Raw genomic sequence first — 57671 nt, forward strand, 5'->3', positions numbered from 1 at the left:
GGAGGATGGTTTTAAAGAAGAAATGGGATCTATATTAGAGGAGCTTAAAGAGTGGAAAGATGATATAACTCAGTACTGTGAAGACTTTTTATTTTATAATTGCTTTAAAAAGAGAAGAATAAAGGAATTAATTATTGGCACTGAGGATAGTGTCAGAGGTTTTACATTAGAAAACATTAAGGAATTTTATAATAATTACTATACTCCAGATAATTGTGTTATATCTATTGTTACGTCGCTTGAATATGAGCAGGTTATGACGGAAATTAGCAGATACTTTATGATCTTTTCTGGAGAGAGAAAACATAAGGAAGTTATATATGAAAATCCTATGGAAGGTAATTATATAGACGAAAACTCCTCTATTAATGGATGTAAGCTTCAATATATATTTCCTATTCATGAGTTGAATCATAGAGAAATTACGTTACTTAGATTTTTCAATGAGTATTTTTCTCAAGGTACTAGTTCTATACTTTATGATGAGTTGAGGACCAAGAGAGGCCTTATTTATGATATATTAGGAAATATTAAAAATGAAAGTGGTATAAAGCTCTATAGTTTAACCCTAGGTACTTCAAAGGAAAATTTAAATCATGTTAAAGCAATAATAAATAGCAGTATAGAAAATGTAAAAATGAACCTAGAGACATTCAATGAAGATTTCTATGGAAAGCATATTAAATCTCAAAACCTAAAAAGAATGCTTGAGTTAGAAAAATCCATAGTTTTGTCTATGAGACTTTGTGTATATGAAATTATGTATGGAGATGGAGAGCTACTTTTAAGTGAGTTCTACAGATTTAAAAATGGAAATAGTGAAGAAATGCATAATATGTTGCATAAATTGTTTTCTAAAGGAGCACTAGGGGTTATTACACCAAAAGTAAAGTTATAATATATAGGATAATTAAAACAAGTTAATTGTTTTAATTATCCTTTTTAATTGATATAATGTATTTAGAAAACTGAAAGGACGTGATGTTAATGTTATTATTTAAAGTGGTGAGGGAAGTTTAATTAGGTATTTTTAACTAGATATTATAGTTTAGCTACTTAATAGGAAAATATTCTCTCACATAAAATAATCTTAAATATTGATTTAGGTATTTTAGAAAATATTTATCAATTATTTTTTATGATGTGTTAGTATAAGGAGAGAATAATTTAATGTATAGAATAATAAAAACAAATAAATCATGGATTGAATCAGAGGCAGAGGAACAGATTATAAGATTTTCCAACCTGAAGGGTATGGAGAGAGTTATAGCTTATCCAGATTTACATCCAGGTAAGACACCTGTAGGAGTAGCATATATATCAAAAGGCATAATATATCCTTATTTAGTAGGAAATGATATAGGATGTTCTATAAGTCTTTATGGCACTAGTTGTTCAAAGAAAAAGTTTAGATGTGAAAAAGTCGTTAAAAAGTTAGAGGAATTTATGAAATCTGATGACATAAGTACCGAAGTATTTAATAAAGGTACTATTGGATCGGGTAATCATTTTGGTGAATTTACTTCTATTGCAAGAGTATATTGTGAAGAAATATTGAAGAAGGCAAATATAGATCCGGAGAAAATATATTTATTAGTTCATAGTGGCTCCAGAGGGTTAGGTGAATATGTACTAAGAAAGTATATAGAAGAATATAATTGTCAAAATGGACTTAATGTTGGAAGTGAAGGTTTTATAAAATATATGACGGACTATGAGAAGGCTATTGAATTCAGCAGAGAGAGCAGGAAAATTATAGCAGAAAAATTATGTGATGCTACAAATATTCCTCTTGAGGATATAATTATTGAAGCTATTCATAATGGAATAGAGAAAAGAGATGAGTATTTTATTCATAGAAAGGGTGCAGCACCAGCAAATGTAGAATATTTAATAATCGCTGGGTCTAGGGGTTCCAGTTCATACATTGTAAAACCTATAAAAGACACCTTGGAGTTTGGTTACTCTTTAGCTCATGGTTCAGGCCGTAAATGGGGAAGAGGAAATTGTAAGGAAAAGTTGCAAGGAAAATATCTACGCAAGAATATTAGAAAAGGTAATTTGGGTTATAACCTAGTGTGTAGTGATAAAACATTAATATATGAAGAAGCTCCAGAGGCATATAAAAATATTGAAAGAGTTATTGAAGATTTATTAGAGTTTGAAATGATAGAATTAGTTGCAGAACTTAAACCATTAGTCACATATAAAGCATAATATAAGTCAAACTAACTCTCTCTTAAAATAAAAGAGGGAGTTTTCTATGTTCCTAGAAATTAATGAAGAAACTATGAGGTGAGTACATTGGATTTAAAGATTATAAATAAGAAACATAATGCATTACAATTTCAATTCGTAAATGAAGATGAAATAGAAGAAGCGGTATTAGTATCCATTGAGGGATTGGTTCACTTTGGCTTAGGAAGAAGAGAAAGTGATGATTTAAAAGGTGAAGGCTTTGGTGATAACTGTTTTTTAATAGTTACAAAAACAGAAGGACCATTGAAAGGATATAAGTATGGTATGGTTGCAGGAGTATATCTATACAAGGGTGAAGAAAATAGAAATAAAAATGGAGATTTAATTTATAAAGATATAATTTTTGGAGATATGTTGGATTTTGATGACATAAAAATATACTACACTGTAATAGATAAGGTATTACAGGTAGTAATTTATAAGAATGAAGAGATGATTTATTCTACTATATAAATAAAACTCAGAGAAGCATCTTTTATTTGAAAATATGCCCTTATGCACAGGTGAGTTTGCTAAAGCCAAGAAAAGTTCAGTAAAGCTGAGAAAGGATGCATATTAATTTATAAACAAATTAATATGTAATTTACATCAGTGGTGATAGAAGTCTACAAATAGATTCAAGGAATCTATTTAATAGGCTTCTATTTTTAAATTTTTCTAGATTAACGCTTCTACAATGCTCTAAATCCTTCAAAAATTGATTTTCCATTTCTATACATACCTTTTTATTATATATAAATGCATTGGTTTCGAAATTAAGCTCAAAACTTCTAATGTCAAGATTTGCAGTGCCTACGCTACATATGCATCCATCTGAAACCATGGTTTTACAATGTAAAAAACCTTTATCATAAAGATATACCTTTACTCCACATTCAAGTAATTCTTCTACATAAGAGTTAGCCACCCAAGCCATGAATTTGTGGTCTGGTTTACCGGGTAGCATGAGTTTTACATCTATACCAGATAGGGCAGAAAGCTTTAAGCATTCATAGACACAGTCATCTGGAACAAAATAAGGTGTTTGTATATATAATTTCTCTTTTGAGTTATTTATAATTTTAACATAAGCATTTTTAATTTGAGGATAATCATGATCAGGACCAGAAGAAACTATTTGCATACCAACCGTATAATCACTTTGATTTTTTATAATAGGAGAAAAATATTGGTTATAGTCTTCATTTAGGGGTTCCTCCATGGTATAGCTCCAATCTAGAAGAAATCTTGCTTCTAAATCATTTATAGCTTCACCTTCAATTTTCAAATGAGTGTCTCTCCAGTAACCTATTTTTTTATTTTTATTTAAGTATTCATCACCTACATTGAAACCACCGATAAAAGCTAGCTTACCATCAATAACCAATATTTTTCTATGATTTCTATAATTTATTTTTCTATTCAGATAGGGAATCAGGCTAGGAAAAAATATTGAGTATTTTCCACCTGCTTTTTTAAATTTCCTAACTTGACTCCTTTTAAGTTTATTACCGATAGAGTCCACTAAAAGCTTTACTTCTACTCCTTCAGAAGCTTTTTTAGTCAAGGCCTCCATGACCTTAGTGCCTATACCATCATTTTTGAAAATATAATATTCTATATGAATAAACTTTTTAGCATTATTTATTTCCTCTAAGATATCACGAAAAAGGTTATTACCTTCATAATATAAGGTAGTTTTGTTATATTGAGTATAGGCAGCATGAGCATTATTATAGTTCATTTTTATCAAGTCAGAACTTTCATTAGAATCTGAATTAGGTATATAATTTCCTTTTAGTTTATTTATATAGATTTTTTTTCTTTCATCATCTGCTATTTTTTGATTAAATAGTTTTTCCTTTGTAAGACTTTGACCAAAAAATAGATACATAATAAAGCCCATAAATGGAACAAAGGTTAATACCACTATCCAAGCCCAAGTTACAGAAGGATTTTTCCTCTCAATAAATATAAGACAAATTATAAATATAATATTTATAATAAATATAGTAGTACCAATAGCAAATGGTAGATTCATGTTAACACCTCTCTAACAATGATTAGTAATAAATTATAAATAATCAATTATTGTTAAAATTCCTATAGAATTTCTTTACTTTTAAGTAATATATTTAATTATAAATAAGGATTATAAGATATATTATAGGGATTCATAATATCGTTGTATTAGAAGGGCATCATTTTCTAGAATTGGGCTTTCACAGATAATACATCCTTTTACATTAAAATTTTTAAAAGCTTCCATACAAGCCTTGTAGTTAAAATCGCTTTCCTCAAAAGGTAAATGATTTTTTTCACCTTTTTCACCATAGTTTATTCCAGACATGTGAACATGTAAATCTGATAATGCATGGTCACCCAAGTTATCTCCTACATAAGTAAAAATTTTAGCAAAATCATCGTATTCTTTTAAGGCACCGTTATATCTAGCATGTATATGAGAAAAATCTATACATAATTTACAGGTAGACACTCTACTACATAAGGACACCAGTTCTTCTAAGGAGCCAAATTGAGTTCCCTTACCAGTGGTTTCTAATCTATAATCTACACCTAGGTCAGGTAGTTTTTTAAGATTTTCTTCTATGGTTTCTAGCGTTTCTTCCTTTGAATCCTTTAAATAAAAACCGGGATGAAATATAAGACTTCTTCCGCCTACTTTTAATAGACCTTCAGCACCTTTTATTATTCTTTCTATAGATTGTTGTTGTTTTTCTTCTTCATCAGCATTTAAATTTATATAATAGGAACCATGGGCTGAAAGATAAAAATTATTTTCAATCTTTGCCTTTAAAACCTCATCTTTATTCTTATCAGTAATGTTTACTGAACGAACAAAAGGTAGTTCCATAGCTGAAAGACCTAGAGTTTTTAAGTAAGGTATACCAGTTTTATATGTGAACTTAGTTTTATCATTTCCAAGAGGAAGTCCTGAAATACCAAATAATAGTTTATCCATTTAATCACCTCATTAGTAAAATTTTATGCATGTATAGTTTATGTATACTAGATAGAATAAAGTAGTATATCCATGGATTATGTTTCTAAGATACAATGCAAACATTACATATCCATGATATAATAATGAACAATAGACAATAAAGAATTAAGTGAGATTCAATAAGAATTTCACTCTGAATTGGTCATTATCATTGAAAACTGTATACACTATCAGTATAAGGTATTATGATGACCAGTCAAGGACTAAATTTTAAGCAGTAGGTGATTAAATGAAGAGTATTTGGAAAGAAAGACCTTGTGATATAGATAAAATTAAAAAATTGTATGAAGATACAAGAATAAGTCCAATAACCTTGAGGCTTTTATATAACAGGGGTATAGATACAGTAGAAAAAATAAATAAATTTTTAAATCCATCCTTAGAAAATTTATATAATCCACTTCTAATGAAGGATATGGATAAGGCTATAGATATTACTGTAAATAGTATAAAAAATAATGAGAAGATAATGATTTATGGTGATTATGATGCAGATGGAGTAACTAGTACAGGAGTTTTATATAAGGCGCTTAAAAAATGTGGTGCCCATGTAGATTTCTATATTCCTCATAGGGAGCAAGAAGGCTATGGTATGAGTCTAGAAAGGGTAGAACTTATAGCTAAAGATGGATATAATCTAATTATAACCTGTGATAATGGTATTTCTGCCATGAAGGAAGTTGAGAGGGTTAAAGAATTAGGATTAAAGATAGTTATTACAGATCATCATGAACTTCCTTTTAATGAAATAGATGGAGAGAAAGTATTACTTTTACCGCCCGGAGATGCTATTGTAAATCCGAAGAGAGTGGATTGTGAGTATCCTTTTAAACTTCTTTGCGGGGCTGGTATAGCCTATAAATTTTCAATTGCATTATATGAGGTCTTTAATATAGCTTTTGAAGAATCTATGGAGCTTTTAGAGTTAGCAGCCATAGGTACAATATGTGATGTGGTAGATTTAATAGATGAGAATAGAATAATAGCTAAACAAGGATTAAAGTTATTATCTAATACAAAAAATATAGGTATAATTGCACTTAAAAACGTAATAGGAATTGAGAGAGAAGTCACCTGTTATAATGTAGGATTTAATATAGGACCATGCATAAATGCTACAGGGAGACTTGAAACTGCGAGGCTTTCTCTAGAGTTGTTGTTATGTGAAGATGAGAACCTTGCTAAGGAGCTAGCTCAGAATGTATTTAATTTAAACAAAGAAAGACAAGATTTAACCACTGTTAGTGTAGAACAGGTATGTGAGTTAATAGAAAGCTCTACAATAAATCAGGATAAAATACTTGTAGTATATAAGGAAAATATGCATGAAAGCATAGCAGGTATAGTAGCTGGAAGGATTAAAGAAAAATATGGTAAACCTACCTTTGTTTTAACAAGTGGTAAGGACATGCCTAAGGGATCTGGTAGGTCTATTGAAGAATATAATATGTTTGAAGAAATGCTAAAGTGTAAGGATTTACTTTATAAATTTGGAGGACATCCTATGGCAGCAGGACTTTCTATTTATGAAGAAAATATTGAAAAATTTAGAAGATTATTAAATGAAAATACTATATTGGAGGATATTGATTTATGTTCAAAAATGAATGTTGATTCTCCAATAGGAATTCAATATATTTCAGAAACTGTAGTTCATGAGTTTAAAACTTTGGCTCCCTTCGGCAAGGGGAATCCAGGACCAATACTTAAGGCCACTTCAGTAAAGGTATGGGAAATAAATTTTTTAGGAAAAGAAAATCAGCATGTTAAATTTAAGTTTAATATACCAAAAACGTCAAATTTAATTGAGGGATTGTTTTTTAATAAGGCAGATGAAGTTAGAAATTTATTAGAGGAAATTTATGGAGATGACTATGTAAATCAGCTTCATAAACCATATGACTTATACTTAGATATATTGTTTGAACCTGATATCAATGAATTTAATGGAAGAAGATTATTACAATTAAAACTTAAAGGAATTAAAAATAGTAGAGGGATGTAAAATTACATCCCTCTACCTTTATTTCATTGATAATTTATAATTTGAATTTTCTAATTATAAATTTCTCTCGTAAGCTTCAACCATTTTCTTAACCATTTGTCCGCCTACAGAGCCAGCTTCTCTTGAAGTAAGGTCTCCATTGTAGCCTTCTTTTAAGTTAACTCCAACTTCTTGAGCAGCTTCCATTTTAAATCTGTTTAATCCTTCTTTAGCCTCAGGTACTAATACTCTATTTCTGCTTGCCATAATAAATTCCTCCTCTTATTTTAGAAAATAATAAATCTTAAAAAATCACAAACAAACAATTTTTAAATGTTACTAATAAATTTTTACCATTTGACTAAACTAATATTTAGTTAATTAAAGGTTTTTTTCATAAGCTTCAACCATTTTCTTAACCATTTGTCCGCCTACAGAACCAGCTTCTCTTGAAGTAAGGTCTCCATTATAGCCTTGCTTTAAGTTTACGCCAACTTCTTGAGCAGCTTCCATTTTGAATTTGTTTAGTCCTTCTCTAGCTTGTGGAATTGCAGCCTGATTACTATTATTATTTGCCATTTCGTTTGCACCTCCTTTTGTTTTGATGGTATTATTGTAACCGCATATAAGAATATTATTTTATAAAATCAATGGTTATGTGGGAATAATTAAGGCTTTTTTACTTAAAATTACAGAAAATAAAGAAAATATTAATATGACTTTACTTTATTTCGATGTTGTGGCATAACATAATAAGAGACATAATATATGTAATAAGTTTTAATAATAATTATTTTAGGAGGCTTTTTCAATTGAACAGCAAAAAAATTATAATGACTGGTGGAGGAACAGCAGGACATGTTACTCCTAATATAGCTTTAATGCCAAAATTAAAAGAATTAGGATATGAGATTCAATATATAGGTACAGAAGCAGGAATAGAAAGAAAGCTTATTGAGGATGAGCATATTAAATATCATGTAATATCAAGTGGTAAGCTTAGAAGATATTTTGATATTAAGAATTTTACGGATCCTTTTAAGGTGATAAAGGGTGTTTTTGAGGCAAAGAAAATATTAAAAAAGGAAAGTCCAGACATAGTATTTTCAAAAGGAGGTTTTGTCTCCGTTCCGGTAGTATTAGGAGCATATTTTAATAAAATTCCAGTTATAATTCATGAATCTGATATGACTCCAGGACTTGCAAATAAAATAGCTATGCCTTATGCAACTAAAATCTGCGTGACTTTTAAAGAAGCTTTAAATAGTGTAAATAAAGATAAGGCAGTGCTAGTTGGGTCACCTATAAGAAGTGAACTTTTTAGAGGAAATAAGATAAAAGGTAAGGAAATATGTGGATTTAAAGATGATAAACCTGTTATTCTAGTAACTGGTGGAAGTCAAGGGTCTAGAATTATAAATGATTGTGTAAGAGAATGTTTACCAACTCTTTTAAAGAATTTTAATGTAATTCATCTCTGTGGCGCAAGTAATCTAGACAAAACTTTAGATAAAACTTCTGGATATGTACAGTTTGAATATGCTAAAGATGAATTAGCTCATTTAATGGTTCTTTCTAATATTATTATATCTAGAGCAGGTGCAAATACTATATTTGAGCTGTTAGCCTTAAAAAAACCTAACATATTGATTCCTCTTTCAGCAAAAGCAAGTAGAGGAGATCAAATTCTTAACGCAAATTCCTTTGAAAAAGATGGATACAGTATGGTTCTAGAAGAGGAAAATCTAAATGCACTGAGTCTTATTGATAGAATAGAGACACTTTACAAAGAAAAAGATCAATATATTAGAAATATGAGTAGAAGCGAACAAAGTGATAGTTTAAATAAAATAGTAGGACTTATAGAACAGTATAGGAAAAAATAAAATAATCTTCATTAAAAAAATTGTTAATCATTTTAATTGATTAACAATTTTTGTTTTTATAAATATATTGGCTTTGCTTTAAATGGGGTTATTTATCTTAGAATTATATATTATTACTCACAAACCGTTTCGAAAGCTTGATTTACTAAGGCCCTATGCAAGTAAAAAGCTAAAATACAACAACTCGCTTCTCTCGGACAAGTTGTACTTCTTAACGCTTTTCACTTTCATAGAGCCTAAGTAAATCTAATCTTCCTGCAAATGGTTTGCTTCGCAATAATATATAATTCATTATCAATACTGTATTAAAGCAAAGCCAATATATTAAATAATTAAAACAGAATTTTAAAAATTAATAACCGTTCCGATATAGAATTTATTTAATAATATTATGAACAGTAGATAACAATATAAAGGAGAATATATTTTAAGGAGGAATTTTTATTGAAAATAAAATTTTTAGGAGCAGCTAAATGTGTGACTGGATCCAGCCATTTACTTATGATAGATGATTTAAAAATTCTTTTAGATTGTGGATTATTTCAAGGGAAAGATGAAAAGGAACACAATAATGAAGAGTTTGGATTTAATCCAAAGGAAATAGATTATGTAATATTGTCTCACGCTCATGCAGATCATAGCGGAAGGATTCCTTTATTGTTTAAAAATGGATTTTTGGGAAAGGTAATCTGTACTCATGCTACTAAAGATTTATGTGAATATATCTTGAAAGATTTAGCACATAGTAGCGTAGAGGAAGTATATTTTAAAAATCTTGAAAGAATGAAAAGGGGAGAAGAGCCATTAAATTCAATCTATGAAGAATGTCACGTGGAAAATGCAATTTTAAATTCTGTACCTTGCGATTATAATGAAGAGATAGAATTAACGCACAATGTGAAAGTCATATTAAAAGATGCAGGACACGTTTTAGGTTCTGCCATATGTGAAATTTTAGTCAAAACTTCTGGAGGGAAATGGAGTAATATAGTATATACTGGAGATTTAGGTAATGTAGATAGGTGTATTTTAAAGGATCCAGCTCAAGTTTTAAGAGGAGATTTTGTCATTATGGAATGTACCTATGGAGATAAAATTCACAAAGAAAATGAAAAATCTAAAGAGCTATTAAATATAATTGAAAGTACCATAAAAAAAGGCGGAAACGTAGTAATACCAAGTTTCTCCTTCGGTAGAGTCCAAGAGATTATATATATGCTAAATAGCTTTATAGAAGCAGGAAAACTACAGGGGTGTAAAGTGTATGTAGATAGTCCCTTATCCTCACAACTGACAAAGATCTTTAAGAAATATGAGAATTATTTTGATAATGAAGCTAAGGAATTGATAGAAAAAGGAGACAACCCTCTTGAATTTAAGGGATTAGAGTTTATAAGCACTGCTGAAAAATCTAAAGAATTAACTCAGGTAAAAAGTGGAGCGGTAATTATAGGGTCTAGTGGTATGTGTGAGGGTGGTAGAATAATGTACCATCTTAAAGAGAATTTGAATAGATGTGAAAGTACAGTAGTATTTACATGTCATCAAAATGTAGGAACTTTAGGGAAGGATATATTATGTGGAAGAAAAACTGTAAATATATTAGGTGAAGAAGTTCAGGTTAATTGCAATACCTTCATATTAGAGGGCTTGTCAGGACATGGAGATAAGGTTTTACTAAAAAAATGGCTGAAGGGGTTTAAGATACCACCTAAAGAAGTATTTTTAGTGCATGGTGAAGGCCATGTATTAAAATCTTTCAGTGATGAAATGGCTATATTGGGTTATACAATGAGAGTTCCATCCATAGATGAAGAGTTTAAGTTAGATAATTATTAAAAACTTCACAAAGTATAAGGGGAATTACTACTTGAATTTTAGTCAGATTAGGGTATAATTTAGGTGTGAGATATGTGTTAAACTTTGCCAAAAGTTTGGGATATATGGAAAACATATATTTTCCATATTTGAAAGACAATGTACATATTGACATTGTTTTCACAAAGCACGTAATTTTTCACAAAACACATAATAGGGTTTAAAAAAGGTATTTTTTAAATAATTTATGAAAGAGGGTTGCTTGCAATGAGAAAAATGAAAACTATGGATGGGAATACTGCTGCAGCACACGTGGCTTATGCATTTACAGATGTGGCAGCAATTTATCCGATTACACCATCATCACCAATGGCAGAACATTGTGATGAATGGGCAGCTCAAGGAAGAAAGAACATATTTAATCAAAAAGTAAAATTAATGGAAATGCAATCAGAAGCAGGTGCTGCTGGTGCAGTACATGGTTCGCTTCAAGCAGGTGCATTAACTACTACATTTACTGCATCTCAGGGATTACTATTAATGGTACCTAACATGTATAAAATGGCTGGAGAATTACTTCCAGGAGTACTTCATGTTAGTGCAAGAGCATTAGCGGCTCAAGCATTATCAATATTCGGTGATCACCAAGACGTCATGGCTGCTAGACAAACAGGATTTGCACTACTAGCTACAAATAGTGTTCAAGAAGTTATGGATTTAGCTCCAATAGCACACTTAGCTGCTATTGAAGGAAGAGTTCCATTTCTACATTTCTTTGATGGATTCAGAACATCTCATGAAATCCAAAAAATACAAACCTGGGATTATGACACATTAGCTAAATTTTTAAATAGAGAAGCATTAGAATCATATAGAGGTAATGCATTAAGTCCTGAACATCCGGTAACAAGAGGAACTGCTCAAAATCCAGATGTATACTTCCAAGCAAGAGAAGCTTCCAATCCATTCTACAATGCTATACCAGATGTTGTAGAAAAATACATGGGAATGATAAACAATGAAATCGGTACTGATTATCACCTATTTAACTACTATGGAGCACCAGATGCAGATAGAATTATAGTTGCTATGGGTTCAGTATGTGATGTTATTGAAGAAACTATAGATTATTTAATGTCAAAGGGTGAGAAAATAGGTGTATTAAAAGTTCATTTATTTAGACCATTCTCATTAAAACACTTCTTTGACCAAGTGCCTTCAACAGTTAAGAAAATAGCTGTTTTAGATAGAACAAAAGAACCAGGATCAGCTGGAGAACCATTATATCAAGACGTAAGAAGTGCGTTCTATGACAGAGCTGAAAGACCAATTATCATAGGTGGAAGATATGGATTAGGTTCTAAAGATACTACTCCATCTCAAATAGCAACAGTATTTGATCACTTAAAAGAAGAGAACCTTAAAAATGGATTTACCATTGGAATAGTAGATGATGTTACTAATACATCACTAGATATAACAAGAAAAATATCAACTACACCACAAGGAACTATAGAATGTAAATTCTGGGGATTAGGATCTGATGGTACAGTTGGAGCAAATAAGAGTGCTATAAAAATCATAGGGGACCATACAGATATGTATGCTCAAGCTTACTTTGCATATGACTCTAAAAAGTCTGGTGGAGTAACAATGTCTCACTTAAGATTTGGTAAAAAAGTAATTAAAGCTCCTTATTTAATAAATCAAGCTAATTATATAGGATGTCATAACCAATCTTATGTATATAACTATGATGTATTAGAAGGAATTAAAGATGGTGGTATATTCCTACTTAACTGTATTTGGAATAAAGAAGAGTTAGATGCTCACTTACCAGCAGATATTAAGAGATATATTGTAGAACATGATATTAAGTTCTACACTATCAATGCAGTTAAAATTGCACAAGATATAGGACTTGGCGGAAGAATTAATATGATTTGTCAAGCTGCATTCTTTAAATTAGCAGAGATTATTCCTCTAGAAGATGCAGTAAAATATCTAAAAGATGCAGTTGTAGCTTCTTATGGTAATAAAGGACAAAAAATTGTTGACATGAACAATGCTGCTATAGATGCAGGTATTAATTCATTAGTTAAAATAGAAGTTCCAGAATCTTGGAAAAATGCTGTGGATGACAAGGTTCAAGTAAAAGAGAAACCAGCATTTATAACAGAAATAGTTGAACCAATGAATAGACAAACTGGTGATAGACTTCCAGTAAGTGCTTTTGTTGGAAGAGAAGATGGTACTTTTGAATGTGGAACAGCTGCATATGAAAAGAGAGAGATAGCAGTTAATGTACCTGAATGGCAACCAGAAAACTGTATTCAGTGTAACCAATGTTCATATGTATGTCCACATGCTGTAATTAGACCATTCATAGGAACAGAGGAAGATTTCAAAAATGCTCCAGCTACATTAAAAGCAGTGGATGCTAAGGGTGGAAAAAACTTTGCAGGATTAAAATTCACTATGGGGGTAGCAGTTCAAGACTGTACTGGATGTGGAAACTGTGCACAAGTATGTCCAGCTAAGCAAAAAGCATTAATTATGAAGCCTCTTGATACTCAAAGAGATGAAATAGCTAACTGGGAATTTAATTTAACATTACCTAAGAAAGAAAATCCACTTGGAGTTGCATCTGTTAAAGGTAGTCAATTTGAAACTCCACTTTTAGAGTTCAGTGGTGCTTGCGCAGGGTGTGGAGAAACTCCATATGCTAAACTTATAACTCAACTATTTGGAGATAGAATGATGGTAGCTAATGCTACAGGATGTTCTTCTATTTGGGGAGGAAGTGCTCCTTCAACTCCATACACTAAAAATGAATGTGGAAAAGGACCAGCTTGGGCTAATTCATTATTTGAAGATAATGCTGAGTATGGACTAGGAATGTTCTTAGGAGTAAATCAATTAAGAGATAAATTAGCAGACCTTGTGAATGAGGCACTATCATTAGAGATTAGTGAAGAATTAAAAGCTGCGTTTAACGAATGGTTAGAAAATAAAGAGAGCGGAGATGGATCTAAAGTAGTAACTAAGAAAATACTTCCGCTATTAGAAGAAGTTAAAGATTGTTGTGATACTATGAGAGAAATCTACAAAAATAAAGACTTCTTCATTAAGAGATCTCAATGGATATTTGGTGGAGACGGCTGGGCTTATGATATCGGATACGGTGGACTTGACCACGTTCTAGCAAGTGGAGAAAACGTAAATGTATTGGTAATGGATACAGAAGTTTACTCAAATACTGGTGGACAATCTTCAAAGGCTACTCCAACAGCAGCTATAGCTAAATTCGCAGCATCTGGTAAGAGGATTAAGAAAAAAGATCTTGGTATGATGGCGATGAGCTATGGATATGTTTATGTGGCTCAAATAGCTATGGGAGCTGATCAAAATCAAACTCTTAAAGCTATAAGAGAGGCTGAAAACTATGATGGACCATCATTAATAATTGCATATGCTCCATGTATCAACCATGGAATTAAGAATGGAATGGGAGCTACTCAATTAGAAACTAAGAGAGCTGTTGCATCTGGATACTGGGCAATGTATAGATTTAACCCAGAATTAAAAGAGCAAGGAAAGAACCCATTTACATTAGATTCAAAAGAACCAACTGAATCCTTTAGAGATTACTTACTAGGAGAGGTTAGATATGCTTCCCTTGCTAAGTTATTCCCTGAGTTTGCAGAGCAGTTATTTGAAAAAACAGAAAGAGATGCTATGGAAAGATTAGAGAATTACAAAAAACTTGCAGCACAGTAATAAACTAAATAAAACAAATTAAAAGAGGTGGTTACCACCTCTTTTTTTACAGAGATTGTAACATATATGTATTTAATTACATCTTATATGAAGTATATGGAATAATTCTAAAAAAGTTTTAGAAAAACACTTCTAAAATTTATTAATTAAGGGTAAAATAAATAAATAGAACTAAAGGAGGTTTTACTTTATGGAAGAAAATAAAAAAGGATGTTGCTGCGGAAGCAATGAAGAGAAAGAACAAGGATGTTGTGGTGGACACAATGAACATGAACATGATCATGAAGGTTGTGGTTGTGGCTGCGGAGATCATGAAACTCTAACAGTAGAATTAGAAGATGAAAATGGAAATGTAATTCAATGTGAAATAATTGATGGATTCATGTTTAATGACAATGAATATGCATTAGTACAAAATCCAGATGATGGTTCTATATATTTATTTAAAGTTGTTGGCGATGACGAAGTTGGAGAATTAGTTGTTCCAGATGATGAAGAATATGATGCAGCAAGAGCATATTATGAAGGATTAATAGAAAACGAAGCAGAATAATAATCCTTAAGGAAAAGTCGCTATATAGCGGCTTTTTTACATAATAAAAGAAAGGGTATAAAATAATGGAAAAATTAGGGATATTCGATATAGATTTTACACTAACTAAAAAAGAAACCTCTATAGAGTTATACAAATATATGCTTGAAAAAGATAGAAGGTTAATAAAACATTTACCGAAGCATTTATTAACAGCACTTTGTTATGGTATTAAGGTTTATGACGCACAAAAAACTAAAGAATGTTTTTTAAAGTTTTTAGATGGAGTAGAGGAAAAAAAACTTCAGGAGCTTGTAAAGAACTTTTATAAAGATAGACTAAGTTCTATATTATACGAAGATGGAATAAAGATGATGAGAAAACTAAAAAATGAGGGGTATAAAATATACTTAATTTCTGCATCTCCAGAGTTCTATATAAACGAATTATACAATATACCAGAAGTTGATAAAATTATTGGAACAAAATTTAAAGTAGAAAATGGAATTTTTATGCCTAAAGTAGAAGGATTAAACTGTAAGGGTGAAGAAAAAGTAAAGAGGCTCATGGAGGAGTTAGAAAAGGATAATATCCAAGTGGATTTTAAAAATTCTTATATGTTTTCTGACTCTCTTTCAGACTTGCCACTATTAGAGCTTGTAGGGAAGGGGTATTTAATAAATTACAAGAAGAAACATGAGCTAGAGATATTGAAATGGAGGTAGAATATGGATCACTGTATAAATAAGTTTTTTTTATTCAATGATGAAGTGGAATATGCCGAAAATTTTGAGAAACTTTATCCAATTGGTGAGAAAATAGTATATGAGGTTATAAGGATTATAGAAGGGAAGCCACTATTTTTAAAAGAACATGTATTTAGACTTCATAACTCTTTAAAATTAATAAATAGTGAAGATGCATATACTTATGAATATATTAAATTTTTACTTGATAAGTTAATTAAGGTTAATGAGGTTGACAATGGAAATATAAAATTCATAATAAGTGGTAAGGAAATATTAGTTTACTCTATACCGCATTTCTATCCTGGGGAAGATATGTATAGAGAGGGAGTAAAAACAATTTTATACTTTGGAGAGAGAACTAATCCTAATGCAAAGGTTATTGATAACGAATTCAGACATAAGGTAAACGAAGAAATAAAAAAAGCAGATGCCTATGAGGGGATTTTAATAAATAGCAGGGGGTTTGTTACTGAAGGAAGTAAATCAAATATATTTATGGTTAAGGGGGATTTAGTGTATACAGCACCAGTAAAAGGTGTATTACCAGGAATAACTAGAGAAAAAATTATAGATTGCTGTAAATCAATAGGATTAATAGTAGAAGAGAAAGATGTACATTATAGTGAAATAGCTTCATTAGACGGCATGTTTATTTCTGGAACATCTCCTAAGGTGTTGCCCATAAAGGAAGTCCAAAGTGAAGTTCAGTTTGAAAAAATATATTTTTCTATATTAAATATAAAAGAAGCCTTTGAGAAAAATATAAATGAAGATTTAAATGGCTACGATATAAATATGTATTAAAGTATATGTAGAATTATACGATAAATAAGTAAAAGTTGTTTTTTTATGTTGTAGCACTATAAGTTATTTAGGGGGGTTATAATGTGGAAAAAAGATTATACAATGGTAAAAGTGTAGAGGAATGTTTGAAGCAAGCTAGTGAAGAATTAGGATTACCTGTAAAGGACATAAAGTATCATGTCGAATATGAGAAGAGTAAGGGATTTTTTAAAAAAGCAGAAATAACCGTGTTTTTACCAGAAGTAGAAGAGGAGCCTCATAAATCTATGGCTACAGGTAAAGCTAGGGTTGAAGATGGAAAGCTTATTATTATTGATGGAGAAGAAGAATATTCAGTAACCATAATAAAAGGTGAAAATATTAGAATTACAGTTGATGGTGAAGAGGTTATTAGTAAAACAAGTGTTAATTCTAATAGTAAAATAGATATAGAGTTTAACGAAACCATAGCAAGTAGAAGTATAGATTTAAATATATCTGAGAATAGAATGGAAGTATATCTATCTATTGAATATAAACCAGAAATAATATATGGACTTAAAGATGTACAAGAGGCAAATACTATAACCTTAGAGGGAATTGTAAAAGGAGAGAAATATCCACCTAAATATACAAAAGCTGAAATAATAGAATTACTTTATAGCAAGGGAGTAGCTTATGGTATTAATGAAGAGGTAATAGATAGTTTATGTAACAAAAAATCTATAATCGATGTATTAGTAGCTTCAGGAGATTCACCAATTCATCCAGAAGATGATAAAATTGAAATATATTTTTTAAGAGATGGAATTAAAGAGTATAAAGTAGATACTAATGGAAATATGGATTTTAAATCTATAGGACATGTTTCAAGTGTTAAAAAGGGAGATGTGTTAGCAAAAAGAATTCTTGGAAAAGAAGGTATTGAAGGTAAGAATGTATTAGGACAGGCAGTTAAAGTTAAGAGAAAAAAATATAAGGAAATAATTGCAAAAGAGGGATGTACTTTTACAGACAGCAATACTGTAGTTGCAACAATAGATGGAAGACCTGAAATGAAGGGTGCAATACTATCTATAAACACTTGCTTTGAGTTGAATGGGGACGTGGATATAAAGTCTGGTAATATAGATTTTATAGGAGATGTAATTATATATGGTGATATAAAAGATGGTATGGAAGTTAAGACTGGTAACAATCTAATAGTTAAAGGAAGCACAAGTAGATGTAAGATTGAATGTGGTGGAGATGTGGACATCGATGGGAATATTATATCATCAAGTATAAAATCTCATAATTATTTCTACACCTTATCTAAATATTTAGAAAATTTAAGAATAATTAATGAGGACATATCAAACATATATAATATGTGTAGACAACTAAGAAATAGCAAGACAGTGAAGGTTAATGTATCAGATGGAGATATTGTTAGATTAGTAATTGAAAGTAAATTTAAAGGATTTAGAAAGAACTGTATAGCATTAATAGAATATATGAACAATTTAAATGATGTCCAATGTGAATTGTATACTGTAATAAAATCAAACTTTATACCTAAAAATATGATAAGTATTGGTAATATAGAAGAATTGAAGAATATAAAAGAAATTATAAAAAATAAAATAGATAGTATAACTGAAATAAGCAATATTACAAGTACTATAAATATGAGTTATGTTCAGGATTCTAATGTTGAGTGTTCAGGAACAATAAATATAACTGGTAAAGGAGTATATAAGTCAAATGTATACGCTACAGAGGGAATATATTTCACTTCACCTGGTCATAGCAATGTGAGAGGTGGAAAGATTATAGCGGATAAGGAAATAAAGGCTAAAACTATAGGTGCAAACACAGGGGTAATGACCACAGTAGGTGTTGGTAAGCAGGGTCATATTTATTGTGATGTTGCGTATTTGAATACAAAATTTATAGTAGGTGAAAAGGAACAAATTTTAGACGAATCCTGCAAGAATGTACATGTTTATTTGGACAAAATTGGAGATTTAGTAATAGATAAATTTAAGCTTTAGGGGGGCCTAACTTTGGATGAGGAATTAAAATTATTAATATTTACTTTAGATGATCAACCTTTTGCAGTAGATATTAAAGAGGTGGAGAGAATATTAACTTATGAAACTCCAACCAAACTTCCAGAATCGCCTGAGTTCCTAGAAGGGGTAATTGATTATGGAGAAGGGGTTATACCTGTATTAAGTCTAATGAAAAAATTTAATAAGAATGATGTAGAGGGTAAAAAAGAATCTATCATAGTAACAAAGTATGAAGATAAAGTATTAGGGATTGTAGTTAGTGCCGTAAGTGAAGTGCAATCCATACATGATAATGCCATAGAAAAAACACCAGAAATATCTATATCTGTTTCTAGTAGGTATATAAAAGGACTAATTAAGGATAAAAAAAGAAGTAGAATAATAATTCTTCTTGATTTTAGCAAAATTCTTTCAGAAGAAGAAAAAGAGAAGATTTAGATTGGTGGTATTATGGATTACAAAGAGATAAAAGTAGGTATTGCGGATTTGAACGTGGTAAAGCTTCCAGATAGACTAACAACTATTGGATTAGGTTCATGCGTTGGAATAGCATTAATAGATAAAATCAATGGTGTTGGTGGACTGGCCCATATTATGTTACCAGATAGTACAAAATTTTCAAATGTTACTAACAGTGCAAAATTTGCAGATCTTGCAATACCAATTCTCATTGAAAAAATGAAAAAATGCGGTGCAAAAGAAAGAAATTTAAGAGCAAAGATAGCAGGAGGAGCGTCTATGTTTACATTTGCAGATAGCAAGGTGAATATGGATATAGGAGATAGAAACTCAAAAGCAGTAAAATATGTATTAGATTCTTTGAAAATTCCTATAGATAGTGAGGATATTGGGGGCAACAAGGGTAGAACTATTACCTTTGATACAACAAATGGCATATTGTATATTAAAACAGTGGGTGAAGGAATAAAAACTATATAGACAAGCTTAGTGATTGGAGTGATGTTATGCTTAAAAAAATTACGGTAATGGTAGCAGATGATTCAGCTCTAATGAGAAGAATGATATCAGACATGATTAATATGGAAGAGGATATGGAGGTTATAGATACAGCAAGAAATGGAGAAGAACTTTTAATAAAGCTTAAAGATCATACTCCTGAAGTTATAACCTTAGATGTGGAAATGCCAAAGCTTAATGGTATAGAAACATTAAAAAGAATAGTAGAGGAAAAAATTCCAGTAAAGGTAATTATGTTGAGTAGTTTAACAAAAGATGGAGCAAGAATAACCCTTGAATGTCTAGATAATGGAGCTGTAGATTTTATTTCAAAACCTTCTGGGTCAATTTCACTGAATATTAATGATGTAAAAGAATCCTTGGTATCTAAGATAAGAGGAGTTAGTACAATTAGAACTAAGGAAAAAAGCACTGTGAACATTAACAATAGGTTGAAGGTAACAAGAAGCAGTGCTAAAAAAATATCAAAAGGAAATAATATTGGGGCTGTGGCTATTGGCGCATCAACCGGTGGACCTAAGGCATTATTTAATGTTATAACAAATTTACCGGAAAACTTAGGAGTTCCTGTATTTGTGGTTCAACATATGCCAGTGGGATTTACAAAAGCCTTTGCAGAAAGACTTGATAAATTTAGTAAGCTTAAGGTGGTTGAGGCTGAGGATGGCTGTAAAATAGAAAACAATGTGGTCTATATTGCACCAGGTGGAAAACACATGGAAGTGAATAAAAATAATACTATAAGGTTAACTATGGATCCTATAATTCATGGAGTAAGGCCGGCAGTAGATAAATTGTTCATATCTGCCAGTAGTATATACACAAATATACTTATGGCTATTGTCCTTACAGGTATGGGGAAAGATGGGGCTAAGGGCATAATAGAGGTAAAGAAAAATGGTGGGTATACTATTTCAGAAGATGAATCTACATGTGTAATCTATGGCATGCCGAAAGCAGCATATGAAACTAAGATGGTAGATGAGGTAATTCCACTTCATGGAATTAGTGAAAAAATATCATATATGATTGTAGGAGACGTGAGGGTTTAATGAACTTAAAAGATTTTGAACAGTGGGTATTGAAGGAGTTTGGAATAGATTTATCTGCCTATAAATCTAATCAACTACATCGAAGAATTCTTACTCTTATGTCTAGGGTAGGGGCAAATTCTATTGAAGAATTCATATTCATGTTAAAAAATGATGGGGAGAAAAGGCAGAAATTTCTTGACTACATAACTATTAATGTGACAGAATTTTATAGAAATCCAGAGATTTTTAAAGAACTCAATGAATTAATAAAATCTAACCTAACTTATACAAAGCCCTTAAAAATTTGGAGTGCGGCCTGTTCAATTGGAGCAGAACCCTATTCTGTGGCGATGATGCTTAAGGAGCTTACTCCAAGGGTAAGACATAATATAATAGCTACGGATATTGATAGTACTATTCTAAAAAGGGCTAAAGAGGGGGAGTATATTAAGGCGGACATAAAAAATGTTCCTAAAAATCAATTGGATAAGTACTTTACAGAAAGTGATGGTAAATATTATATTCACAAAGAGATTAAGGATATGGTAACATTTAAAAAACATGACTTAATATTAGATAGGTATGATAGCAATTTTGATATAATAATCTGTAGAAATGTGGTTATCTATTTTAATAATGATGTGAAGGATAATATTTATAAAAAATTTAGTAGCTCTTTAAATTCAGGAGGATTATTATTTATAGGCGCTACTGAAAGTATATATGGATATAAGAATTATGGCTTCGATAAGCTCTCTACATTTATATATAGAAAGATTTAAGGAGGGGAAATATGGATACTTCTCAATATTTATCTATGTTTTTAGAAGAATCAAGTGATAACTTACAAACTTTAAATGAGTGCTTACTTACACTTGAAAATGACCCACAGGATGTGGAGGTTTTAAACCAAATATTTAGAGTAGCACATACTATTAAAGGTATGGCAGCCACTATGGGTTATACTAAAATGGCTGAACTTACTCATAAAATGGAGGATGTTCTATCAGAATTTAGAGAAGGAAAGTTAAAAGTTACCCATGTGGTGATAACTGTCTTATTTAAATGTCTAGATGTACTAGAAGGAATGGTAGACAACATCAGTGGAGGTAGTGATGACAATATAGCTATTGATGAGATAGTAGTTATGTTAGAAGATATATCAAGAGCTGGTGAAGAAGAAGTGAATCCAGTGGAAGAAAAAACACAGGATGAAATGAGTCCTATGGAATTAAATGAATATGACTTAGATATAATTAAGCAGGCAAGTAAGGAAAATGTAAACTCTTATCATATTCATATAAAATTAGATGAAGGAACTATATTAAAGTCTGCTAGAGCATTTATAATATTCCAAGTTCTAGAAGAGTGTGGAGAAATTATTAAATCTGAACCTAAATTAGAAGACTTAGAAGCAGAAAATTTTGATTTTGAAATAGATTTAATTTATTTAACTAATAAATCTAAAGAAGATGTTGCTCAAAGCGTTGTAAATATTTCTGAGATTAGAGAAGTTAGTATAAAAGAAGTAAAATCTAAGTCTAAATCAGATAAGTCCTTAAAAAATGAGGATAACCATTCAAATAAATCTCACAAAGAAAAGGCAACAGAAGTATTAAATGAGGTAACAGCCTTTAAAGAAATATCAAATGATGAAGGCAGTGAAAAGGTAAAGTCTAATATAGCGCCAAAAGCTATTGATGATAAAGAAGAAAGTGTTGTAAAGGTTCATCAAAAACCAAAAGGAAAAGGAATAGGACAATCTGTAAGGGTAGATTTAGAAAGATTAGATAAATTTATGAATATGGTGTCTGAGCTAGTAATTCATAGAACAAGATTAGAGCAGATTAGTGCAAACCATAAAATTATAGAGCTCAATGAGACACTAGAACAGGTTGGAAGAACTACTACAGATTTACAAGATTTAGTAATGAAGATAAGAATGCTTCCATTGGATGTGGTTTTCAATAGATTTCCAAGGATGATAAGGGATTTATCCATGGAGCTTCAAAAGGAAATAGATTTCGAAATTTATGGACAAGATACAGAGTTGGACAGAACTGTAATAGAAGAGATAGGAGAGCCGCTAATTCATCTTTTAAGAAATGCAGCGGACCATGGTATAGAATCTGCTGAAGAAAGAATAGCAGCAGGAAAAAGTCCAATAGGGAAGATTAAGCTTACTGCCTATTCAGAGGGTACAAAAGCTGTAATAAAAGTTGAGGATGATGGAAAAGGCCTTGACATTAACAAAATCAAAGCTAAAGCAGAAAAAGTTGGAATTAACACTGATGGAATGAGTGAGATAGATGTAAAAAATCTTATTTTTGCTCAAGGGTTTAGTACTAATGAGGTAGTTACGGATGTGTCAGGTAGAGGAGTTGGAATGGATGTAGTAAAAACAAAAATTTCATCTCTTGGTGGAACCGTAGATGCCATAAGCGAAGTAGGTAAAGGGACAACCTTTATAATAAAACTTCCTCTAACTCTTCAAATTATACAGGCACTATTAGTAAAAGTTGGAGGAGAGACTATGGCTATATCTCTTGGATTTATAGATAGAGTTATAGAATATAAGGAAAGCATTATTAAGAAAACTAATAATAAAGAAGTTGTTATGTACAATGGCAATGTATTTAGTTTAGTAAGAATAAGTAAGAAGCTAAATCTTGAAAATGTGAACTATGGTAAAAAATATATAATCCTTGTAAAAGTAGGGGAAAGAGAAGTAGGATTAGTAGTAGATTCTCTATTAGGACAAAAAGAAATAGTTATAAAACCATTTGGAAATACTTTAAAATCAGTTAAGGAGTATATTGGTGCTACTATCTTAGGTGATGGACTAGTTACATTGATTCTTGATGTAGCCACACTAATTTAGGGGGTATTATATTGAGCATTGAATTTAACGATATTCAGATAGATGCACTAAGAGAAGTTGGCAATATAGGTATAGGTAATGCAGCTACAGCGATGTCAAAAATTTTAGGACGAAAAATTCAAATAACTGTGCCAAGAGTCAATGTAATTCAGGTAGAAGAGATCTTCTCTAAACTTGATGAAGATGAAATAGTATATGCAGTAATTGCAAGAGTACTTGGGGATGCCCCTGGAAATCTACTTTTTGTTTTTGATAAAGACACCATTATAAAAATTGTAGAATCCTTAGTAGGTGAACAGGGTGATGAATTAAGTGAAGTTGGATTTTCTGTATTAGCTGAAATAGGTAATATTATATTTGCCACCTATATGAATTCCATAGGACAATTGACCAATTTAAAGCTGTATCCATCTGTGCCAGCGGTTACAAAGGATATGCTTTGTGCTATTTTATCTACTACTTTTATAGAATCAGGACAATATAGTGATGAGGCATTGGATATTGAAACAGATTTTATTCAAGAAAGTGAAGAATTAAAGGGAAATTTTTATTATATACCAATGCCAGGATCATTAGAAAAAATATTAGAATCATTAGGATTAAATTAACGGAGGTTACAAAAATGGCGAGAGTATTAATTGTAGATGATGCAACTTTTATGAGGATGATGATTAAGGACATATTAGAGAAAAATGGATTTGAAGTGGTGGGAGAAGCTAGTAATGGACTTAAAGCGGTAGAAATTTATAAAACTGAAAAACCAGATGTGGTAACCATGGATATTACTATGCCAGAAATGGATGGAATTGAGGCAGTGAAAGCAATAAAAGGCTTTGATCCAGCTGCAAAAATTGTTATGTGTAGTGCTATGGGACAACAAACCATGGTTATGGATGCTATAAGAGCAGGAGCAAAGGACTTTATTGTGAAACCATTTCAGGCAGATAGAGTACTTGAGGCTATAAACAAAGTAATAGGGTAGGGGGAGTTTAAGTGCAAGTTGTTATTTTTACTATAGGAGATGAACAGTTTGCTGTAGAGACATGTAAAGTTCAAGGTATAAATGGACTTATGGAAATAACTAAGGTTCCTAACGCCCCTGCACATATAAAGGGGCTTATAAACCTAAGAGGAAGCATATTATCTATTTTAGACATAAACTTGTTATTAGATATGAATTTAGGGGAAGAAAATAATAGTAATATTATTATCCTTAAGTTGGACGAAGAGCAAGTGGGAATAATGGTAGATAATGTAGAAGAAGTAATGGATATAGAAGAAAACTTAGTAGAAAAAATTCATGGTGAAAAAGAAAAGAACTTTATTAAAGGTATTATAAATTTAGAGGATAGAATAATTACGATGATTGATATTGATAAACTACTACAATAACCCACAGGGTAAGAAATGAGGTAGGGTAATGGCAGAAATATTGTCACAGAATGAAATAGATGCTCTTTTGTCTGCCTTGTCTTCTGGTGATATAGAGCCAAGTGAGCTTGAAAAGGAAGAAGAGAATTTAAAAATTAAAAATTACGACTTCAAAAGACCACAGAAATTTTCTAAAGATTTAATTAGAACTCTAGAATTAGTTCATGATAACTATGCAAGAATTATATCAAACTATTTAACAGCGCAGCTTAGAACTAATGTGAAGGTTAAAATAGAGAGTGTAGAACAAATAACCTATGAAGAGTTTATTCACTCTGTACCCAGTAGTACGGTGTTAACCCTATTTACGATGCAACCTTTAAGTGGGCAAATCATATTAGAGACTAATGAAGAATTTGTGCTTAGAATATATGATGTTTTAGCTGGAGGAGATGGCTTTAAAAAGCCAAAGTTAAAAGAGCTAACAGAAATAGAGAAAAACATAATAAAACATACAGCACAAGGACTAATTAGCAGTATGAAATTAGCTTGGGAAGATGTGCTAGAGGTTGACCCAGTGATGGAAAGCATGGAGACAAATCCAGCACTAAATCAAACCTTAGCACCTAACGAGCCAGTAGCACTTATTACCTTCAGTGTTGAAATGTTTCAGACAAGTATATTTATAAATATATGTATACCTTATTTAAGTATTGAAAATGTACTAGAGGATTTAGTTGTAAAATACTGGTCTAGTGAAAGAGATGAAGAGCAATTAAAATTAAGTAGGGAAAAACTAAATAAAAATCTTAGAAAAGTAGATGTGGATTTAAAAGCAGTACTTGGAAATACAGTTATTTCGGTTAATGATTTCTTAACCTTAGAGTTAGGAGATGTAATAGCTCTTGACAGGATATGGGATGAACCTATTGATATATATGTTGAAGAGCAATTAACCTTTGTAGCGCAACCAGGATTAAAAGGCAAGAATAAAGCTGTCCAGATAATAGACTATATAGATAAGGGTGTGGAAAATGATGAATAATCAATTCCTGTCACAGGAAGAAATAGATTCACTTCTTAATGGGGGAAGTGAAAGTAATGAAATAGAATCAACAGAACTTCTTACAGATATTGAAAAGGATTTGCTGGGAGAAGTAGGAAATATATCCATGGGTACTGCAGCCACTTCGTTATCAACTATAGTGGGTCAAAAAGTTAATATAACTACGCCAACTATTAAGATTAGCAATCTGGATACTCTAAAAAAGGGTTTTGAAGTACCAAATGTAGTTTTAGATGTTAAATTTACTAGCGGTATATCTGGTGGAAATTTACTTATAATGAAGATATCAGATGCAGGCATGATAGCTAATCTTATGATGGGTGGAGATGGACAAATAGAAGATGTTCTAGAGCTATCAGAAATAGAGATTAGTGCAGTACAGGAGGCTATGAATCAAATGATAGGTTCAGCAGCTACCTCTATGGCAACTATGTTTAATAGAGAGGTAAACATTTCTCCACCAATATCTTCAATTTGTGATGAAGATACAGCAAATATATCTCAAGATATTAAAGAACATGAGGAGATAGTATGCATTTCTTTTAAGATGACTATAGGAACCTTAATAGATAGTAGCATACTTCAAATACTACCAATAGCTACGGCTAGAAAAATCATTGATATTATGATGGGCACAGAAGAATCAGATGTTGCCGTAGAGGAAGTAGTAATCCCACAACAAGAGGAAACATGGACTGCGCCAGCAAAGGAGATTGAAATGCATAGTAATAGTGAATCAAGTATACCTCAGCAGACCTATGAACCTGCCTATAACATGCCAGTGGCACAACCACAGCAGGTTAATGTTAAAGGGGCAGCCTTTAAACAGTTAGATGAAGCCTCTGTTACATCATTACCTAAAAATATTGATTTAATATTAGATGTACCACTAGAGCTTTCAGTGGAGCTTGGAAGAACTAAGAAGAATATTAAGGATATACTATCGCTTTCACAAGGATCATTAATTGAACTTAATAAGTTAGCAGAAGAACCAGTAGACATCTTTGTCAATGGAAAGAAAATAGCTTATGGAGAAGTAGTGGTTATAGATGAAAGTTTTGGGGTTAAGATAACTGGTATAGTAAGTGGGGAAGATAGAATAAGAAGTCTCTCTAAGTAAAATTCAAATGGACTGCAATAATATTGCAGTCCATTTGAATTTTAGGATTTGTTTTAATATAGTGTTGATAATGAACTATATGTTATTACCCATAAATCCTTTCGAAAGATTGATTTACTAAGACCCTATTCAAGTAAATAGAATAATTATTTACTAAAGAAACATTCCAAAAGATTATAAAAGGAAGAGATAAACAATTTTAAATAAAATATTTAAGTAATATGTATAAACTTTCAGAGAAAATATTCGACTATAAGAATATAGAAATCAATTAGGAGTGAAAATATGAAGATAAATAATATAAATAGCAACACTCTATATATAAATAAATATAAAAACAACGAGGATAAAGTTAATAAAAGTAACATTAACTTAGCTAAAAAAGAAGGACCTGATAAGTGTGAGTTGTCTTCTGTAGGAAAGGCTCTTAATAATTTATCCATAGAAGAGGAAATCTATGGAGTTAGTGATAAGAAAGTAGAGGAGATTAAAGCTTCAATTTCCACAGGAAATTATAAGGTTGATACAAAAGCTTTAACAGAAGCTATGATGAAAGCTATGAGAGGTGAAATATAGGTGAAAGACCAACTAAAGATAATACTTAAGGAAGAGCTAGAAGCAATGACAGCACTAATAACAATTTTGGAAGTTCAGCATGGGTTATTAGTTCAGCAGAGTGTTTACGAATTAGAAAAGATAACTAAGGATATAGAAGATTGTAGTAAAAACTTAGCAATGTGTGAAAGCAAAAGAAGAAGCCTTGTAGGAAGACAATCCATGAGTGAGATTGTGGATGGCTTAAAGGATGTTGAAGTACAGAAGATTTATGATGAAGTAGTTAGAGCTGTTAATGCTCTCTATGTTCAAAAAGAAACAAATGACATGCTATTAAAACAGAGTTTGAGTTTTACAAACTCAATGTTAGCTATGGTAAGTCCTAAAAAAGAAAACTTAACTTACAATGGGTATGGAAAAATAAAGAAATAAGGAGAATTAAAATGTCAGGATTATTTGCAACTTTAAATATATCTAAGACAGGGATGTTTGCACAACAGCAGTATATTAATGTAACATCTCATAATATGTCAAATGCACGAACTGAAGGATATTCAAGGCAACACGTAGTGCTTGAAGCAGCAAGACCACAAACCATATATGGTGGAGCAGGACAAATTGGTACAGGAGTTAACGTAGCATCTATAGAAAGAACTAGAAATCAATTTCTAGATTATCAAATAAGGAAAGAAAGTACTCACCTTAATCAATATGGAGTTAGATCTGATTATTTAAGCCAAGTTGAAGGGATTTTTAATGAGCCATCTGATACGGGGATATCAAAGCTTATGTCTGAACTTTTTGATGCATGGCAAATTCTTTCAACAAATTCAGATAAATCAGATGCAAGAACAGTTGTTGCACAAAAGGCAAAGGCATTAACAGATGAACTTAACCATAATTATAAGAAGTTAAATGATACAAAAACCAATGCTCTAAGTGAAATTCAACAGAATGTTTTTGAAGTAAATAGTATTTTAGATCAACTTAATTCAGTTAATAAAGAAATTATAACAGTTACAATAGCAGGTAATAATCCCAATGATTTGATGGATAGAAGAGATCTTCTATTAGATAAATTAAGCACCAAATTTGGAATAGATACAAAAAATCAGAATTTAAATGGTATGTTAATAACCCCAGAAGGACAGTCTGATATAAATTTTGTTAGAAATCAAGACAATGAAAAAGTAAGAAAATTGGCTTATGTATCAGAAATTAAAGTTGATGAAAACACCAAAGAACATACAATAGTTTATTATAAAAATGGTGATATGACCTCCTCAGATAATAGGGTTGAGATTACCATGAGTAAAGAAGATTTTGAAAAATTAGATGGTAATTTAGGACCAGGAAGTGTTTTATTAACTAATGAAGATGGTCAAATTGTTGATAAGAACGGTAACCCTTCAAGTAAGGGAGAAAGTATAAAAAATAGTATATTTGACACATCATCAGGAGTTATAGGAGGACTTCAATCTATTGATAAAGATGTAGATGGGTATATAGAGCAAATGGACACCCTTGCAAAGACTATAGCTTTTGCAGTAAATGCAGTTCACACAGAAGGAATACCAGCAGATAAACAGATTCCTTTCTTTATAAATAAAAATTTAACGCCTCCAGCAGATATCATGGATTTTGATGGAATAAATGCAGGGAATATCACCATAAATCCTGAAATTTTGAAGAATCCAATGCTTATTGAGGCCGGCAAAAAAGATAGTAGTGGAGAGGGAGATGGAAAAAGAGCTTTAGCCATTGCTCAATTAAGAGATTATAGACTAAATATAACGAATATACAAAATGGAAAAGATGCTAATGGTGACCCATATGACTACGATAAATTTGTAGAAGAGCATTTTGGTGATACAGCAGAAGGGAGTATTCCTGAGAGAAAAGAAATATCTGGCGGTATGAAAATAGAAGGATTTTATAAAAATTCTATTAACAAATTAGGGGTTCAAGCTGAAGAGGCAAATAGAATTGTAGAGAATCAATCGGAATTGTTAAAGGGATTGCTGACTAGGAGACAATCGGTATCCGCTGTATCAATTGATGAAGAGACCATTAACTTAGTACAATTCCAACATGCGTTTCAAGCTAATGCGAAGGTTATATCTACTGTAGATCAATTGCTAGATGTAGTAGTAAATGGACTAGTAAGATAAGGGGTGTATATATGAGAATTACAAATAGTATGCTAGTAACAGGTTTTCTTGGAGATATGAATAGAAACCTAACTGCAATGAATAAGGTTATGAAACAAATAGACACAGGTAAGCAATTTTCAAGACCGTCTGATGATCCATTTAAAGTCGCACGTTCTATGCAAATGTATACGGAGATAGATGCAAATAAACAATATAATAGCAATATTAAAGATACGATTAACTGGATGGATACAACAGGAGAAGCAATGACTCATACAACTAATTGTCTTCAAAGAATTAGAGTGCTAATGGTTGCAGCAGGAGATGTAGCTTATGGTAGCTCAGAGCTGAAAGCAATACAGGATGAGATAAATGAAAAAGTAGCTGAATTCGGACAAATATTAAATACGAGTTTTGATGGAAAATATATATTTGCGGGCACAGACTCTACAAACAGGCCTATATCTGTGGAAGAAAAAAATTCTAAAAATTCAATTTCAATAAGTGGGAATGAGGATAATATAAATGAAAAACTTCAAGTGGAAATTTCCACTGGAGTTGTAGTTGATTATAATATTAGTGCAACTGAAATATTGAAATTTAAAGATAAAGATGGAAATGAAATAAATGTATCTAAGATATTTGATGATATATTGACTAATTTATCAGACCCTTCAACTAAAGATAAAGTGATTGAGGAAAATTTAGATCAAATAGATAAGATTATTAACAATATGCTTACCTTAAACTCTAAAGTTGGAGCAATACAGAACAGAATGGACAGTGCTAAAGAGATAAACGAAGCCCAAAACTTTGATCTAACAGAAATTCTATCTGGAAATGAAGATATAGATTTTGTAGAAAAAAATATGGAACTTGCTATGGTTCAAACAGTATATATGGCATCACTGCAAACTAGCGCTAAGGTGTTACAACCAACAATCTTAGATTTCATAAAATAATATTTAGAATTAAGTGTGTAGAAATTAGAATCACTTGATAAAACTCCCAGAGGGACATTGTATACATTCTACATAATAAATGAAATTAGGAGTGAAGAGAATGAAATTTAACACTAAAATTAATGGAGTTATACAGTTTGAAGAGAAGGATATTTTAAATTTTAAATATGGCTTGCCAGGTTTTGAAACTTTAAATAAGTTTGTATTAGCAGAAGTAGAAAATTTACCATTTAAGATACTTCACTCTATAGAGGATGAAACTGCTGGGTTTGTAGTAATTAGTCCATTTGACTTTATAGAAAATTATGAATTTCAATTACCTGAGGATATAATAAATAATTTAGACATTAACAATGAGAAAGATGTTTTAGTATTAAATACAGTAACCTTAAATAGTGATGTGAAGAAATTAACCACCAATTTAAGAGCACCTATTATTATAAATTTGAAAAATAATTGGGGGTATCAACTAATATTGGATGGGGAAAAATATAGTATTAAACATCCACTAAATAAGGAGTGATAATATGTTAGTGCTGACAAGAAAACAAGGTGAAGGACTTAAAATAGGAAATGATATAGAAATAACTGTGGTAAAGTTGGAAGATAATACAGTAAAGTTAGCCATAAGTGCTCCTAAGGATATAAAAATTTTAAGAAGTGAGCTATATGATGAGGTAAAAGAAGAGAATAAAAAATCTACTGATATGGATATTGAAATTTTAAAACAATTTGAAAAATAAGAAGTAGATATTACATTAATATGGGGGAGAAATCATGGAGATTAATAGGGTCAGTAATACAGCTATGGAAAACACTTCTATGAACAAAGAACCTTTAGAAGTAAATATTAATACTAAGGCTGAGAATGAAATCACTAAGGATAATACAGAAAAACCTACCCTAAAAGATATTCAAAAGGCAGTGGATAAGCTTAATAAATTTATGGAAGATGAGCATATTTATGCAAAATATGAGATGCATGATAAGTTTAATCAAATTATGATTAAGCTTATAAATCAAGACACTAAAGAAATTATTTTAGAGGTTCCACCTAAAAAAATATTGGACATGGTGGCAAAAATGTGTGAGATGGTAGGGATTTTGATAGATAAAAAGGCATAGTCACTTTGTGACAGAGAAGTTCGTTAAAGCGAAGAGAAGGGCTGACTTCGTCAACAGAGAAGTGTTTGCTTCGCTCACAGATAAATGCAAGCTGTGATTGTAGAGAATAAGGTTGGTCACATAATAACAGGGAGGTTTTTGTGACCTAGATAACTTAGCCTTAAGTTATTATAAAAGTGATAATTAAAAAGTAACAGGGATGTAATAGTTGTAGTTTTATTTATAATTATAGATTTGAATTGTGAGGGAAATGGAATGTTTAATACTAATGCATATAATACTTATAAAAATAACAGTGTAAACTATGCTTCTAAAGAACAATTATTATTAATGTTACTAGATGGGGCAGTGAAATTTTCAAAGATAGGTAGACAAGCTATTTTAGATAAAAATATAAATTTGGCTCATGAGAATATAGTAAAAACAGAAGATATATTTACTGAACTTAGAATATCTCTTGATACAAATGTAGGTGAATGGTCAGTAAATATGTTTAATGTTTATGGATTTATAAATGAAAAGCTTTTTGAAGCAAATATAAAAAAAGATGTAAAGGTAATTGATGAAGTAATACCTCTTATTGAAGAAATAAGAGATATATGGTATGAGGCTTATAATAAGTCAAAAAAGTAATTTAGGGGGATAATTATATGAGAATACCAGGGCTTGCAACAGGTATGGATACCGATACAATGGTAAAGCAAATGCTTATACCATATCAAACTAAAGTAGATAGAGCGAAACAGAGTAAGGATGTTATGGCTATTAAACAGCAGCTTTACAGAGATGTGGCAAAGGACTTAAATGAGTTATATAAAAAATACTTTGATGTTACTTCATCTACAAGTTTAATAATGAGTAGTACTTATAAAACTTCAATATTCAAAAGTTCATCTGATGCAATCACTGCAGAAGGACTAGCTGGTGCAAAGGTTGGGAATTATAAGGTGTCAGTAGGTCAAGTAGCAGAACCGGCAAGGATGTTTACTACTTATGATGAGTTAAAAGGAAAGAAAATAGATTTAAATATTAATGGAAAAAAAGTAGATGTAGATTTAATCGAAGCAAAAGATAAAGAGGATATGGTTAATAAAATTAATCTTGCCCTTAAGAATGAGGGAATAGAGGCCAAAGTTTCAACAAGTACATTAGCAGCGGATAAAATAATAATAGAAACAAAAAATACTGGCAGTAAACAATCAATATCTATATCAGAGTATGCAACAAAGAATCCAGCAGAAATATCAGGCATTGATGCAAATGATTTGATTGGAAGAGTATGTGACTTTGAAATAAATGGAATCAAGAAAACTGTTGACTTAAGTGGTACATCAGATAGTAAAGGGGTATATGAAGCTCTAAAGAAAACTTTGGGCAATGATATAACTATAACAGTGGATAATGAAGACAATCCTAAAACATTTTCATTTAAAACAAATAAATTAGGCGAAAATACGAAAATTAAATTGGACACTAGACCTTATACAGCAACTTCTAAAGGGGGAGTTGATAAGAACGCTAGTTTTAAAGTAGATATTAATCAACTTATAGGAAGTGAATTTACAGTAAATATTAATGGAACTGAGAAAAAAGTTGATTTAACTAATTTAACTGAAGATCCATATGAGGTAATAAAAAAAGAACTTGGTTCAAATGTAACTATTGATGAGAATGGTATAATAACTTTTTCAACTACAGATAAGGGTGAAGATCAAGAAATATCTTTAAGTAAAGCAGGAGAAGAAAAGGAACATGGTGAGGATACAGGTGAAACTAATGGAATTATACAAGTTCCTATAAAAGATAGAGAGGGAAATGAAATACCTTCAAATTCTGAGGGTATCTATGAAGTAATTGGCAAGGAGTCAAAGATTACGGTAACAGATACTTTTGGAAATAAGAAGGTCTTAGATGGGGAAAAAAATACTTTTATAATTGATGGTGTGAAATTCACAGTCTCAGATGTAACTACAGGAGATGTAACTATTTCAGGGAAAGCTGATACAACTGAATTTATAAAAACACTTAAAACTTTTGTTGAAGATTATAATAAAATAATTGCTAAAGTAGATAAGATGATCAATGAGAAAAGGCAGTATACTTATCAACCGCTTACAGATGAGCAGAAAAAGGAAATGTCAGAAGAAGAAATAAAGCTTTGGAATGAGAAATGTAAGCAAGGGCTATTAAAAAGAGATGATATTTTATCAGGAGTACAAAGAGATTTAAGAGAAGCTTTTATGACGCCTGTGGCTGGAAGCAATTTATCATTAAATAGTATAGGGATTTCATTCAGTGATAATTATACAACCAAATCAGGTCAGTTAGTAATAAATGAAGAAAAACTATCAAAAGCACTAGAAGAAAATTCTGATGATATTTTAAAAATGTTTACAGGGATACCAGATTCTTCAGTATCTGAAAGTGATAAGTATAAGAATACTGGTATAATGCAAAGGGTTAAAACTATTATTAATAATACGGCTATATCATCTACTTCTGATTTAGTGAAAAAAGCTGGATATGAAGGTAAGAAAGAGTATGATAATGAATTATATAAATCAATGCAAGAGAAAGAAAGACAAATTAAAGATCTTGAAAAAATGGTGAAGACAAAAGAAAATGCGTATTATTTACAGTTTGCTAATTTAGAGAAGGCCATGAATCAATTAAATTCTCAACAAAATTGGCTAATGCAACAGTTTAGTTAACTATTGAACTTGGAGGTATATAGTGGATAATGCAAAAGAACTTTTTGTAAGATATAAGGAGTTAACTTTAGAAATAGAAAAATTAATTAAAAATAATAATGTTGATAATGTTGAAATATTTTTACAAGAAAGACAAAGTCTATTATCACAAATGGAAGTAATAGATAAAAAACAAGGCATAAAATGGATTCAAGAATTAAATATAAATGAAGATCATGAGAGAGTATGTACTTTGATAGAAGAGAAAAAGAGTGATATAAAGTTAGAACTTCATAAACTCCAAGATAGTAAAAAAATAAATACAGGTTATAACAATAGGAATAGAAGTGGAGTATACTTTTCTCAAAAAATATAAAAAAATTTTTAAAAAACTATAAAGTTATATATTTATATAACGATATATTAAGTAGATGAATTCATCATAAAAAAATAAAAGGCAAGGATGCCGAATTTAAAAATCAAGGAGGAATTTTATTATGATTATCAATCACAATATGAACGCTATGAACTCTCACAGAAATATGGGGATTAACACAACTGCATCAGGAAAATCTATGGAGAAATTATCTTCAGGCTTAAGAATTAACAGAGCTGGAGATGACGCAGCAGGACTTTCAATTTCTGAAAAAATGAGAGGACAAATCAGAGGACTTGATCAAGCTTCAAGAAACTCAGCAGATGGTATCTCTTTAATTCAAACAGCAGAAGGTGCATTAAACGAAACTCAAAGCATTCTTCAAAGAATGAGAGAGTTAGCAGTACAAGCAGCTAACGATACTAACGTTGATGTTGATAGAGCTGCTATACAATCAGAGTTAACATCATTAACATCAGAAATTGACAGAATTGCAACAACAACTCAATTCAACGAAAAGAATTTATTAAATGGAAGTTTAGCAACAACAGGAGCAAAACTTCAAATTGGTGCAAATGCAGATACTAATTTAACATTAGAAATCAAGATTGGTGCTATGGATGCAGGTACTTTAGGTGTTAGTGGAGGAGCTGTTAAAGTTGATAGTAATGCAACTGCTACAGCATCTATCACATTAATTAATACTGCTATAAAAACAGTATCAACTCAAAGATCAAGTCTTGGTGCTAACCAAAACAGATTAGAGCATACTATTGCTAACCTTGACAATGCTTCTGAAAACTTAACAGCTGCAGAATCAAGAGTAAGAGATGTTGATATGGCTAAAGAAATGATGACTTTCTCTAAAAATAATATTCTTCAACAAGCTGCACAAGCAATGCTTGCACAAGCTAATCAACAACCACAAGGAGTTCTTCAATTATTAAGATAATTTTAGAATGTTCTATCATAGAAGTCAGAGTGAAACATCTCTGGCTTTTATTTTTTTAAGAATAATTTTTAAAGTTGTCTAAATTAATTACGATAAATAAAGTAACTATATTTACAATTAGGAGAGAATTTTATGAAACTTAGTATTGCTATGATAGTTAAGGATGAAGAGAAGAATATTGAAAGAACATTAATTTCTCTGAAACAATTAGATAATTATATAAACACTGAGATAATTATAGTAGATACAGGATCTACAGATAATACAGTTAAAATTGCTGAAAAATATACAGATAAAATATATTTTCATAAATGGAATAATAACTTTTCTTATATGAGAAATATTTCTATTAATTATTGCACTGGGGAATGGATATTGATAGTGGATGCAGACGAGGTGCTTTATGATCCAGAGAAATTATCAGGTTTAATTTGTAGTAAAGAATTTCAAAAATATAACGGAGCTCTTGTTAGGATTGTCAATTTTACCAAAGATATAAAGCATTCCATTGATAATGGCGCAATATCACCATTATTAAGATTATTTAAAAGAAATACTGTAAAGTATAGAGGACTTATACATGAACAACCTGAGTATGAAAATCCGATTATTGATTCTAACGTAAGATTTATCCATTATGGATATGATAATAATGACTTTAAAATCATGGAATACAAGTTTGAAAGAAATATAAAATTGCTTTTTGATGAATTAAACAAGGATCATGAAAACGTATATACAAATTTTCAAATTGCTGCATCCTATATCATGTACGGGAATTCGAAGGAAGCATTAAAATACATTGATATAGCTTATAGGAAAGCGAAGGGGGATTTTAATAGATATATTTATGTTATAGATAAATATTGCTTAATTCTATACAAAGAAGAAAATTACGAATTATTAATAGAAAAAGCCAAAGAAGGAATAGAATACTTTAAGGATTTCATTGATTTCTATTATTATCTTGGGATTTCTTGTTACAAGTTAAATAGACATGAAGAGGCGATAAGTGCATTTAATTTATATATGGATTATTATAAAGATAATAATTTTAGTTGTGATTCTACTTTATCAATAACTACTAGATTGTATAAGGATAAAGTATTATATAACTTAGCTATGAGTTGCTATAAATTAAGGCGTTATGAAGAGGGGTTAAATACTGCACTTATGATACCAGATAGAAATATGCTTAAAGAAAGAGTGCTGTTTTTATTAAAAAGCATTGTTGAAGGTAAATTGTGGAATCGAGTTGATCTTACAAATGAATATATAGATAAATATAATTATGAAATAATTCTCATATATCTACATAAAGATGTTTTATTAGAAGATTTGAAAGAAATGATTGGGTTTAGTCAAGATGGAAAGATAAAAGACATAATAGATATAATAATTTTTATAAAAGAAAATAAAAAAATTAATAATGAGTATAAAGATGAAATCAAAAAAATAATTAGTGAAAATGAAAGGCTATATACAATTTTTATATACTATTTATTAAAATATGATATAAAAGAAATATATAACTTTTTGGATTATGGAAAAGATGAACTAGAAAAGATTCTCATTGATTTGTGTATTACTTATTATGAGTTTAACGAGATAATATTAGAGGGGTTAGAAAAATTTGATATAAATAATTTTCCTAATAGTATAATAAGATCAATCTTAGAAAGGGCACTAATATTAGGTGAAAACTTATCTATTGATAATAAGAGAGAGGTGTTTCTGCAGTATATAGCTGAAAGATATTATTGTATTGTAAAGTTATATAAAGGAAAGTATGCTACTGAAAATTTATGGATACTTCCAACAGAAGAAAGATTTATTGTTAAACTTAAAAATTCATTATCATATAAATATGAAGATACATTGAAATACATTAAAGCCTTGAAGCTTGCTATGGATGTAGAAAAGTCTTACGCTGAGTATATAAGTCTATTAATTGAAGAAGAAACTGAAAATCAAACTGTTATAAATAAAGAAGTAAAAGTCTTCATACCAGAACTTATAAAAAATATAAATGACCTAATAGAGAATAAAAATTATCAAGAGGCCTATGATACAGTAGAAGAAGGACTTTGTTTAGTAAAATTTGATCTTGATTTAATGATACTAAAATATAATCTACTTTTAAGTTTTGGGTATAAAAAAGAAGCTGAGGAGTGTTTAAGGGATATTATTTTATATGGAGATAGTGAAAAAGTAATAGAGTTAATACAGGATTTGTAAAATTATTCAGGAGGATAAATAGTGAAAGTTCTAAAACCATTTTATTACGATGATTTTAAGTGTATTGGTGAAAAATGTAAAGATACTTGTTGTATAGGTTGGCAGATACAAATTGATAAAAAAAGCTATAAGAGATATAAAAATGTTAAGGGAAAGTTTGGAGAGGAACTAAACGAATATATAAAAAGAAATAAGAAAAACGAAACAGAATTGTTTTATGGAGAGATGCAATTAAAACAAGCCAGGTGTCCATTTTTAAATGAAGATAATCTTTGTAACATATATATTAATATAGGTGAAGATTTTTTATGTAATACATGCAAAATATATCCAAGATTAATAGCGAAATATGGAGAAATTTGCGAAAAAACATTAAGCCTATCGTGTCCAGAAGTTGCTAGAATGCTTGTGAATAAAAAAGATAAATTCACATTTAATTTAGAAAATGAAATACTAAATAGTGTAGAAAGACAGTATTTAATAGAAGCAGATTATAATATAGAGTTATATAATCTCTTATGGGAAACGAGATCATTATCTATTGAAGTTGTACAGTTTGAAGAAATAGAAATTTGGAAGCGATTAATATTCATAAAACTTATAGAAGAAAAGGTTCAAAATATAATAAATGAATCAAGATATAATGAAGCAAACAATATTATTGAAAACTTAACACAAACTATAACAAATTATGATACCATAAAATCTTTAGATAACATAAAAAGAGTTAATAGATTTAAAGTTCTTTTTATATTGAATGTACTTCAAAAAAGAGTTAATTTAGGTAAAACTAACAATAAATTTTGGGATATATTACAGGATTTCAACCTTCTTTTTAAAGGTAAAAATGAAACAGATATATCAGATTTACTGGATGAAAAAGAACATAGATTTAATGATAGCTTTAAAAAATATGAATATGTTTTGGAAAATTATATAATTTATAATTTATATAATAATTATATGAAAGTCATAAGAAATAATGATTTAAATAGAGAAATACTAATACTCATATTAAAATATTCAATAATTAAGATTTTATTATTAGCTAAATGGAATAACAATAACGAAGAAATAGACAAGGAAGATATTATAGATGTATTATATTCATTTAGTAGAGTTATGGAACATAATGAGGCTTTTATAAATTCATTGTATGATGATATAAAAGCAGAAGGATACGATACTTTAGCATATTTGACAATATTAGTTAGATGATGGTTATATTATCTAAAAGTAAAGTATCTTGAAGAAGGAAAATGTTCTATGCTAAGTTATGTATGATAGTTAAAGACGAAGAAGAAACCTTAGAAGAATGTATTAAAAGTGTAAAGAATCTTGTAGATGAAATAGTAATTGTTGAGATACTGGGTCAAAGAATAAGACTATGGAAATAGCATTGAAATATACTGATAAGGTATTTGAATTTACATGGTGTAATGATTTTTTTAAAGCTAGAAACTTTTATATAGCTAAAGCATCGAATTCATGGATTTTGGTATTAGATGCAGATGAGGTTGTAAAAGAACGTGATACTAGAAATATAGATTTATGTGTAAATCACATAGGATATTCTAAAGAAATTTTAGATAGAACTAATAAAATTATACGAAATATAGAACTCCTTAAAATTGCTATAAATAAAAATCCTAATGATCCATATATGTATTATCAATTAGGTAAGTGTTATTTTATGGATAAAGATTTTCGAAATGCATATATATCTTTTGAAAGATCATTACAGCTAATAGACAATTTTCACTATGAGTATATTGAAGACTTAGTAGAGGGTTATGGATATAGTTTAGTTAATTTGAATTTATTTAGTAAAGCATTAGAATTATATAAATATAAACGATATTATAATAGTCCTGATTTTTTATTTCTTCTAGCTATTATAGAAATGAATAATGAAAATTTTCAAAAGTCAGCAGAAATATTTTTGAAATGTGCAGAATTTAAAGAAGGAAAGATTGAGGGTATTACTTCTTTTTTACCATTATATAATATAGGAGTAATATTTGAATGTTTAGGGTTTAAAGAGGAAGCTTTGAATTATTACAAGATGTGTGGAAATTATGAACCTGCAATAAATAGAATAAAAAATAATATTTGTTCGTAAATATCACACAAAAAGTTTATAGCAAATTAATTAAATTTGAGATTTTGAGGTGATAAGATGCAAGATATGGAGCAATACAAGAAGAAAGTAAAAGTAAATATAGAAGAACTTATTAATAGAAATGCTTTAGAGGATGCTAAAAAGATTATAAGTGAATATGAAGAATTAGTGCCTTATGATCTGGATATTTATTCATTTAAAGGAGTTATATCTATTATGGAAGGAGATTGGAATGAAGGGATTAGAGTGCTTAAGGAAGGGCTCTTCATGGATGGAGAGAACTTTGATTTACTATATAACCTTGCCTATTTATATCAATCTCAAGATAAACATGTAGAAGCGTACGAATTCTATTGCAAAGCAAAAAAATATACTGAAGATTTAGATTTAAAAAGCGAGATTGAAAAAATATTAAACGGATATAGTGAATTAGAGGAAATTAAAATACTCAAGAAGAAATCAGATAAATACAACTCAACTCATCCAAAGATGACAATTATTATTCCAACATATAATCAAAAAGAATATTTAAAAGAAGCAATAGATAGTTGCCTTGAACAGAATTACCCAAATCTAGAAATAGTGGTAGGGGATGACTGCTCTACAGATGGTACTGATATTATGATGAAGGAATATTCAACATATGAGAGGGTTAAATATATAAGAAATAAAACAAATTTAGGAGCAGGTAATAACTCACAGTATTTATTAGATAATCATGTTGAAGGAAAATATGGAATGATTTTAAATCATGATGATTATTTAGTAAAAAAAGATTATATATTTAAAGCTGTAAGCTTGTTGATGGAAAATCCTAATTTATCCTTTGTATGGGCCAATTGTAAAATTAGAGATGAGATTTTAGGACAAGAGAGTTTTACAAATTTTAAAAATGATGAAATTATGAAAGGTACTGATTATTTTATAAATTATGAAACATCAAATTTCCCACACATTACAGGTGCATTAACTACAGTATTTGATATGGAGAAATTAAAATCTACAGGATTTGGTTATGAAAAAACTAAAAGTAGAGATATTTTTCTGTATTTGAACCTTATGTTAGTTGGAGATGTTGGATTTATTGATGAGTGCGTTAGTGTATATAGAGTACACAAAGGAGGGATAAGCTTTAACATGTCTATTGAATTTGATCAACTTACAATTGAAGAATTTGAAAAGTTAAAAATATATGCACTATACAAAAATATAGCAAATGAAAATACTATGGACAGATGGATTAATATTAGAGTTTTTTCTTATGTTTATTGGCGTTTTTCTATGCTGTGGAATAATTGCAGCAAAAAAGAAGCATTAAAGTTACTTATTAGTATTTGTGAAAAATATACATATGCTTATGAAAAAATTTTAGATAGTATTTAGACTTAATAAAATTTAATGATTTGAAACAAAATAGATTTCATTGAAATATACAATTTATTTATAAAAACAAACTGACAGGAGGGGGATTTCTTATATGAATGTTAATAGGCGGAAATGTATTTTAGTTTTTTCAGGATTTAACCAAAGAGCTGTTATAGCTTTTTTAAGAACATTGGAATCAAATAACATAACGTATGCGATTATAGCAAAATCAGATAATGATGATATTTTTTTGAGTAAGTATAAAAATAGAGTGTTATATATACGAAATTCATCAACTCTCACATTAAAAGATTTATTAACATCAGTACAAAAAGTTAAAGAACAGTGTGATGCAAAAGATTATATTATTGCCCCTACTACAGAAGCATTAAATAGATTCTTACTTGAAAACAGAAAATCATTTGAAGAAATTGGATGTATCATTCCTTTAGTAGAAAGAGAAGTTTACGAATTAATTTCTGACAAATATAGTTTTGGAAATGTTTGTTCAAGAAGTGGAATTACAGTTCCTAAAAAAATGGAGTTTGGTTTAAATATGGATTTACCAATAGTAGCAAAGCCTAAAAAGTATTTTTCATCATTTAGTGGAGAAGCATTATCTCCTGTAATAATAAAAACAACAAAGGAACTTAAATTATTTTGTGAAAATTATTTTACTAAAGATTTTTATTATCAAGAATATGTAAATGGAAATAGTGTTTATTTACTTTATTATTTTCATAGAAATGGTATGATTTATAAATTTTCACAAGAAAATTTAATCCAACAACCGGGTGGAAAATCTATGATAGCTGCAGTTTCGACAGATTTTCATAACTCAGAAGAATCATATAAATATGAAAAATTATTCCGATTTTTAAAATTCAATGGTTTAGTAATGATAGAAGTAAAACAAAAGAACAATTTAAACTATATGATAGAAGCAAATCCGAGATTCTGGGGACCATCTCAACTTTTTGTGGATGCAGGAATGAATTTTTTTGAGTTTTTTTTACATGATTATGGATTTATAAAGTCATTACCTAAATTTAAAAAGATTGAGAATATGACAAGATATTTTTGGTGTGGAGGTATAATGAGTACTATAATAAATAATTCAAAATTAAATTTTTACAATATAGATGAAGATAAATTTCTTTACTCTTTACCGCAATGGATAGAGAATGATGTATATAGGAGAGAGGATACGATAGAAATATTTAAAAGGGAGTTTTTAAATGGAAGATAATATTCTAAAACTTAAAAGTATGTATTGTGAAAAAAGCAAACATTCAAATTATCAAGTTATTACTAAAAATTTAAGAAAAAAAATAGGAACCATAGATGTGAATATTAAGAAGACTTATGAATATGAACGCTTAGAATATATATTAAAAAGCGTAAATGTACAAGATAAAAGAGTTTTAGATATAGGTGGTAATAGTGGATTTTTCACTTTTGAAATGATAGATAACAAAGCTGATTTTGTTCACTATTATGAAGGAAATGTAATCCATGCTGAATTTGTAAAATTAGCATCAGAAGTGTTAAATGTTCAGAATAAAATTAAAATTACTAATACATACTTCTCCTTTGATGAAAAAGATAAATTAAAAGAGAATAAATATGATATAGTACTACTTCTTAACGTACTTCACCATATAGGTGATGATTATGGAGATGTTCAAATTTCAAAAAGTAAGGCTAAAGAAAAAATAATATCACAATTAAATAGTCTCTCAAAAATAAGCGATATATTAGTTTTTCAACTCGGGTTTAATTGGAAAGGTGATAGAAATATTGGATTATTTAAAAATGGAACTAAGAAAGAGTTAATTGATTTTATAGTAAATGGAACTAAAGATAATTGGGAAATAACTAAAATTGGTATAGCTGAGTTATTAAAACAAAGAATAAAATATTGTGATTTAGATAACGACAATATTGAACGTAAAGATGAATTAGGTGAATTTCTGAATAGACCAATTTTCATAATGAAAGCGAGGAGAAATTTATGATTTTTGAAAAAAAAGGATTAATATTCTCTGTGGATAATATATCTGAATGGGCATATAGTCATTGTCATAAGCCTACACCATTATTAATAAATGATAAAACTTTAAGAGTTTATTTTGGAGTGAGAGATAAAACTAATCATACTAGAACCACCTTTGTTGATATTGATATTTCAGACATAAGTAACTTAAAAGTTAGTTATGTTCATAATAAACCAGTGTTAGATTTAGGAAAAATAGGAGCGTTTGATGATTCTGGAGCAAATGTATGCTCTATAGTTAGAGAAAATAACTTGATTTATATGTATTACATAGGATGGAACCCAAGTACTACAGTACATACAAGAAACTCAATTGGGTTAGCAATAAGCGAGGATAATGGATATACATTTAAAAGATTATTTGATGGGCCAATACTAGATAGGAATAAAGATGAGCCATATTATACAGGTGCTATTGATGTTTTAAAAAATAGTGAGCAATGGAAATGTTACTATACAAGTGGAACAGAATGGAAGATTATCAATGGAAAACCAGAAATATGGTATCATATAAAATATGCCACATCTGATAATGGAATTGATTGGAATAGAGATGGCATAAATTGCATATTACCTGAAGATCCTTACGAATGTGTAGCAAGGCCATCTGTTATTTTTCATAATGGTATTTATAAAATGTGGTATAGTAGAAGGAGGATGGATAATTTTAGAGATGATGTCCGAAGGAGTTATAGAGGAGGATATGCTGAATCATTAGATGGCATAAATTGGAAGAGGAAAGATAACAAAATGAACATAAGTATATCAAATTCAGGATGGGATTCACAAGCTATTGCATATCCATATGTTATTAAAATTAAGGACTCTGTTGTTATGTTCTATAATGGAAATGGCTTTGGTAAAACTGGTTTTGGATATGCTATCAGCAGGTAATTATATTATTATTTTGAATTATTAATTGAATAAATAAGAGGAAAATATTTATGAACAAATTAATCCAAGTAACGCGCTCCTCAATGCCATCCTTTGAGGAGTATACAGAAGAAATTAAAGACCTATGGGATAGTCACTGGCTAACTAACATGGGTATAAAACATAAACAATTAGAAATAGAACTATTGAAGTATCTAGATACTCCTAATATTACTCTTTTTACCAATGGACATCTTGCATTAGAGTGTATAATAGCTGCTTTAAATCTTGCTGGTGAAGTTATTACAACTCCTTTTACTTTTGCATCTACAACCCATGCAATTGTAAGAAATGGTTTAGAACCAGTATTTTGTGATATTAATCCTGATAATTATACAATAGATACAGATAAGCTTGAAAGCTTAATAACAGAAAAGACTTCTGCTATTATACCTGTTCATGTTTATGGTAATGTATGTAATATTAAAGAAATTGAAAGAATAGCAAATAAACATAAGTTAAAAGTTATCTATGATGCTGCTCATACCTTTGGTATAACAGTTGATGGTGAGGGTATTGCTAATTTTGGTGATGCTTCTATGTTCAGTTTCCATGCTACAAAGGTATTTAATACTATTGAAGGTGGAGCAATAGCTTTTAAGGATGAAAAATTATCTAAAATATTATATGATATAAAAAACTTTGGTATTACAGGACCGGAATCAGTTGAATATGTTGGTGGAAATGCTAAAATGAATGAATTTCAAGCTGCAATGGGTATTTGCAATCTTCGTCATGTTGATAGAGAAATAGAGAAACGAAAAGCTATTGTAGAAAGATACTTTGAAAGATTGAGTAATATTAATGGAATTAAATTATGCAAAACACAACCATTTGTAAAAAGCAATTATGCTTATTTGCCAGTAGTATTTGATGGGTACAAGCTAAATCGTGATGAAATATTTGAAAATTTAAAAGAGCAAGATATCATTGCTCGTAAATATTTTTATCCACTTACTAATGACTATGAGTGCTACAAAGATAGATTTGATATTCAAAAAACGCCTATTGCAAAATACATAGCAGATAGAGTACTTACATTACCTCTTTATGCGGATTTATCTTTAAAGGCTGTAGATAGAATTTGTGATATTATTTTGAGTAAACAATCTTAATCATAGATTCGATTTTATAGACTCATATTTCTAGATTGTAAAATCTGTAGTCTACAGTAGTAAAAAAAGGAGAATATAATAATGGCTAAAATATATACATTAGATCAACATATAAACAATTTAAATTTAATTAAAAAGTTAATTAATATGATTTCTAATTTAAATGACGAAAAAGAAAAATTTTATTTCATCAATTTAGTAGCTGATTTTGTACAAAATAATCAATGCTATTTCCACATACAATCTTTTTCAATATTAGTAGAAGCATTAGTAGATGTTATAGAGTATTGCAATAGTAATAATTATTCAAATAGTGAGTTTAATAAAAAATTTGATAAACTATCTAATAATATAAGTAATTTATCAAAAGAAATTAATAAATTATATAAAGTAAATTTATATTTTAAAGGTAATGATAAATATAAATTGCTAGATAAGATAATGAAGCCATATATAGATTTGAAGTTTAAGGGTGAAGTTATTAGGGATGATAAAAATTTTAATATATTAATTGTTAGTGAAGAAACTTACAATAAGACTTCAGAGTATAATAATTTTGATAATGTAATTTATTATGATAAATTTATGAATGATATCTTCAAGATATCAGAACAACTTTATAATAATAATTATGATTATCATTATCTTGTTAATAGTATGGATGAAGCAAAAAAGATTTCTACAACAGGAATTATTGTTGGATCATCATATGCTTTACATGGAGTAAATGAAAATGAATTAAATGAGAATATTGTACAATTATCATTAGCATCTCAAGATTTATACTATTCGTTTAAGATTGCAAGAGATGTAATTGAAGGAAATAGTAATATAAAAAAATGCTTTATAGGAACTGGATATTGGTCATTTTATTCAGACGTATCTAAAAGTCCTAAAGATGGATTCCAAAGAATTGAAAATGTATATTACCCACTATTTGGAGATAGTCATAATTATGATTATGTAGACAAGATTAAAAGAAAATCTTTACAGGATTTTGTAGACATATATATAAACTATATTTTTGAGGTAAGCGAAATAAGTAAACATTTTGACAAATTATTATTTAAAACCTATAAAGCCTATTTTAATGATTTTAGAACACGAGAATGTTGTAGTATGCTTGGTATGAGAAAATTAGGTTCATTAAGTAAAGAAGAAAAATTTAACTTTGCAAAATCAAGAGTTTATAATCATAATAAATTGCGAACACATATAGATAGATTAAGCGAATATGTCGTGATCTTAGAAGGGTTTTTAGAATATTTATGTAGAAAAAATGTAAAGCCTATTATTGTTAATTTCGTAACTACAGAATATTATAATGAATATTTTGATAAGTTATATATTTCGGAGTACAAAGATATAATTAATAAATTAAGTAAAGAATACGAGTTTGAGTTTATAGACCTAAATGATTATGATGTATTCAAGGAAGAGGATTTTGTGGATATTGATCATATGGGTGATAGTGGAGCATCAAAAGTGAGTAAAATCTTAAGTAAATTTTAAACTTGCCACTAATCTATATTCTATCTGGTAGTTTAGAGCAGCTGCGTTGATATAAATCCAGCCCCTTCAAGGATACATCAAAAAATAATAGGAGATATGTTTTTGCAAATTGAAAACTATTTAAAGTACAAAAAGTAGCAAAAACTACTACTGAAGATACCATATAAAGTAACATAATTCATGCAACAGTATAAAGTAATAAAAGTAATCTCCGATAACTATATCAGAGATTATTTTTTGGGGTGATGATAAATGAGATTAAGCAGAAATATGCATTCAATGAAAATATATGAAACCTATCAAAAAAATTTAGCGAATCAGTCTAAGGCCTATGGAACTGTTTCTTCAGGTATAAAAATACAGACGTATAGAGATGATCCTAATGCTAAAGCTAAAAGTGATAAGTTGAATCTAGAGATAAGAAGCATTGAAATGGCAAGTAGGAATATTCAAAATAGTGTTAGTCTTATGCAAACAGCTGATGGCGGAATGCAAAATATTAGTGAAAGTATTCAAAGGGCAAGAGAATTAATGGTTCAAGCTGGTGGAGCCAATACAGATCAAGATAAGATTATTATACAAAATGAAATAGATACTATTCTTCAGCACGTTACAGCTACAGCTAACAATACTGAGATGAATGGAGTTAAAATGCTTGCTACAGAGGGGGATCTTAACTTATTAATTGGAATGACTAGTGAAGATGTTATTAAAATACCAACCTATAATTTATCATCGGAAGGATTAGGATTAGGATCACCTAATGCAACTGACAGGATTAGTACTATGAATGTAGATGATGGATTAAAAAGATTAGATAATGCAATTGAAAAAGTTAATTTTTCAAGAAGTAAATATGGAGCTTTGAGTAATAGGATGGAATCTACTTATAATACAACTACGGCTATAGCAGCTAAGGTTGAAGGTGCAGAGGCTAATATTACAGGTGCTGACATAGCCTTAGAAATGATTGAGTATTCTAAGAACTCTATATTAGTAGAATCAGGTCTTGCAATGATGGTACAAACCAATAAAATACCTCAAGATGTATTAAGAATATTAGAGAATATTAGAAGACCATAGGTAAATAAGAAGGAAGGTAAGTATATGGATATACCAAGACTATCAATGGCAATGAGTCAGGGAAGTTTGATGAATTCTGTTAACCTATCGTTAATGAAAATTCAAATGAACAACTCAAAGGATATGATGGAAGGAATGACAAAAATTATGGAATCAGCTGCAGTAAATCCTTCTATTGGAAATAATATTGATGTAGAAGCATAAGGTAACAAAAATCACTTGCTATGCGAGTGGTTTTTTATTTGTGAAAAAATTGGAGTTTTTTAAGCAACAACTATTATAATTTAAAAATACAATATAAAATTAAACGTCACAAAAATATATTTTAAATAGTGACAAATACATATTCCATATTTGACATTTTTGTTATATAATATTTAATAAATAGTAATATATAACAAAGGGTAACATTTTTAGAGGAATAATGATGTTAATATATTGTTTATAATACAATTTTTTCAGAATGTTCAATACAAGTTTCTACATTTACATAATTTAATCAATAAAGTTTATTAAAAATTTTCTCAAAAAAGAGGGATTATGAAAAATTTGTCTAAATATTAAAATAGTTAGCGAGGTGAATTGTAAAATGGAAGTTATGAATAGCAATACATACAATCTTATGAAGAAATATATGGGGATAAGTGTAGAAAGTGGTAAATTAATAGCTAATAATATGGCGAATGTAAATACAAAAAACTATAAGAGGCAATATATTGATTTTGAAGAAGCTTTAAAAAACTCTTCTGGTGATTCTAATTTAAAGAGAACGAAGAGTAAGCATATGGATATTAATAGTGATTCATATGAAATAAAAACAGATAGTAGTGCCTCTATGAGAGAAGACGGTAATAATGTAGATATTGAATTAGAAGCTACAGATCAAGCGGCTAATGAGATGCTATATAATTCACTAGTGAGGTTTGTAAGTGGTAAGCTTACTACTACAAGTAATGTAATTAAAGGAGGCAGTCGTTAATTATGGAAGCTTTTAGAGGTATGAGAATAGCAGCCAGCGGACTTTCAGCAGAGAGATTAAGAATGGATACTATTTCTTCAAATATAGCAAATGCAGGAACTACAAGGGGTAAAGATGGAAACCCCTATATAAGAAAAATTGCAGTTTTTGAAGAGAATCTACAGAGGGAATATGATAAGCAATCTCAAAGTGTGAAGGTGAAAAATCTAGGAGTTAAGGCAGTGGAAATTTCAGATGATAAATCTCCACTTACAAAAGTATATAATCCAAGTCATCCAGATGCAGATGGTGAAGGGTTTGTTACTATGCCTAATGTTAATATTCTTAATGAAACTGTGGACTTAATGGTGGCAAGTAGAGCCTATGAAGCAAATATAAATAGCATGAATGCACAAAAGAGTATGTTTATGAAAACTTTAGAAATAGGAAGATAGGAGAGAAATCATGAAGGTAACAAACGAATATATACCAAATATGAAAATATTTCAGCCTGAATTAAATAAAATATATGGTGACCAAACAGAGGAGACTAATGAAACAGGTCAAGGTGGTTTCGGAGAGTTTCTAAAGGCAGAGTTAGATAAGGTGAATGAAAAACAAATACAGAGTGATAAGACCTTAGAAGGATATATAAATGGAGAAAAAAGCCTTCATGAAGTGGTACTTGACTCAGAGGAAGCGAAGCTTTCCTTAGAATTAGCAATACAGATAAGAAATAAACTTGTAGCAGCTTATGATGAATTTAATAAAATGCAACTATAGTGGGGGGAGCGGACTAAATGAACAAGCTATCAGAAATGGTGAAGGGTATTAAAGAGAAGTGGAATGGAATTTCCAAGTCTAAAAAGATAGCTTTGACCATTATTATTTTGGCAGCTATAGTAACCATAGGCATTTTTAGCTATATATCCTTAAGTAATAAATATGCAGTGTTGTTTTCAAATATGGAAGCCAAGGATTCAGGAGAAATAATAGCTAATTTAGAGAGTAAAAAGATAAATTACAAGGTAGATGGAAGTGCAATTTTAGTAGAAAAGTCACAGGTTGATAAGCTACGTATGGAGTTATTATCTGAAGTGCCTTTAACAGAAGGAAGCAATGGCTTTGAACTTTTTGATAATGGAAAAATTGCTCCAACGGATGAAGAATCCAAAGTGATGTATCAAAGGGCTTTAGCAGGAGAACTTGAGAGGACTATTAAAGCTTTTGAAGAGGTTGAATGGTCAAAAGTAAATCTTGTATTGCCAAGTAGCTCACCTTTTGTCACAAAACCATCACCAGCTAGTGCATCGGTTACTCTAAAGCTAGCTCAAGGTAAGGATCTTAGTATAGATCAAGTTAAGGCTATAGTTTCACTAATATCAGGAAGTGTTGAAAATTTACCTAAGGAAAATGTTACTGTGGTATCGGACAATTTTAAACTATTAACAGAAGGAATTTTTGATGAGGAAAATGGACAAACTAATTCTGCAACTACAGACAAGCAGTTGGAGGCCACTAAAAAAATAGAAAAAGAATATGAAAATAAAATAATGAATGTGTTAGAGCCTATATATAAGGATAAAATTAGAGTGTCTGTTAGTGCACAACTTAATTTTGATGCTGTGAAGCAGAACAATGTACTTTATAATAAAGATGGTTCTGTTGTAGTTAGCGAACACCAAGTAATTACTCAGGAAACAGGTAGTGGAAACACTTCAGGTAGTCCTGTGGATAATAATATGGGTGAAACACAAGGAAATACAGATAATAATCAAGGTGTTACTCATTCAGAAACTACAAAAAACTATGAAAATAGTAAAACAGAAGAAACTGTAGTGAAATCACCAGGACAAGTTGAAAGAATTACAGCATCTATAGTAGTTAATGATGCTATAGATGGAAAAGTAAAAACATCTATAGAAAATTTAGCGTCAAAAGCTATTGGATATAACGAAGAAAGAGGAGATGCTATCTCTGTAGAGAGTTTACAGTTTAATAATGACTATAAGGAACAGGCACAAAAGGAATTAGAAGCTATGAAGGAAGCTGAAGCTAAAGCTAAGCGAAATAAACTTATAGCAATGAGTGTGGCAACATTAGCTGGAATAATCTTTATAATATTAATTATAGTTATGATTAGAAAGAAATCTAAAGAGGAAGAGGATGTTATTATTGAACCTACAACTATAGATGTAGTAGTAGGAGAAGAAGAAAATACATTGGAAGAGACAAGTAAATTAAATTTCAAGAGCTTAGAACTAGAAAGAGAGACAGAAAAAGAGCATACTATGAAAGAAATAAAGAAATATGCAGAACGAAAACCAGAGCAAGTAGCAGATATTATAAAATCATGGCTTGCTGAAGATGAAAGGGGATAGTGCTGTGGGAAAAGCAGAGAAATTTAATGGAATTCAAAAGGCAGCAATACTATTTATATCCTTAGGACCAGATGCAGCTTCAGCAATTATAAAACGTCTTCCAGAGAGTGAAATTCAAAAAATCACCTATGAAATTGCAAATATGACCTCTGTAAAATCTGAAGAAAGACAAATTGTCCTAGATGAATTTATGGAGATGAATAAGGCTAAGGATTATATTGTAGAGGGTGGAGTTGAATATGCACGAAGTGTGTTATCTAAGGCTTTAGGAGTGCAGAAAGCCAATGATATTTTGGATAGGGTAACGGAATTTTCTCAACAGTATAGACCCTTTTCCATTGCTAGAAAGGCTGATGCAACTCAGCTTATGAATGTTATATCTAATGAGCATCCACAGACTATAGCATTGATTCTTTGTCATCTTCAAGCTGATAAGGCTGGACAGATTTTATCCGCCTTAAATCCAGATTTGCAAAGTGAAGTAGCTTTTAAAATTGCTACAATGAGTAACATTTATCCTGTAGTTGTTAAGGAGATTGAAGCTGTTTTAAATAGTAAGCTATCTTCAGTTATTAGCACTGAAAGCAAAGTAATAGGAGGGGTTCAATCTCTTGTTAATATATTAAATCAAGTGGATAGAGGAACTGAAAGAAATATTACAGAAGGATTAGAACATGAAGATGCTGAACTTGCTGAAAAAATTAAGGAATCTATGTTTGTATTTGAGGATATTATCACTATGGATGATGTGGCTATTCAAAGAATTCTTCGTGAAGTTGATACAAAAGAGCTTTGCCTTGCACTTAAAGGAACTTCTGAACAAGTTTTGGATACTATTGTTAGAAACCTTTCAAAGAGAGCTGGCTCTACACTAAAAGAAGATATGCAATTCTTAGGACCAGTGAGACTTATGGAGGTTGAAAAAGCTCAGCAAAAAGTTGTATCACTAATTAGAAGATTAGATGAAGCAGGAGAAATAACAATCGCAAGAGGTGGAGAAGATGCAATCATCCTATAGGGTAATAAAGAGTAGAAATACCTTAGATTCAGGAAGTAAAGATATAAATGTACAGCCTGTAAAAATAGTTAATGAAATTGTAACTCCTCAAAATGAAGATAGACGTGAAGAGATAGAAGCTATTGAAAAAATGGCTGCCAGTATTATAGAAAATGCAAAACATGAATCCAAAGAACTTATGAATAATACCATTTCTAAATGTAAGGAACTTGAATATGAAGCTAAAGAGAATGGTTTTAAACAGGGACATGAGGAAGGCTATAATATTGGTTATGATGAAGGGTATGAAAAAGGCTATGGAGAGGGAGTAACTAAGGGAGAAGAAATAATAAATAATGCTAATTCCATATTGTATCAAAGTAAAATTAAGTATGATGAGTTTTTAAGTGAAAAGGAATTAAATATAAGAAATATTATTATAGATGCTGTAGAAACCATGCTTAAAAGAGAAGTTAAAGATATGGATGGACTAAATGAATTAGTGTTTTCTATACTCCTAGAAGAGAAAAATACTAAAGCTTTTATTATAAGATGCAATTCCATTAATGCAGAGGGTATAGAGAAAAATATAGAAGATTTTAAAAATAAGCTATGCTTTAGGGGAGAAGTATTTGTTATAGTGGATAGCTTACTTCCAGAGGGCACTATAATCGTAGAGAAAGATTATGGAGAGACCTCATTCTCCATAGAAAATAGTATAGAAAAGCTAAAAGAAATTCTTATGGAAGGATAAGCTTCTAAATATTATGATTAATTTAAATTTTGATAAGATTAGTTTAAATATAAAAGATGCCAGTTTTAATCACATGGAGGGTGTGGTTAAAAATGTCATTGGTCTTACTGTAGAAGCACAGGGGGTTAAAGGCTTCGTTGGGGAAATATGCAACATATATAACGAACAAAATAAACCCATTGTCTGTGAAGTAGTAGGCTTTAAAGATGGTAATATTATACTGATGCCACTGGGATTATTAACTGGAATATCTCCAGGATGTAGGGTGGTAAGAACGGGAAAACAGCTTAGTGTAAAGTGTTCTGATGAGCTACTAGGAAAAATCATAGATGGCATTGGTAATCCATTAAAGGGAGAAGATCTTAAATTATATAAAAACTATCCTCTAGAGGCATTGCCTCCAGATCCATTACAAAGAAGAAGAATAAAAGACATACTTCCTACAGGGGTTAGAGCCATTGATGGTTTTCTGACCTGTGGCGAAGGACAGAGAATAGGAATATTTGCTGGGTCAGGTGTTGGTAAAAGTACAACGCTAGGAATGATAGCAAGAGAAGCTAAGGCTGATGTTAATGTTATTTCCCTAATTGGGGAAAGAGGAAGAGAAGTTCTTGATTTCATTGAAAAGGACTTAGGTGAAGAGGGAATGAAAAAATCTGTGGTAGTGTGTGCTACCTCTGATCAACCAGCACTTGTAAGATTAAAGGGAGCCTTTACTGCCACTGCTATAGCAGAATATTTCAGAGACAAAGGACTAAAGGTAATACTAATGATGGACTCCGTTACTCGTTTTGCCATGGCACAAAGGGAAGTAGGACTTGCTATTGGAGAGCCACCAGCAACTAAAGGATATACGCCTTCAGTATTTGCTATGCTTCCAAAGCTTTTAGAAAGAAGTGGAATGTCTCATAAAGGTTCTATTACAGCTTTTTACACAGTGTTGGTAGATGGAGATGATTTCAATGAACCTATAGCAGATGCTGTAAGAGGTATATTGGATGGACACATAGTACTTAGTAGAGATTTGGCTGCAAAGAATCATTATCCAGCTATAGATATATTAAAAAGTATTTCAAGACTCATGCCAGAAATTGCTGAGGAAAAGCATAAAAATGCAGCTTCTTTGGCTAGAGATTTAATGGCAGCACATAAGGATGCAGAGGATTTAATAAATCTAGGAGCTTATGTAAAGGGAAGCAATGAGAGGGTTGATATGGCTCTAAAATATATCAATAGTATAAATGGTTTTTTAAAGCAGGGGATTACTGAAAGTACAGAATTTGAAAGCTCTGTAGAAGCTCTAACAACTATGTTTAGTTAATGTAAGGGGGGATGATTTTGGGAAGCACATATGAATTTAGGTTACAAAGGCTCTTAGATATGAGAGAGAAAATAGAAGATGATAAAAAAGTTCATTTTATGGAGGCATGTAATAGAAAAAATAAAGTGGAATCAAGTCTAAACAACTTACAAGAAAACTATAGTAAATACTCAACTATTCAAGTTGGAAAGGATACTGTTCAACGTAAGATTCAGTATCACTATCTAAATTTATTATCAAATTCTATAGAAGGAACTAAGATACAGCTTGTGGAAGAGAAAAAAGCAGTAGAAGAAAAGAGAGTAGAGCTAGTTAAGGCACAGGTGGACAAAAAAACTGTGGAAATATTAAAAGAGAAATCTTATAAAAGATTCATAGCAGAAGAAAATCACATAGAACAATTACAAAATGATGAGTTTGCATTATATGGATATATAAGAGAAAGGAGGAAATAGATTGATTAATAATGTAAGTATAAATCTAGATAGTATTGCAACTAGCAGTGAGAAGCAACAGGGAGTTAGTAAATCTTCAAAAAATAATGAAAAAGATTTTTCTACATATATGAAAGATAACTCTACAAACAAAGTTGATAAAAATAACAATAAAACTAAAGAACAAGGCAATATAAAAAAAGAAGATAATAAGAATATTAAAAATGAAAACAAAGTTTCACAAGAGAGTATTGAAAATGTAATGGATGATATTGGGGAATTAGATACTAATGAAAAGAGTAATCTAATGAATTTGTTAGACTTGATTTTAGCATTACTTAATAAGGGCGATGATGAAGCTGTTAAAAACATGGGAGACAGTGAAGGTGAAGCTTTAAAGGGCATGTCTGTAGAAGATATATTATTAAAGAAATTGCTAACAGTAGTAGATAAAAGTAGTGAACAGGAAACTCCACTTAAGGATCTATCTCACATTTTAAAGGAATTTACAGATATAGCGAAGGAAAGCTCAGGTGAGATTGCAAAGTTAATTCAGAATATGGATGTTGATGAAGTTAAAGAAGTGCCTAAAGCTATTGTTGATGTTATTAAAAATTTAGTTAATTCAGAGATAACTACTAAATTGGAGGTGACTTCACAAGATAATAGCTTAAATGAAATTAAAGAACAACTTAAATATTTATTATCCACTGAGGATAATGGTGGAAAGCAAAATCATACTCCGCTTAAAGAAGAAAATAAAGTTGAAAGTAAAATAGAAAATAAGGTAGAAGGCACGCAAGTAAAGATACAAGATAATAAAGCAAGTTTATCTACTAAGGAGCAAAGTGGGGAAAATAAATCCTTTAATAAAGATAGTGAAGTCTTGGACAAGCTATTAAAGAGCGATGATGGAAAGTCAAAAGTTACAAGAGTTAATGATTTTATGTCTACATTGCAACAAAATGTAGAGATTTTAGACAATATTGGAGTTGAAAAACCTTCCCCTATTACTAAAAGTAATTTAGTAGGGGATGTTATAAAAAATATAGTATATATGGACAAAAATGGGATGAAAGATTTGACTGTAAAAATATATCCTAAGGAATTAGGTGAAGTAGTTATATCTGTTTCCATGGAACAGGGAGCACTAAAGGCTAATATAAAAGCAAATAATAAAGAAGCTTTAGAATTATTAAATTTTGGACTAAGAGATATAAATGAAAAAATATCTACCAATAATATTAAAATCCAATCAGTGGATATAAGTCTTTATAATGAGGATACTACCTACTTTACTAATGAGGATGGTAGGGGAGAAGGTTTTAATAATCAAGGTAAAAAGCAAAATGATAAATCTTCACTAATATTTGATGAGGATATTACTCAAGAAAATATGGCTAATGATATTAGCGAAGTAGATTTATTTGTATAGGAGGGATTGTATGGATATAACCACTTACAATGCTAAAGGAAGCGAGAATGGTAAAGCTATAGGGAAGACTACAGACAATGGAACACCCATTAGACAACCCGGAGAAGAGCTAGGAAAGAGTGCGTTTTTTCAGATTTTAGCTGCAGAATTAGCAAATCAAGATCCAACGCAGCCACAAGATACAACAGCATATATAAGCCAGCTAGCACAGTTCTCTTCACTTGAACAAATGTCTAACTTAAACACTACCATGACTCTTAGTGCTGCACAGAACCTTACAGGGAAATTTGTTGCATTAGATACCTTAGATGCCAATGGGATTCCTGAAATGGGAGTAGTAAGAGCTGTTTATAAAAGAGGAAGTGATGTATTTGTAACAGTAGAGGATGTTAGCGGTAAGTTTAAAGATTATAATTATAGTCAAGTTACTGATGTTATAGATAGCAGTGATACTAATATGGATAATATAACATTTATTAATGCATCAGCTTTAATAGGAAAAACTGTGGAAATAGCGATACCTGACAAAGAAGACCCAGATAAGGGAGAGACTGAGGAAACTCCAGAAGTTCCTGAAGATGGCCTAAAAGCAGACACAGAAGATGGTTCAGAAGTTGATCCAGAAAAGCCTAAAACACCTAAAACAGTAACAGGAGTAGTTACTGAAGTATATAGAGATAGTGAAGGAATTAAAATTAAAATAATTGATGAAGATGGAAAAGAGACATCTTATTTATATGATCAGGTAATTAAGATAAAAGAAACACCAAAAGATGAAGTAAAGCCGGAAGATGGAGTAAATCCAGAAGATGAAGTAAATCCGGAAGATGGAGCAACTGCATAGGACAAAAA

The 57671-nt window shown here is 30.2% G+C and carries 58 protein-coding genes (1 of these 58 cut by a window edge); 54 read left to right on the plus strand and 4 right to left on the minus strand.

The genetic code is table 11. The features are described from left to right. From ACI48Q_RS06265 to ACI48Q_RS06275, 3 genes are all read left to right on the plus strand, one after another. Positions 1-898, plus strand: partial view of a M16 family metallopeptidase gene (locus tag ACI48Q_RS06265; protein WP_474918185.1) — the 3' portion only. Its footprint begins 329 nt before the window's first position; only the last 898 of its 1227 coding nucleotides appear in the window; its start codon lies beyond the left edge, outside the window; its stop codon occupies positions 896-898. Positions 899-1170: 272 nt separating this feature from the next. Then, positions 1171-2217: an RNA ligase RtcB family protein gene (locus tag ACI48Q_RS06270; protein WP_474918186.1), complete on the plus strand. Its 1047-nt coding sequence runs from the start codon at positions 1171-1173 to the stop codon at positions 2215-2217. Positions 2218-2304: 87 nt separating this feature from the next. Next, on the plus strand, positions 2305-2712 hold the full coding sequence (locus tag ACI48Q_RS06275) for a hypothetical protein (protein WP_474918187.1): 408 nt from the start codon (positions 2305-2307) through the stop codon (positions 2710-2712). A gap of 130 nt (positions 2713-2842) precedes the next feature. Here the strand turns inward: ACI48Q_RS06275 and cls are convergent, their stop codons facing one another. After that, positions 2843-4279 carry a cardiolipin synthase gene (cls, locus tag ACI48Q_RS06280; protein ID WP_474918188.1) on the minus strand — a complete coding sequence of 479 codons (1437 nt, stop codon included), beginning with the start codon at positions 4277-4279 and terminating at the stop codon, positions 2843-2845. A gap of 123 nt (positions 4280-4402) precedes the next feature. Then, positions 4403-5221, minus strand: coding sequence for a TIM barrel protein (locus tag ACI48Q_RS06285; RefSeq protein ID WP_474918189.1), 819 nt, complete (start codon positions 5219-5221; stop codon positions 4403-4405). 271 nt (positions 5222-5492) lie between these two features. Here ACI48Q_RS06285 and recJ point away from each other — a divergent pair, with 271 nt between their 5' ends. Beyond that, entirely contained in the window at positions 5493-7268 is a 1776-nt protein-coding gene (gene recJ, locus ACI48Q_RS06290; protein WP_474918190.1) for a single-stranded-DNA-specific exonuclease RecJ, read from the plus strand. Between the two features lie 54 nt (positions 7269-7322). On the opposite strand, the gene ACI48Q_RS06295 is transcribed toward recJ, so the two are convergent. Then, positions 7323-7514: a small, acid-soluble spore protein, alpha/beta type gene (locus ACI48Q_RS06295; protein ID WP_474918191.1), complete on the minus strand. Its 192-nt coding sequence runs from the start codon at positions 7512-7514 to the stop codon at positions 7323-7325. A 114-nt stretch (positions 7515-7628) separates the two neighbouring features. Continuing rightward, a complete protein-coding gene (locus ACI48Q_RS06300; protein ID WP_474918192.1) occupies positions 7629-7826 on the minus strand; it encodes an alpha/beta-type small acid-soluble spore protein in 198 nt (65 codons plus the stop codon). A 233-nt stretch (positions 7827-8059) separates the two neighbouring features. On the opposite strand from ACI48Q_RS06300, the gene ACI48Q_RS06305 reads away from it, so the two are divergent. From ACI48Q_RS06305 to ACI48Q_RS06550, 50 genes are all read left to right on the plus strand, one after another. Then, a complete protein-coding gene (locus tag ACI48Q_RS06305; RefSeq protein WP_474918193.1) occupies positions 8060-9133 on the plus strand; it encodes an undecaprenyldiphospho-muramoylpentapeptide beta-N-acetylglucosaminyltransferase in 1074 nt (357 codons plus the stop codon). A 444-nt stretch (positions 9134-9577) separates the two neighbouring features. Beyond that, on the plus strand, positions 9578-10972 hold the full coding sequence (locus ACI48Q_RS06310; RefSeq protein ID WP_474918194.1) for an MBL fold metallo-hydrolase: 1395 nt from the start codon (positions 9578-9580) through the stop codon (positions 10970-10972). A gap of 246 nt (positions 10973-11218) precedes the next feature. Further along, positions 11219-14731, plus strand: a complete 3513-nt coding sequence (gene nifJ, locus ACI48Q_RS06315; protein WP_474918195.1) for a pyruvate:ferredoxin (flavodoxin) oxidoreductase — start codon at positions 11219-11221, stop codon at positions 14729-14731. Positions 14732-14921: 190 nt separating this feature from the next. Next, positions 14922-15284: a DUF1292 domain-containing protein gene (locus tag ACI48Q_RS06320; protein ID WP_474918196.1), complete on the plus strand. Its 363-nt coding sequence runs from the start codon at positions 14922-14924 to the stop codon at positions 15282-15284. Positions 15285-15349: 65 nt separating this feature from the next. Then, on the plus strand, positions 15350-15988 hold the full coding sequence (locus tag ACI48Q_RS06325) for an HAD-IB family hydrolase (RefSeq protein ID WP_474918197.1): 639 nt from the start codon (positions 15350-15352) through the stop codon (positions 15986-15988). A 3-nt stretch (positions 15989-15991) separates the two neighbouring features. Beyond that, a complete protein-coding gene (locus ACI48Q_RS06330) occupies positions 15992-16816 on the plus strand; it encodes an aminotransferase class IV (protein ID WP_474918198.1) in 825 nt (274 codons plus the stop codon). Between the two features lie 83 nt (positions 16817-16899). After that, complete coding sequence (locus ACI48Q_RS06335) at positions 16900-18831, plus strand: flagellar assembly protein A (protein ID WP_474918199.1); 1932 nt, start codon at positions 16900-16902, stop codon at positions 18829-18831. A gap of 12 nt (positions 18832-18843) precedes the next feature. Next, a complete protein-coding gene (locus tag ACI48Q_RS06340; RefSeq protein WP_474918200.1) occupies positions 18844-19290 on the plus strand; it encodes a chemotaxis protein CheW in 447 nt (148 codons plus the stop codon). 12 nt (positions 19291-19302) lie between these two features. Next, positions 19303-19791 (plus strand): chemotaxis protein CheD, encoded by a 489-nt coding sequence (locus tag ACI48Q_RS06345; protein WP_474918201.1) that lies wholly within the window; start codon positions 19303-19305, stop codon positions 19789-19791. A 26-nt stretch (positions 19792-19817) separates the two neighbouring features. Further along, complete coding sequence (locus ACI48Q_RS06350) at positions 19818-20882, plus strand: protein-glutamate methylesterase/protein-glutamine glutaminase (RefSeq protein WP_474918202.1); 1065 nt, start codon at positions 19818-19820, stop codon at positions 20880-20882. Next, positions 20882-21646 carry a CheR family methyltransferase gene (locus tag ACI48Q_RS06355; protein ID WP_474918203.1) on the plus strand — a complete coding sequence of 255 codons (765 nt, stop codon included), beginning with the start codon at positions 20882-20884 and terminating at the stop codon, positions 21644-21646. Before ACI48Q_RS06350 ends, ACI48Q_RS06355 begins: the two co-directional genes overlap by 1 nt. A gap of 11 nt (positions 21647-21657) precedes the next feature. Beyond that, on the plus strand, positions 21658-23745 hold the full coding sequence (locus ACI48Q_RS06360; protein WP_474918204.1) for a chemotaxis protein CheW: 2088 nt from the start codon (positions 21658-21660) through the stop codon (positions 23743-23745). An 8-nt stretch (positions 23746-23753) separates the two neighbouring features. Next, complete coding sequence (locus ACI48Q_RS06365) at positions 23754-24353, plus strand: chemotaxis protein CheC (RefSeq protein WP_474918342.1); 600 nt, start codon at positions 23754-23756, stop codon at positions 24351-24353. A 14-nt stretch (positions 24354-24367) separates the two neighbouring features. Next, the gene (locus ACI48Q_RS06370; protein WP_474918205.1) at positions 24368-24727 is read left to right on the plus strand and encodes a response regulator; all 360 of its coding nucleotides are present in this window, start codon (positions 24368-24370) and stop codon (positions 24725-24727) included. A gap of 11 nt (positions 24728-24738) precedes the next feature. Further along, a complete protein-coding gene (locus ACI48Q_RS06375) occupies positions 24739-25137 on the plus strand; it encodes a chemotaxis protein CheW (protein WP_474918206.1) in 399 nt (132 codons plus the stop codon). Between the two features lie 28 nt (positions 25138-25165). Then, the gene (gene fliM / locus ACI48Q_RS06380; RefSeq protein ID WP_474918207.1) at positions 25166-26161 is read left to right on the plus strand and encodes a flagellar motor switch protein FliM; all 996 of its coding nucleotides are present in this window, start codon (positions 25166-25168) and stop codon (positions 26159-26161) included. Beyond that, positions 26154-27302, plus strand: a complete 1149-nt coding sequence (fliY, locus tag ACI48Q_RS06385) for a flagellar motor switch phosphatase FliY (protein ID WP_474918343.1) — start codon at positions 26154-26156, stop codon at positions 27300-27302. The genes fliM and fliY overlap by 8 nt, the downstream gene beginning before the upstream one ends. Before the next feature lie 285 nt (positions 27303-27587). Then, positions 27588-27878, plus strand: a complete 291-nt coding sequence (flgM, locus tag ACI48Q_RS06390; RefSeq protein ID WP_474918208.1) for a flagellar biosynthesis anti-sigma factor FlgM — start codon at positions 27588-27590, stop codon at positions 27876-27878. Next, entirely contained in the window at positions 27879-28289 is a 411-nt protein-coding gene (locus ACI48Q_RS06395; protein ID WP_474918209.1) for a flagellar protein FlgN, read from the plus strand. An 11-nt stretch (positions 28290-28300) separates the two neighbouring features. Further along, positions 28301-30028: a flagellar hook-associated protein FlgK gene (flgK, locus tag ACI48Q_RS06400; RefSeq protein ID WP_474918210.1), complete on the plus strand. Its 1728-nt coding sequence runs from the start codon at positions 28301-28303 to the stop codon at positions 30026-30028. 11 nt (positions 30029-30039) lie between these two features. Next, a complete protein-coding gene (flgL, locus tag ACI48Q_RS06405) occupies positions 30040-30972 on the plus strand; it encodes a flagellar hook-associated protein FlgL (RefSeq protein WP_474918212.1) in 933 nt (310 codons plus the stop codon). A gap of 100 nt (positions 30973-31072) precedes the next feature. Continuing rightward, on the plus strand, positions 31073-31495 hold the full coding sequence (fliW, locus tag ACI48Q_RS06410) for a flagellar assembly protein FliW (RefSeq protein ID WP_474918213.1): 423 nt from the start codon (positions 31073-31075) through the stop codon (positions 31493-31495). A 4-nt stretch (positions 31496-31499) separates the two neighbouring features. Beyond that, on the plus strand, positions 31500-31715 hold the full coding sequence (csrA, locus tag ACI48Q_RS06415) for a carbon storage regulator CsrA (protein ID WP_474918214.1): 216 nt from the start codon (positions 31500-31502) through the stop codon (positions 31713-31715). 34 nt (positions 31716-31749) lie between these two features. Then, positions 31750-32097: a flagellar protein FlaG gene (locus tag ACI48Q_RS06420; RefSeq protein ID WP_474918215.1), complete on the plus strand. Its 348-nt coding sequence runs from the start codon at positions 31750-31752 to the stop codon at positions 32095-32097. Between the two features lie 255 nt (positions 32098-32352). Next, a complete protein-coding gene (gene fliS, locus ACI48Q_RS06425) occupies positions 32353-32730 on the plus strand; it encodes a flagellar export chaperone FliS (protein WP_474918216.1) in 378 nt (125 codons plus the stop codon). 17 nt (positions 32731-32747) lie between these two features. Beyond that, positions 32748-34808, plus strand: a complete 2061-nt coding sequence (fliD, locus tag ACI48Q_RS06430) for a flagellar filament capping protein FliD (RefSeq protein WP_474918217.1) — start codon at positions 32748-32750, stop codon at positions 34806-34808. A 22-nt stretch (positions 34809-34830) separates the two neighbouring features. Beyond that, on the plus strand, positions 34831-35163 hold the full coding sequence (fliT, locus tag ACI48Q_RS06435) for a flagellar protein FliT (protein ID WP_474918218.1): 333 nt from the start codon (positions 34831-34833) through the stop codon (positions 35161-35163). 121 nt (positions 35164-35284) lie between these two features. After that, positions 35285-36115 (plus strand): flagellin N-terminal helical domain-containing protein, encoded by an 831-nt coding sequence (locus tag ACI48Q_RS06440; protein ID WP_474918219.1) that lies wholly within the window; start codon positions 35285-35287, stop codon positions 36113-36115. Between the two features lie 132 nt (positions 36116-36247). Continuing rightward, a complete protein-coding gene (locus tag ACI48Q_RS06445) occupies positions 36248-38353 on the plus strand; it encodes a glycosyltransferase (protein WP_474918220.1) in 2106 nt (701 codons plus the stop codon). A gap of 21 nt (positions 38354-38374) precedes the next feature. Continuing rightward, a complete protein-coding gene (fliB, locus tag ACI48Q_RS06450; protein WP_474918221.1) occupies positions 38375-39571 on the plus strand; it encodes a flagellin lysine-N-methylase in 1197 nt (398 codons plus the stop codon). Positions 39572-39612: 41 nt separating this feature from the next. Continuing rightward, positions 39613-39750, plus strand: a complete 138-nt coding sequence (locus tag ACI48Q_RS06455) for a hypothetical protein (RefSeq protein ID WP_474918222.1) — start codon at positions 39613-39615, stop codon at positions 39748-39750. After that, complete coding sequence (locus ACI48Q_RS06460) at positions 39741-40475, plus strand: tetratricopeptide repeat protein (protein WP_474918223.1); 735 nt, start codon at positions 39741-39743, stop codon at positions 40473-40475. Before ACI48Q_RS06455 ends, ACI48Q_RS06460 begins: the two co-directional genes overlap by 10 nt. Positions 40476-40532: 57 nt before the next feature. Beyond that, positions 40533-41858: a glycosyltransferase gene (locus tag ACI48Q_RS06465; protein WP_474918224.1), complete on the plus strand. Its 1326-nt coding sequence runs from the start codon at positions 40533-40535 to the stop codon at positions 41856-41858. Between the two features lie 94 nt (positions 41859-41952). Beyond that, positions 41953-43089, plus strand: a complete 1137-nt coding sequence (locus ACI48Q_RS06470) for a hypothetical protein (RefSeq protein ID WP_474918225.1) — start codon at positions 41953-41955, stop codon at positions 43087-43089. Beyond that, entirely contained in the window at positions 43079-43858 is a 780-nt protein-coding gene (locus tag ACI48Q_RS06475; RefSeq protein ID WP_474918226.1) for a class I SAM-dependent methyltransferase, read from the plus strand. Before ACI48Q_RS06470 ends, ACI48Q_RS06475 begins: the two co-directional genes overlap by 11 nt. Continuing rightward, a complete protein-coding gene (locus ACI48Q_RS06480; protein WP_474918227.1) occupies positions 43855-44790 on the plus strand; it encodes a glycoside hydrolase family protein in 936 nt (311 codons plus the stop codon). The genes ACI48Q_RS06475 and ACI48Q_RS06480 overlap by 4 nt, the downstream gene beginning before the upstream one ends. A 50-nt stretch (positions 44791-44840) precedes the next feature. After that, positions 44841-45944, plus strand: coding sequence for a DegT/DnrJ/EryC1/StrS family aminotransferase (locus ACI48Q_RS06485; protein WP_474918228.1), 1104 nt, complete (start codon positions 44841-44843; stop codon positions 45942-45944). Between the two features lie 81 nt (positions 45945-46025). Then, positions 46026-47456 carry a hypothetical protein gene (locus ACI48Q_RS06490; RefSeq protein WP_474918229.1) on the plus strand — a complete coding sequence of 477 codons (1431 nt, stop codon included), beginning with the start codon at positions 46026-46028 and terminating at the stop codon, positions 47454-47456. 252 nt (positions 47457-47708) lie between these two features. Continuing rightward, positions 47709-48539: a flagellin N-terminal helical domain-containing protein gene (locus ACI48Q_RS06495; protein WP_474918230.1), complete on the plus strand. Its 831-nt coding sequence runs from the start codon at positions 47709-47711 to the stop codon at positions 48537-48539. A 24-nt stretch (positions 48540-48563) separates the two neighbouring features. Beyond that, positions 48564-48743 carry a YjfB family protein gene (locus ACI48Q_RS06500; RefSeq protein WP_474918231.1) on the plus strand — a complete coding sequence of 60 codons (180 nt, stop codon included), beginning with the start codon at positions 48564-48566 and terminating at the stop codon, positions 48741-48743. 385 nt (positions 48744-49128) lie between these two features. Next, positions 49129-49518, plus strand: coding sequence for a flagellar basal body rod protein FlgB (gene flgB / locus ACI48Q_RS06505; RefSeq protein ID WP_474918232.1), 390 nt, complete (start codon positions 49129-49131; stop codon positions 49516-49518). Between the two features lie 2 nt (positions 49519-49520). Beyond that, entirely contained in the window at positions 49521-49952 is a 432-nt protein-coding gene (gene flgC / locus ACI48Q_RS06510; protein ID WP_474918233.1) for a flagellar basal body rod protein FlgC, read from the plus strand. A gap of 10 nt (positions 49953-49962) precedes the next feature. Further along, positions 49963-50280, plus strand: coding sequence for a flagellar hook-basal body complex protein FliE (gene fliE / locus ACI48Q_RS06515; protein WP_474918234.1), 318 nt, complete (start codon positions 49963-49965; stop codon positions 50278-50280). Positions 50281-50297: 17 nt separating this feature from the next. Continuing rightward, positions 50298-51878 carry a flagellar basal-body MS-ring/collar protein FliF gene (fliF, locus tag ACI48Q_RS06520; RefSeq protein WP_474918235.1) on the plus strand — a complete coding sequence of 527 codons (1581 nt, stop codon included), beginning with the start codon at positions 50298-50300 and terminating at the stop codon, positions 51876-51878. Further along, the gene (gene fliG / locus ACI48Q_RS06525; RefSeq protein ID WP_474918236.1) at positions 51865-52896 is read left to right on the plus strand and encodes a flagellar motor switch protein FliG; all 1032 of its coding nucleotides are present in this window, start codon (positions 51865-51867) and stop codon (positions 52894-52896) included. The genes fliF and fliG overlap by 14 nt, the downstream gene beginning before the upstream one ends. Further along, a complete protein-coding gene (locus ACI48Q_RS06530; protein ID WP_474918237.1) occupies positions 52880-53629 on the plus strand; it encodes a FliH/SctL family protein in 750 nt (249 codons plus the stop codon). Before fliG ends, ACI48Q_RS06530 begins: the two co-directional genes overlap by 17 nt. Positions 53630-53642: 13 nt before the next feature. Further along, positions 53643-54950 (plus strand): flagellar protein export ATPase FliI, encoded by a 1308-nt coding sequence (gene fliI / locus ACI48Q_RS06535; RefSeq protein WP_474918238.1) that lies wholly within the window; start codon positions 53643-53645, stop codon positions 54948-54950. Positions 54951-54967: 17 nt separating this feature from the next. Further along, positions 54968-55405 carry a flagellar export protein FliJ gene (gene fliJ, locus ACI48Q_RS06540; RefSeq protein WP_474918239.1) on the plus strand — a complete coding sequence of 146 codons (438 nt, stop codon included), beginning with the start codon at positions 54968-54970 and terminating at the stop codon, positions 55403-55405. Position 55406: 1 nt separating this feature from the next. After that, positions 55407-56819, plus strand: coding sequence for a flagellar hook-length control protein FliK (locus ACI48Q_RS06545; RefSeq protein WP_474918240.1), 1413 nt, complete (start codon positions 55407-55409; stop codon positions 56817-56819). Positions 56820-56829: 10 nt separating this feature from the next. After that, the gene (locus tag ACI48Q_RS06550) at positions 56830-57663 is read left to right on the plus strand and encodes a flagellar hook capping FlgD N-terminal domain-containing protein (protein ID WP_474918241.1); all 834 of its coding nucleotides are present in this window, start codon (positions 56830-56832) and stop codon (positions 57661-57663) included. Positions 57664-57671: the final 8 nt, after the last annotated feature.

The organism is Clostridium sp. LXY-7 (assembly GCF_056172015.1).

Excerpts from the sequence above, each read along its gene's own strand:
- ACI48Q_RS06270 (WP_474918186.1), top strand. The coding sequence starts at position 1,171 with ATGTATAGAATAATAAAAACAAATAAATCATGGATTGAATCAGAGGCA.
- cls (WP_474918188.1), bottom strand. The coding sequence starts at position 4,279 with ATGAATCTACCATTTGCTATTGGTACTACTATATTTATTATAAATATT.
- ACI48Q_RS06285 (WP_474918189.1), bottom strand. The coding sequence starts at position 5,221 with ATGGATAAACTATTATTTGGTATTTCAGGACTTCCTCTTGGAAATGAT.
- recJ (WP_474918190.1), top strand. The coding sequence starts at position 5,493 with ATGAAGAGTATTTGGAAAGAAAGACCTTGTGATATAGATAAAATTAAA.
- ACI48Q_RS06295 (WP_474918191.1), bottom strand. The coding sequence starts at position 7,514 with ATGGCAAGCAGAAATAGAGTATTAGTACCTGAGGCTAAAGAAGGATTA.
- ACI48Q_RS06300 (WP_474918192.1), bottom strand. The coding sequence starts at position 7,826 with ATGGCAAATAATAATAGTAATCAGGCTGCAATTCCACAAGCTAGAGAA.
- nifJ (WP_474918195.1), top strand. The coding sequence starts at position 11,219 with ATGAGAAAAATGAAAACTATGGATGGGAATACTGCTGCAGCACACGTG.
- ACI48Q_RS06320 (WP_474918196.1), top strand. The coding sequence starts at position 14,922 with ATGGAAGAAAATAAAAAAGGATGTTGCTGCGGAAGCAATGAAGAGAAA.
- ACI48Q_RS06325 (WP_474918197.1), top strand. The coding sequence starts at position 15,350 with ATGGAAAAATTAGGGATATTCGATATAGATTTTACACTAACTAAAAAA.
- ACI48Q_RS06330 (WP_474918198.1), top strand. The coding sequence starts at position 15,992 with ATGGATCACTGTATAAATAAGTTTTTTTTATTCAATGATGAAGTGGAA.
- ACI48Q_RS06345 (WP_474918201.1), top strand. The coding sequence starts at position 19,303 with ATGGATTACAAAGAGATAAAAGTAGGTATTGCGGATTTGAACGTGGTA.
- ACI48Q_RS06350 (WP_474918202.1), top strand. The coding sequence starts at position 19,818 with ATGCTTAAAAAAATTACGGTAATGGTAGCAGATGATTCAGCTCTAATG.
- ACI48Q_RS06355 (WP_474918203.1), top strand. The coding sequence starts at position 20,882 with ATGAACTTAAAAGATTTTGAACAGTGGGTATTGAAGGAGTTTGGAATA.
- ACI48Q_RS06360 (WP_474918204.1), top strand. The coding sequence starts at position 21,658 with ATGGATACTTCTCAATATTTATCTATGTTTTTAGAAGAATCAAGTGAT.
- ACI48Q_RS06370 (WP_474918205.1), top strand. The coding sequence starts at position 24,368 with ATGGCGAGAGTATTAATTGTAGATGATGCAACTTTTATGAGGATGATG.
- fliM (WP_474918207.1), top strand. The coding sequence starts at position 25,166 with ATGGCAGAAATATTGTCACAGAATGAAATAGATGCTCTTTTGTCTGCC.
- fliY (WP_474918343.1), top strand. The coding sequence starts at position 26,154 with ATGAATAATCAATTCCTGTCACAGGAAGAAATAGATTCACTTCTTAAT.
- flgM (WP_474918208.1), top strand. The coding sequence starts at position 27,588 with ATGAAGATAAATAATATAAATAGCAACACTCTATATATAAATAAATAT.
- flgK (WP_474918210.1), top strand. The coding sequence starts at position 28,301 with ATGTCAGGATTATTTGCAACTTTAAATATATCTAAGACAGGGATGTTT.
- flgL (WP_474918212.1), top strand. The coding sequence starts at position 30,040 with ATGAGAATTACAAATAGTATGCTAGTAACAGGTTTTCTTGGAGATATG.
- fliW (WP_474918213.1), top strand. The coding sequence starts at position 31,073 with ATGAAATTTAACACTAAAATTAATGGAGTTATACAGTTTGAAGAGAAG.
- csrA (WP_474918214.1), top strand. The coding sequence starts at position 31,500 with ATGTTAGTGCTGACAAGAAAACAAGGTGAAGGACTTAAAATAGGAAAT.
- ACI48Q_RS06420 (WP_474918215.1), top strand. The coding sequence starts at position 31,750 with ATGGAGATTAATAGGGTCAGTAATACAGCTATGGAAAACACTTCTATG.
- fliS (WP_474918216.1), top strand. The coding sequence starts at position 32,353 with ATGTTTAATACTAATGCATATAATACTTATAAAAATAACAGTGTAAAC.
- fliD (WP_474918217.1), top strand. The coding sequence starts at position 32,748 with ATGAGAATACCAGGGCTTGCAACAGGTATGGATACCGATACAATGGTA.
- ACI48Q_RS06440 (WP_474918219.1), top strand. The coding sequence starts at position 35,285 with ATGATTATCAATCACAATATGAACGCTATGAACTCTCACAGAAATATG.
- ACI48Q_RS06445 (WP_474918220.1), top strand. The coding sequence starts at position 36,248 with ATGAAACTTAGTATTGCTATGATAGTTAAGGATGAAGAGAAGAATATT.
- ACI48Q_RS06455 (WP_474918222.1), top strand. The coding sequence starts at position 39,613 with ATGTTCTATGCTAAGTTATGTATGATAGTTAAAGACGAAGAAGAAACC.
- ACI48Q_RS06460 (WP_474918223.1), top strand. The coding sequence starts at position 39,741 with ATGGAAATAGCATTGAAATATACTGATAAGGTATTTGAATTTACATGG.
- ACI48Q_RS06465 (WP_474918224.1), top strand. The coding sequence starts at position 40,533 with ATGCAAGATATGGAGCAATACAAGAAGAAAGTAAAAGTAAATATAGAA.
- ACI48Q_RS06470 (WP_474918225.1), top strand. The coding sequence starts at position 41,953 with ATGAATGTTAATAGGCGGAAATGTATTTTAGTTTTTTCAGGATTTAAC.
- ACI48Q_RS06475 (WP_474918226.1), top strand. The coding sequence starts at position 43,079 with ATGGAAGATAATATTCTAAAACTTAAAAGTATGTATTGTGAAAAAAGC.
- ACI48Q_RS06480 (WP_474918227.1), top strand. The coding sequence starts at position 43,855 with ATGATTTTTGAAAAAAAAGGATTAATATTCTCTGTGGATAATATATCT.
- ACI48Q_RS06485 (WP_474918228.1), top strand. The coding sequence starts at position 44,841 with ATGAACAAATTAATCCAAGTAACGCGCTCCTCAATGCCATCCTTTGAG.
- ACI48Q_RS06490 (WP_474918229.1), top strand. The coding sequence starts at position 46,026 with ATGGCTAAAATATATACATTAGATCAACATATAAACAATTTAAATTTA.
- ACI48Q_RS06495 (WP_474918230.1), top strand. The coding sequence starts at position 47,709 with ATGAGATTAAGCAGAAATATGCATTCAATGAAAATATATGAAACCTAT.
- ACI48Q_RS06500 (WP_474918231.1), top strand. The coding sequence starts at position 48,564 with ATGGATATACCAAGACTATCAATGGCAATGAGTCAGGGAAGTTTGATG.
- flgB (WP_474918232.1), top strand. The coding sequence starts at position 49,129 with ATGGAAGTTATGAATAGCAATACATACAATCTTATGAAGAAATATATG.
- flgC (WP_474918233.1), top strand. The coding sequence starts at position 49,521 with ATGGAAGCTTTTAGAGGTATGAGAATAGCAGCCAGCGGACTTTCAGCA.
- fliE (WP_474918234.1), top strand. The coding sequence starts at position 49,963 with ATGAAGGTAACAAACGAATATATACCAAATATGAAAATATTTCAGCCT.
- fliF (WP_474918235.1), top strand. The coding sequence starts at position 50,298 with ATGAACAAGCTATCAGAAATGGTGAAGGGTATTAAAGAGAAGTGGAAT.
- fliG (WP_474918236.1), top strand. The coding sequence starts at position 51,865 with ATGAAAGGGGATAGTGCTGTGGGAAAAGCAGAGAAATTTAATGGAATT.
- ACI48Q_RS06530 (WP_474918237.1), top strand. The coding sequence starts at position 52,880 with ATGCAATCATCCTATAGGGTAATAAAGAGTAGAAATACCTTAGATTCA.
- fliI (WP_474918238.1), top strand. The coding sequence starts at position 53,643 with ATGATTAATTTAAATTTTGATAAGATTAGTTTAAATATAAAAGATGCC.
- ACI48Q_RS06550 (WP_474918241.1), top strand. The coding sequence starts at position 56,830 with ATGGATATAACCACTTACAATGCTAAAGGAAGCGAGAATGGTAAAGCT.